This is a genomic window from Fibrobacter sp. UWH1 (genome assembly GCF_002210365.1).
Classification (GTDB): domain Bacteria; phylum Fibrobacterota; class Fibrobacteria; order Fibrobacterales; family Fibrobacteraceae; genus Fibrobacter.
The window spans coordinates 115343-173013 of record NZ_MWQG01000002.1; the positions used below are offsets into that span (position 1 = coordinate 115343).

The 57671-nt window shown below is 47.8% G+C and carries 46 protein-coding genes and 2 tRNA genes (1 of these 48 cut by a window edge); 37 read left to right on the forward strand and 11 right to left on the reverse strand.

Features of this window, described 5'->3' with window-relative positions; all coding sequences use genetic code 11:
- Positions 1-111: 111 nt before the first annotated feature.
- Positions 112-918, forward strand: coding sequence for an exodeoxyribonuclease III (locus tag B7992_RS01620; RefSeq protein WP_088665451.1), 807 nt, complete (start codon positions 112-114; stop codon positions 916-918).
- 2 nt (positions 919-920) lie between these two features.
- Here B7992_RS01620 and B7992_RS01625 read toward each other — a convergent pair whose 3' ends face one another.
- Positions 921-1937: a spermidine/putrescine ABC transporter substrate-binding protein gene (locus B7992_RS01625; protein ID WP_254917577.1), complete on the reverse strand. Its 1017-nt coding sequence runs from the start codon at positions 1935-1937 to the stop codon at positions 921-923.
- Between the two features lie 312 nt (positions 1938-2249).
- Here B7992_RS01625 and B7992_RS01630 point away from each other — a divergent pair, with 312 nt between their 5' ends.
- The 6 genes from B7992_RS01630 to B7992_RS01655 all read left to right on the forward strand — a co-directional run bounded on the left by B7992_RS01630 (position 2250) and on the right by B7992_RS01655 (position 18091).
- Positions 2250-10151, forward strand: a complete 7902-nt coding sequence (locus B7992_RS01630) for a cadherin repeat domain-containing protein (RefSeq protein ID WP_088665453.1) — start codon at positions 2250-2252, stop codon at positions 10149-10151.
- Positions 10152-10255: 104 nt separating this feature from the next.
- A complete protein-coding gene (locus tag B7992_RS01635; protein ID WP_073159914.1) occupies positions 10256-10582 on the forward strand; it encodes a translation initiation factor in 327 nt (108 codons plus the stop codon).
- A gap of 118 nt (positions 10583-10700) precedes the next feature.
- On the forward strand, positions 10701-12335 hold the full coding sequence (locus B7992_RS01640) for a FecR domain-containing protein (RefSeq protein WP_088665454.1): 1635 nt from the start codon (positions 10701-10703) through the stop codon (positions 12333-12335).
- Complete coding sequence (locus B7992_RS01645; RefSeq protein ID WP_141100334.1) at positions 12335-15436, forward strand: right-handed parallel beta-helix repeat-containing protein; 3102 nt, start codon at positions 12335-12337, stop codon at positions 15434-15436. Before B7992_RS01640 ends, B7992_RS01645 begins: the two co-directional genes overlap by 1 nt.
- A gap of 2 nt (positions 15437-15438) precedes the next feature.
- Positions 15439-16272: a deoxyribonuclease IV gene (locus B7992_RS01650; protein WP_073159920.1), complete on the forward strand. Its 834-nt coding sequence runs from the start codon at positions 15439-15441 to the stop codon at positions 16270-16272.
- 58 nt (positions 16273-16330) lie between these two features.
- Positions 16331-18091: a glycoside hydrolase family 9 protein gene (locus tag B7992_RS01655; protein WP_088665456.1), complete on the forward strand. Its 1761-nt coding sequence runs from the start codon at positions 16331-16333 to the stop codon at positions 18089-18091.
- Here B7992_RS01655 and B7992_RS01660 read toward each other — a convergent pair.
- From B7992_RS01660 to B7992_RS01675, 4 genes are all read right to left on the reverse strand, one after another.
- A complete protein-coding gene (locus B7992_RS01660) occupies positions 18071-18892 on the reverse strand; it encodes an ElyC/SanA/YdcF family protein (protein ID WP_073159924.1) in 822 nt (273 codons plus the stop codon). The genes B7992_RS01655 and B7992_RS01660 overlap by 21 nt on opposite strands.
- A 16-nt stretch (positions 18893-18908) precedes the next feature.
- Positions 18909-19352 (reverse strand): ribosomal protein S18-alanine N-acetyltransferase, encoded by a 444-nt coding sequence (gene rimI / locus B7992_RS01665; RefSeq protein WP_073159926.1) that lies wholly within the window; start codon positions 19350-19352, stop codon positions 18909-18911.
- Positions 19353-19370: 18 nt separating this feature from the next.
- Positions 19371-20018, reverse strand: coding sequence for a tRNA (adenosine(37)-N6)-threonylcarbamoyltransferase complex dimerization subunit type 1 TsaB (gene tsaB, locus B7992_RS01670; RefSeq protein WP_073284775.1), 648 nt, complete (start codon positions 20016-20018; stop codon positions 19371-19373).
- 175 nt (positions 20019-20193) lie between these two features.
- The gene (locus B7992_RS01675) at positions 20194-21228 is read right to left on the reverse strand and encodes a D-alanine--D-alanine ligase (protein WP_073159930.1); all 1035 of its coding nucleotides are present in this window, start codon (positions 21226-21228) and stop codon (positions 20194-20196) included.
- A gap of 264 nt (positions 21229-21492) precedes the next feature.
- On the opposite strand from B7992_RS01675, the gene B7992_RS01680 reads away from it, so the two are divergent.
- Positions 21493-22413 carry an NAD(P)-dependent oxidoreductase gene (locus tag B7992_RS01680; RefSeq protein WP_088665457.1) on the forward strand — a complete coding sequence of 307 codons (921 nt, stop codon included), beginning with the start codon at positions 21493-21495 and terminating at the stop codon, positions 22411-22413.
- 117 nt (positions 22414-22530) lie between these two features.
- On the opposite strand, the gene purF is transcribed toward B7992_RS01680, so the two are convergent.
- Entirely contained in the window at positions 22531-23916 is a 1386-nt protein-coding gene (gene purF / locus B7992_RS01685) for an amidophosphoribosyltransferase (RefSeq protein WP_073159934.1), read from the reverse strand.
- A gap of 244 nt (positions 23917-24160) precedes the next feature.
- Positions 24161-25036, reverse strand: a complete 876-nt coding sequence (locus tag B7992_RS01690; RefSeq protein ID WP_254917578.1) for a geranylgeranylglycerol-phosphate geranylgeranyltransferase — start codon at positions 25034-25036, stop codon at positions 24161-24163.
- 107 nt (positions 25037-25143) lie between these two features.
- Here B7992_RS01690 and B7992_RS01695 point away from each other — a divergent pair, with 107 nt between their 5' ends.
- The 12 genes from B7992_RS01695 to B7992_RS01750 all read left to right on the forward strand — a co-directional run bounded on the left by B7992_RS01695 (position 25144) and on the right by B7992_RS01750 (position 36998).
- Entirely contained in the window at positions 25144-25521 is a 378-nt protein-coding gene (locus B7992_RS01695) for a desulfoferrodoxin family protein (protein ID WP_073236767.1), read from the forward strand.
- Positions 25522-25614: 93 nt separating this feature from the next.
- Positions 25615-25944, forward strand: a complete 330-nt coding sequence (locus B7992_RS01700; RefSeq protein ID WP_073159940.1) for a hypothetical protein — start codon at positions 25615-25617, stop codon at positions 25942-25944.
- Positions 25934-27199 (forward strand): ribosome small subunit-dependent GTPase A, encoded by a 1266-nt coding sequence (gene rsgA, locus B7992_RS01705; RefSeq protein ID WP_088665459.1) that lies wholly within the window; start codon positions 25934-25936, stop codon positions 27197-27199. The genes B7992_RS01700 and rsgA overlap by 11 nt, the downstream gene beginning before the upstream one ends.
- Position 27200: 1 nt before the next feature.
- On the forward strand, positions 27201-27608 hold the full coding sequence (locus tag B7992_RS01710; protein WP_088665460.1) for a hypothetical protein: 408 nt from the start codon (positions 27201-27203) through the stop codon (positions 27606-27608).
- On the forward strand, positions 27605-28234 hold the full coding sequence (locus B7992_RS01715; protein WP_073159946.1) for a hypothetical protein: 630 nt from the start codon (positions 27605-27607) through the stop codon (positions 28232-28234). The genes B7992_RS01710 and B7992_RS01715 overlap by 4 nt, the downstream gene beginning before the upstream one ends.
- Positions 28224-28865: a nicotinate-nicotinamide nucleotide adenylyltransferase gene (locus B7992_RS01720; protein ID WP_073159948.1), complete on the forward strand. Its 642-nt coding sequence runs from the start codon at positions 28224-28226 to the stop codon at positions 28863-28865. Before B7992_RS01715 ends, B7992_RS01720 begins: the two co-directional genes overlap by 11 nt.
- Positions 28866-29055: 190 nt before the next feature.
- Positions 29056-30048: an RluA family pseudouridine synthase gene (locus tag B7992_RS01725; RefSeq protein ID WP_088665461.1), complete on the forward strand. Its 993-nt coding sequence runs from the start codon at positions 29056-29058 to the stop codon at positions 30046-30048.
- Positions 30049-30139: 91 nt separating this feature from the next.
- Positions 30140-30212: transfer RNA gene (locus B7992_RS01730), tRNA-Asn, on the forward strand.
- Positions 30213-30296: 84 nt separating this feature from the next.
- Positions 30297-30695, forward strand: a complete 399-nt coding sequence (locus tag B7992_RS01735; protein WP_073159952.1) for a hypothetical protein — start codon at positions 30297-30299, stop codon at positions 30693-30695.
- 32 nt (positions 30696-30727) lie between these two features.
- Positions 30728-32146, forward strand: a complete 1419-nt coding sequence (locus B7992_RS01740; protein ID WP_073236755.1) for an MBOAT family protein — start codon at positions 30728-30730, stop codon at positions 32144-32146.
- A 58-nt stretch (positions 32147-32204) separates the two neighbouring features.
- A complete protein-coding gene (locus tag B7992_RS01745) occupies positions 32205-35300 on the forward strand; it encodes a hybrid sensor histidine kinase/response regulator (protein ID WP_141100335.1) in 3096 nt (1031 codons plus the stop codon).
- On the forward strand, positions 35301-36998 hold the full coding sequence (locus B7992_RS01750; RefSeq protein WP_073159958.1) for a Na+/H+ antiporter NhaC family protein: 1698 nt from the start codon (positions 35301-35303) through the stop codon (positions 36996-36998). It abuts the gene before it with no gap.
- Between the two features lie 87 nt (positions 36999-37085).
- On the opposite strand, the gene metK is transcribed toward B7992_RS01750, so the two are convergent.
- Positions 37086-38285, reverse strand: a complete 1200-nt coding sequence (gene metK, locus B7992_RS01755) for a methionine adenosyltransferase (RefSeq protein ID WP_346348711.1) — start codon at positions 38283-38285, stop codon at positions 37086-37088.
- 198 nt (positions 38286-38483) lie between these two features.
- Positions 38484-38556: transfer RNA gene (locus B7992_RS01760), tRNA-Asn, on the reverse strand.
- 132 nt (positions 38557-38688) lie between these two features.
- On the opposite strand from B7992_RS01760, the gene B7992_RS01765 reads away from it, so the two are divergent.
- The 9 genes from B7992_RS01765 to ribD all read left to right on the forward strand — a co-directional run bounded on the left by B7992_RS01765 (position 38689) and on the right by ribD (position 47409).
- A complete protein-coding gene (locus tag B7992_RS01765; RefSeq protein ID WP_143395149.1) occupies positions 38689-38976 on the forward strand; it encodes a hypothetical protein in 288 nt (95 codons plus the stop codon).
- Positions 38977-38986: 10 nt separating this feature from the next.
- Positions 38987-39487, forward strand: a complete 501-nt coding sequence (locus B7992_RS01770) for a hypothetical protein (protein WP_088665464.1) — start codon at positions 38987-38989, stop codon at positions 39485-39487.
- A 599-nt stretch (positions 39488-40086) separates the two neighbouring features.
- Positions 40087-40848, forward strand: a complete 762-nt coding sequence (locus B7992_RS01775; RefSeq protein WP_073159961.1) for a Nif3-like dinuclear metal center hexameric protein — start codon at positions 40087-40089, stop codon at positions 40846-40848.
- A gap of 266 nt (positions 40849-41114) precedes the next feature.
- The gene (locus B7992_RS01780; RefSeq protein WP_073160051.1) at positions 41115-42035 is read left to right on the forward strand and encodes a M23 family metallopeptidase; all 921 of its coding nucleotides are present in this window, start codon (positions 41115-41117) and stop codon (positions 42033-42035) included.
- Positions 42036-42119: 84 nt separating this feature from the next.
- Positions 42120-43559: a hypothetical protein gene (locus B7992_RS01785; protein WP_088665465.1), complete on the forward strand. Its 1440-nt coding sequence runs from the start codon at positions 42120-42122 to the stop codon at positions 43557-43559.
- An 8-nt stretch (positions 43560-43567) separates the two neighbouring features.
- Positions 43568-44281, forward strand: a complete 714-nt coding sequence (locus B7992_RS01790) for a hypothetical protein (RefSeq protein WP_073236740.1) — start codon at positions 43568-43570, stop codon at positions 44279-44281.
- 21 nt (positions 44282-44302) lie between these two features.
- Positions 44303-45541, forward strand: a complete 1239-nt coding sequence (locus tag B7992_RS01795) for a PAS domain-containing protein (RefSeq protein WP_073284789.1) — start codon at positions 44303-44305, stop codon at positions 45539-45541.
- Positions 45542-45554: 13 nt separating this feature from the next.
- A complete protein-coding gene (locus B7992_RS01800; RefSeq protein WP_073159969.1) occupies positions 45555-45998 on the forward strand; it encodes a rhodanese-like domain-containing protein in 444 nt (147 codons plus the stop codon).
- 43 nt (positions 45999-46041) lie between these two features.
- A complete protein-coding gene (gene ribD / locus B7992_RS01805; RefSeq protein WP_088665466.1) occupies positions 46042-47409 on the forward strand; it encodes a bifunctional diaminohydroxyphosphoribosylaminopyrimidine deaminase/5-amino-6-(5-phosphoribosylamino)uracil reductase RibD in 1368 nt (455 codons plus the stop codon).
- Between the two features lie 26 nt (positions 47410-47435).
- On the opposite strand, the gene B7992_RS01810 is transcribed toward ribD, so the two are convergent.
- Positions 47436-47879 carry an FISUMP domain-containing protein gene (locus B7992_RS01810; RefSeq protein ID WP_254917579.1) on the reverse strand — a complete coding sequence of 148 codons (444 nt, stop codon included), beginning with the start codon at positions 47877-47879 and terminating at the stop codon, positions 47436-47438.
- 247 nt (positions 47880-48126) lie between these two features.
- Positions 48127-48327 carry an FISUMP domain-containing protein gene (locus tag B7992_RS17320; protein ID WP_073236731.1) on the reverse strand — a complete coding sequence of 67 codons (201 nt, stop codon included), beginning with the start codon at positions 48325-48327 and terminating at the stop codon, positions 48127-48129.
- 387 nt (positions 48328-48714) lie between these two features.
- On the opposite strand from B7992_RS17320, the gene B7992_RS01820 reads away from it, so the two are divergent.
- The 8 genes in view from B7992_RS01820 to B7992_RS01855 are tightly spaced (at most 55 nt apart) and all read left to right on the forward strand, a layout consistent with a single transcriptional unit that may run on beyond the window.
- Positions 48715-49314, forward strand: coding sequence for a riboflavin synthase (locus tag B7992_RS01820; protein WP_088665467.1), 600 nt, complete (start codon positions 48715-48717; stop codon positions 49312-49314).
- Positions 49301-50512 (forward strand): bifunctional 3,4-dihydroxy-2-butanone-4-phosphate synthase/GTP cyclohydrolase II, encoded by a 1212-nt coding sequence (locus tag B7992_RS01825; protein WP_073159984.1) that lies wholly within the window; start codon positions 49301-49303, stop codon positions 50510-50512. Before B7992_RS01820 ends, B7992_RS01825 begins: the two co-directional genes overlap by 14 nt.
- Before the next feature lie 9 nt (positions 50513-50521).
- Positions 50522-50983, forward strand: a complete 462-nt coding sequence (gene ribH, locus B7992_RS01830; protein ID WP_073159986.1) for a 6,7-dimethyl-8-ribityllumazine synthase — start codon at positions 50522-50524, stop codon at positions 50981-50983.
- Between the two features lie 47 nt (positions 50984-51030).
- Entirely contained in the window at positions 51031-51468 is a 438-nt protein-coding gene (gene nusB / locus B7992_RS01835; protein WP_073159988.1) for a transcription antitermination factor NusB, read from the forward strand.
- A 1-nt stretch (position 51469) separates the two neighbouring features.
- Positions 51470-54556, forward strand: coding sequence for a DUF2723 domain-containing protein (locus tag B7992_RS01840; protein ID WP_088665468.1), 3087 nt, complete (start codon positions 51470-51472; stop codon positions 54554-54556).
- 36 nt (positions 54557-54592) lie between these two features.
- On the forward strand, positions 54593-55516 hold the full coding sequence (locus B7992_RS01845) for a glycosyltransferase family 2 protein (RefSeq protein WP_073159990.1): 924 nt from the start codon (positions 54593-54595) through the stop codon (positions 55514-55516).
- Between the two features lie 55 nt (positions 55517-55571).
- A complete protein-coding gene (locus tag B7992_RS01850; protein WP_073159991.1) occupies positions 55572-56288 on the forward strand; it encodes a polyprenol monophosphomannose synthase in 717 nt (238 codons plus the stop codon).
- Between the two features lie 18 nt (positions 56289-56306).
- Positions 56307-57671: the 5' portion of a glycosyltransferase family 2 protein gene (locus B7992_RS01855; protein ID WP_073284801.1), read on the forward strand. 222 nt of this gene lie beyond the right edge of the window; the window shows 1365 of its 1587 coding nt (coding positions 1-1365); it begins with the start codon at positions 56307-56309; its stop codon lies beyond the right edge, outside the window.

Consider the following 57671-nt stretch of genomic DNA (forward strand, 5'->3'; position numbering starts at 1 on the left):
TGTGTTTTTGGGCATGAACCTCCCTAAGTGAAAAAACGAACACTTTTTTTGACATTGAATGACAGGCTAAAAAAGCTATCTTTGGCGCCGAAACTAAAGATTAGGTGTCGAATGAACATTTATAGTTGGAACGTCAATGGCTTGAGATCTGCTGCCAAGAAAGGCTTTGCCGATTGGTTTAGCTCCACAAAGCCGGATGTCCTCTGCCTGCAGGAAGTGCGCGCAGAAGAAGATCAGATTGACGAAGCTATTGCACATCCCGAGGGCTATTTTGCCTACTGGAACGCCTGTAAGCGCAAGAAAGGCTACAGCGGGGTGGGTGTCTTGTCTCAGATTGAACCTGATCGCGTGAATTACGGCTTCGATATCGAAGAATTTGACGACGAAGGCCGTGTTTTGCAGTTGGTCTTCCCGGACTGGGTGCTGAACTGCATCTATTTCCCCAATGGTGGCTCCGGCGACGACCGCCTCGACTACAAGCTCCGCTTCTACGATGCCTTCCTTGAAAACAGCAAGCGCTGGTTGGACGATGGCAAGCATGTGGTGACCGTTGGCGACTACAATACCTGCCACAAGGAAATCGATATTGCACGTCCCAAGGAAAACGCCGATGTCAGCGGCTTCCTGCCCATTGAACGCGCCTGGATGGATAAGTATGTGGAAAACGGCTTTGTGGATAGCTTCCGCAAGCTGCACCCCGATACCAAGGACGTCTATTCCTGGTGGAGCAACCGTTTTGGCGCCCGTGCCCGTAACGTGGGCTGGCGTATTGACTATGCCTTTGTAGATGCCGCCCTGGTTCCTAACATTGTCAGCGCCGAAATCCACACCGACGTAAAGGGTTCAGACCATTGCCCCATCAGCATCGAGCTGGAACCGCCCTTTGCCCCTCTTCCGATCAAGAAGAACGAAGGCTAGTTTTATCTTCGTTTGATGTATTCCCAGGCCTGATCGTAGAATTCTACGGCTTCGCCCACATCTTTCAGGAACACCAGTCGAGAAATGTCGCCCCTGGTGGGGTTGACTACATTGTTTTTCTTGAAAACGCTGTCGATGATGTTCAATGAGGACTTGTTGGGGGTGGCGTAATTGATGTATTTGGCCAATTTAGCCCCGGTCTTGGTGTCGAGAATGTAATTCATGAAGGCATAGGCTCCCTCAGGGTTCGGGGCCTTGCTGCTCAGGAGCATGGCGTCTACCCACATGAAGGAACCCTCGATTGGAATGGCGAACTGTAAGGTCGGATCTTCTGTCATGGCGGCCATGGCTTCTCCGTTAAAGACCACTGCGGCCCAGTTTAGCCGAGAAAGGACCTTGTTTTTACCGCTGACAGAGCCGTCAAACCCTAGGAAGTTCTTCGATTTGGTAATGCCCTTGATGAACTCTGCGGCAGCTTTGATCTGTTCGGGATCGGTGGAGTTTGCGTCATACCCCTTGGCCATAAGGGCCATGCTGAGCATGGAACGGCTTTCGTCAAGGAGGCTAAAGGACCCTTTGTTCCTTTTTTCATCCAAAAGTGTGTTGTAGCTGACCTTAGAAGGGCTTAGGGTTGTGTCGCGGTAAAGGATTCCCGTTGTACCCCACAGGTAAGGCACGGAATATTCGTTGGTGGTGTCATAAGGCGGGTTGAGGAACTGTTCTGCAATATTTCTTCGGTTGAACACCTGGTTCGTATCAATTTTTCCGATGAATCCCAGGCGGATCAGCTGCGGAATTACCACGTCGCTGGCGATGATGACGTCATATTGACTGTTGCCGGAGGTCTGTATCTTGCTGATCATCTCTTCCTGGGCTTCGTAAAGTTCCAGGTGGAGTTTGTAGCCGGTCTTCATCTGGAAGTCTGTCAGCATGGACGGGTCAAAGTATTCGCTGTAAATCATTACAGTTACTTTGTTTGGGTTTTGGTTCTTGTTCTGATCGCCTCTGCAGCCAGCCATGAAAACGGCCAGGAAGACGAAAGAAAACGTGATTAAAAAAAACTTTTTCATTTACAAGAGAAAAAATAACAAGGAAATCGTAATGAAAAAAACACTTTTTGTGTAAAAAATGATGCCTTAGGTCACTGAATACCCGTTTTTTGACGATTTTAGCCCACTTTTGGGGGTGTTGTGTAGATATTCCTGTTGAAAAAAAATTGTAAAACTTTTATATTGACCTATTGTAACTAAAAAAGTTACGGACTAAGTTGTTCGTGGTTGGATTATCTTGGTCGGCATTGGTTTGGTTTTCATCTTAAAGGAGATGAACTAATGTGGTTTGGAAAGAATAAGTTTGCAAAATTTGCCATGGCTCTTGCTATGGCAGTCTCTGCTGTCAGTCTGACTTGGGCTGAAGAAAGCGTTGATATTCGAGATACGCTGTATCCCCTGTACTTCAAGAATGTTACCGAAGATCCGAAAGGGATGCGTGCTGAACAGCAACTTGAATGGAACTACTTGATGAAGTTCAAGATGTTCGGTGCCGAGGGCATTGAATTTGGAAACAGGGACATCATGATTCCTGATACCGTTGGCTGGTTTGGTACTGCAACGGGTGACTTCAAATTGGGACAGAATGGTGAAAGTAAGGTGGGTGGTCCCATCATGATTGGCGGTGACGTCATATTTGCCCAAGGTCCTGATACCATCTTGACGGGCCCCATGCGAGTCAATGGGAATGTTCGTGTTTTGCAAGCGAATAACTTCCAGGGTAAGGAGAACTACATGGTGGGGGTCCATTGTGTAGGGGGGGATTATGCTCCTGAGTATGCCAAGTTTGTTGGCGCGGGGCTTCTGCGGAATATGGCCTCCTGCCCGGATTCCATTCCCGAAGTAAAAACGGATTTGAAAGTCCCTACGTTTTTTTACGATGCTGAAATGATCGAGGCCGCCGATGGTGGAATGCGTCCGGCTCTGAATGTGAATGGTGCTGAATGTGCGAGTGGGTTGAAAGATGGTAATAACTTCTGCATTCACTACATCGATGTACCTTATGATGAGTATCGCGATAAACCTTATGATATCTATATCGAAAGTATTTCGATTTCCAACAGTGGTAAGATCGTTTTTAGAATGCAGCCGAAGGGCCGACTGACCCGCGTGTTTTTCCGGGATGGTTTGAATTTGAGACCTAGTTCCAAGATTCAGATTATGTACATGGACGAAGACGCTAAGTTTGACAAGGACAAGGGCGTCTGGTCTGGAAATGGCTCCATTGTCGAGAATAAGAAATACAGCGGTGAGTTGTTGTTCTTTACTCAGAATGACATCATGTTTGAAACATTTAATGCAGGTACTGATACATTACAGGGAACCTTTATCTCTGAAAAAACAATCAATGTGGCTCAGCATATGATTCTTGCTGGTCAGCTCCTTGCAAATAAGATTACCGTTGATACGGACTTTGATGGTACCGGCTTCCGTTATGTGCCTTACAACTCTCCCGAAGTAGACATTGAATTTAACAAGGCTGGAGAAGAGCTGTATCTCCTGGCAGAAGGTCATGATGTTGATACCGTTAAGATTCTGCTGGATAAAAAGGCGGAAACAAAGATCTCTCTAGAATATTGCTTTGCCTTTGGCGGTTCCGAAGCTGGCGTAAACTACGCTGTCGAAGACGATATTGACCTGGAAAAGGATCCGAAATTCCCCATATGCGGAAAGTCTACGAAGTCGGTTTCTTTTGTTGTTGGTGAAAAGTATTTGGCTACCCCGATCTTGGTTTATATCAAGGATGATAAAGAAATTGAAGAAACTGAACGCATCACTTTCCGCGTCGTAAACTTGTCTGGCGCAAAACTGAAAAAGAATGGTGGCTCTAGTGGTGATTTCCCGCTAGAAATTGAAGATAACGATAAACAGTTAATCAGTATCGATGGTCTTGAAATCAACGTGATCGAAGATGAAAAGTTCATCTTTAGTCGTGATATTTTCCCCATATTTGAAATGGGCGGCGACCCCTGGGCAGGGGATTTCGGTATCTATGTCGTAACTCCCCCGAAGAAAGATAGCCTGAAGACAATGGTTAACTGGGGCGATGATAAGGGTTTGGAAGAAGCTGTTGACTATAATCGTAAGATTGGTGGTAAATATGTTGGCGTTCCCTCTGGAATTTTGGATGGTTCCATGGGTTGGAATCTGGTTTATAATCCGCCCGAGGATGCTTTTGGTGAAAAGTATGATTTCTTGAAGTTTAGGGTTTTGCGTGATGGACTTTTGTCTGATGATACCTATACTCTGTACATCAACATCATTCCTGTAAACGATCCTCCGGATGCTCACGACACTACCTATAATTTCCTCGAAATGGTAGACACTAAGAATGGTGCTGTTCCCGCCAAGGAAACTATTCGTGTCGAAGACAAGGATGATGTTGCTTTCACTTATTCCTTCAGTACAACGTATGAAGACGAATACACCGAAGCAGTTCATGATCGAATTCTTGAACTTTATGAACTGGATCCTACGACCGGTGTCCTTTCTGCCAAGAAGGGTGCTGTTCTTAACTATGAATCTTCTGACAGTGTGTTGGTTGCAAGAATTGTGGTTAGCGATGGTAATGGTCAGACCGATGACGATGACAATATCCTAAGAGATATCATTACTGCAACAATCCGAATTAACGATGATAACGACAAGCCTGTTGTTGTTCAGGGCCAGGTTTTCGTTGTTGATGAAAATGCGGGCAAGATTCCTAGTGTTAGCAGGGAAGCTGTTGCTGTGGATTCTGTGGTTCGTAAGGCTAACAACCAGGATCCGAAGAAGGTGCTGGCTGATGATGAAGACCTTGATAAGAATCCTCCTAAGGGTTGGGGTTACCTGACCTACTCTATCAAGGATGCTTCCGGTAATTTTGAAATCAATTCCAAGACCGGTGTGATTTCTGTTAAGACCGGCGCAGACATTGACTTTGAAGATGATTCCAAGAATTCCTTTAGCGTTACCGTCTACGTTGTTGATGGCGGTGGACTGAAGGATTCTGCCGAAGTGATTATCAATGTGACCGACGGTAATGATATCCCAGAATTTGTGAATGTCGAGGACCTCTATGATACCGATGAACATGTGGCTAAAGAAACCGTTCTTGGCTTGATTGAAATCAGGGATCCGGACGCTAGCGATGCTGAACCGTCTGACTTCAATGTTTCCTTGAAGGACAACAATCTGGCTTGCGGCGCCTCTTGCGCAGAACTCTTGTTCAGTACTAGCGTTATTAAGGATGAAGGCAAACTTTATGTTCAGCTCTTTGTTTTGGATAGCTCCCTGGTAAATTATGAAGATCTTCCCAATGATGTCTTCGATGTGACTCTCACTCTGAGCGACAATGATACCTCCGTTTCCGCAGTGACCAAAATTCAGGTCAATGACATCAATGAACGTCCCTTTGCAAGTAACTTCCTTGATTCCATCGTGGAAAAGTCTCCCAACGGTACTAAGGTGGGTTCCTTGGTGGCAGGTGATCCTGATACAAAGAACAAGTCTTTCAGCACTTTGACTTACACCATTGTTGAATCTGGTATCCCCTTCGAAATGAGTGGTAAGGACATCTTGGTCAAGGATAGCACTGCCTTGAACTATGAAGATGTTACGGACCATCAGTATGTATTCCACGTAACGGTTAGCGATGGTAAACTTGACTCCACCGTCTCCGTGACTGTCAATCTGATCGACAAGAATGAGAAACCGGACATTATAACAAAGTGTGATGAAAGTGATCCTGAATGCAATTCTTGCGATGCTACAATCAAGGATTGCGATAAGCCCACCACACCTCCGGATTCCACCTGTAAGGAAAATTGCGGTTATAAGGATCCTGTTTCCGATAAGATTATCGTGAACGTGGCTGAAAATTCCAAGACCGGTATGGTCCTGTTCGAATACTTGATCGTTGACGAAGATGCCGGTGATATCGAAAAGGATATCGTATCCTTCGAGAATACCAATGGCTCAGGCGCCGATAGCCTCTTCAAGATTGAAAAGGTGAAGGATGGCGATACCTATAAGTTGGTCGTCACCGTGAAGGATGGCTCTAAGCTGGACTACGAAAAGGTTAAGGCAACTCATGAACTTGATCTGGTTGTGTCCGACCCGACTATCTTGACTCTTAGGGATACTGTTAAACGTACCATCAATGTTATCGACGTGAACGAAGCTCCTTCTGCGGAAGATTTCAAGGATTCTATTCCTGAAAATTCCCCCAAGGGCACTAAGGTTGGTACTTTGGTGGCCAGCGATCCCGATACAAAGAACACTGTCTTCGGTACTTTGACATACACCATTGTTGAATCCGGTGTTCCTTTCGAAATGAAGGGCAAGGACATCTTGGTCAAGGATAGCACTGCTCTGGACTATGAAACCGTTCCGGATCATAAGTTCGTCTTCCATGTGAAGGTGAGCGATATCGAATACGATACGACTGTTACTGTAACAATTTCACTGATTGACAAGAATGAAAAACCGGAAATCATTACAAAGTGTGATGAAAGTGATCCTGAGTGCAATTCCTGCGATGCTACGATCAAGGATTGCGATAAGCCCACCACACCTCCGGATTCCACCTGTACTGAAGATTGTGGCTATAAGGATCCCAAGTCCGATAAGATTTTCGTGAACGTGGCTGAAAATTCCAAGACTGGTATGGTCCTGTTTGAATATGTCATCAAGGACCAGGATGCCGGCGACATCGAAAAGGATTCCGTATACTTCGTCAATGTCCAAAACAAGAAGACTGGCGCCGATTCTCTCTTCAAGGTTGAAAAGGTGAAGGTGGGCGATACCTATAAGTTGGTCGTCTCTGTCAAGGATGGCTCGAAACTGGACTACGAAAAGGTTGAGCCGGTTCATGAACTTGTTCTTACCGTATCTGATCCCAAGAAGTCCGACTTGAAGGATACCGTGATTCGTACCATCAACGTTATTGACGTGAACGAAGCTCCGGTTGCAGAAGACTTCAGCGAATCCATTTACGAAAATAGGCCTAAGGGTGCCAAGGTTGGTTCCTTGGTCGCTAGCGATCCTGATACGAAGAATACCGTATTTGGTACCTTGACTTATACCATTGTTGAATCTGGCGTACCTTTCGAAATGAAGGGCAAGGATATTTTGGTGAAGGATAGTGCCGCTCTGAATTATGAAACTGTACCTGATCATAAGTTCGTCTTCCATGTGAAGGTAAGCGATATTGAGTACGACACCACTGTTACCGTAACTATTACCTTGAAGGATTTGAACGAAGGTCCTAAGATTGTGACCGAGTGCGATCCTAGCGATCCCAAGTGCAAGGATCCGGGAACTTGCGATGCTGTGTTCAATGACTGCAGCAAGCCCACTACACCTCCGGATTCCAGCTGCACCGAAAATTGCGGTTATAAGAATCCTGTAAATGATAAGGTTGTTGTAAACGTTCGTGAAAATTCCAAGACCGGTCTTGTGGTCCTTGAATACATTATCGTGGATGAAGATGAAGGCAAGAATGGCATTGATGCCGATTCTGTATATTTCACCAACACCAACAAATCCGGTGCCGATTCTCTCTTCAAGATTGAAAAGGTGAAGGATGGCGATGTGTATAAGTTGGTGGTGACTGTCAAGGATAGTTCTAAACTTGATTATGAAAGCACCGAACATCTCCATGAGCTGACTCTTGTTGTTGTTGCTAAGAATGATCCGACCTTGGTTGATACGGTTATTCGTACCATCAACATTGTTGACGTAAATGAACCTCCCTTTATTAAGGACGGTAACTTCGAAATCAAGGAAAATCTGCCGAAGGGTACAACCGTAGGCCAGGTTGTATTTGGTGATGATAAGGACCTGAAGGGAGTCTCTAACCCGGCCTTCGTGAATAACGTGGTCACTGTCATCGGTGGTGATTCCGATAAGTTCAGTGTTAGCCAGGGTGGCATGATTTCCACCAAGACTGTCCTTGACTACGAAAATGACAAGCATGACTACATTCTGGTTGTTGAAGTCACTGACCGAAATGATCCTACGCTCTCTGCCGTGGATACTATTCGAATCAAGTTGATCGATGTTGTGGAACAATCCAATGTGGAAATCACAAAGGTGGTCACAAAGGATTCCACCTACAAGAATCCCGACACCGTCTATACCAATCAGTCTAATATCACGGCTCACTGGAGAGGTGGATATACTCTGCCGGATCAGAAGACTACCTGGACCGTTAATAACGACACTTCTACTACCTTGGTACCTGGCCGTAACGTGATCCGCATTGAATACAAGGATCCCACAGCCAACACCTCCGTCGTGGATTCTGTTGTGATTTACTATAGCAACACTCTGCCTACGGTGACCATCAGTGCTAATGGCGATGCTGCAAATGCTCATAACATCTATACCATCGTTGAAACTCCGGATGTTTCTGATACTACGATTTACGTAAATCACGAATCCAACGATGTGGTTATTAAGATTCACGATCCTGCCAAGGAAATGCTGGGCGACAAAAAGTCTGCAGATACCGTTATCGTGATTTCTATGGAATTGGGGACGGCTAAGGTTGATTCCAAGACCTACACCAACCTGGACAAGGTTGTAAAGGAAACTGTGGCCCTGGATCTTGATGCTGCCGCCGATGCCAAGCGCAATGTCAAGGCCGATGGCAAAACCGATGTGTCTTACACCGAAAAGGTGGCTGGCATCCAGGTGACTATCAGCTACACTGAAGACAAGCATGGCGACGTGGTGAAGGTTCCTGTTGTTCAGGATAATGGCAAGGTGGAAAACATCGAAGTCATTAAGGTCAGCTATGTCACTAAGGACCAGAAGGGTAACGAAATCACGGTTTCTTACTATGCCGATGCTTACACTGGAGTGGCCCTCATGTCTGATGCTCAGGGCAACCTGATGACCAGCGGTGCCGCAAGTAAGCAGGAAGGTGCTTCTAGCAAGACTTCTACTGTGGGTATCTACAACGTATCTTGCCTGCCTACTATGGAATCTAAGGATACCTTGCTTGTGTCTTACACAGTGGATCGTAAGGGTAACCTGATCAAGAATGCTTGTGGCGATATCGGTTACCATGTGTCTTACACTTATACCGATGCCTGCAACAACTCCATGACCAGTTCCGTATTCATTGTGCTGGATAAGGTTAAACCTGAAGTTGTGATTCTTTCTCCTGCAAACAGGGACATTATCTATTCTAACTTCACGGAAGTGATTTGGACCGTAGATGGTGTTAATCAGGATACGCTTACGACACAGGGTTTGCAGCCTGGTGGTAATACCATCGTGCGCTTCTTCCGTGATAAGGCCGGAAATGAGGCTTCCGACACTGTATTCGTAATCATGAAGGACGGCAAGAATGTTGTGCTTTCTGTTGAAAATCCGGTGACCGAAGTTTCTAAGGAAAGGGTTGATAAGTACTACAGCAAGAATCCTCCCTCCGAGGGACAGACTTATGCTGTAACCGTGCAGAATCCCAAGACCGGTAAGGAAGTTGAAACCATTAAGGGTGGCAGCTTCGGTACCAAGAAGGGCAGCGGAAAGGAACCGTATCCGGGTCTTGATGAAGATGAAGGTCACCTCGGTCCCACCTTGGTCATGGAAGTCAAGCTCCCCGTTATCTCCGGTAAGGACGGCCTGGCAACCTTGGACGACATCTTGAGCAAGGATGGTCTGTATGTTCTTAAGGAAGGTATTGACGCCGCTTCTGGTGATATCAAGGGCGTTGATCCTCTGACTGGAGAGGTTCCGGATGACGGCAAGATTCTTATCGCCGACTACGTCAGGGAACATTGCGTTGATGAAGTCCAGAACAGCTACAAGCCTGGCGATGACCTGAGCAAGCTGAACCTGTATGACACCAAGGTGAACATCAAGCTCTGGATCTACACCACGATCGGCGGCTTTGTGGATTACTACACCTTCAGCCAGGATATGAACAACCCCGACTATACCGATGAAACTGGTATGTCGAAGCTGTTCTTTGAACTGAAGCCGGATATCAATGGTAATGTTCGTGCTGAAGATGGACGTCTGATTGCTACGGGCGCCTACCTCTACAAGGTTGAAGCTTCTGTCCGCGCCAAGGCTCGCTGCGACATTCCTTCTCTGACCAGTTCCAACGGTCGTAAGAAGAATGACGTGGTCAAGAACGATGATGACCTGCTGAAGAGCTTCGGTTACAAGCGCCCGACAGAGAAGTAACTCTAACTTTTTAAAAGCGAAGACGCCCGGACATAATCCGGGCGTTTTTGCTATTTCGTGCAAAACTTTTGCTAAAATTGTGAAAAAACAGAAAAGGGTTTAATATGGGTATTGAAGAACGTTCTACACTTGTCTATTCTACCGGAGTCGGCCGCATTAAGGAAGAAAAGCCTAAGGCTGAACGCCCTAAGGGCGATGGAGTCGTCCGTATCATGTTAAAACGTCTGGGTGGCGGCAAGATGGCTAGCGTGGTCACCGGCGTGCCCATGGACGAGGATGAACTGAAGGAACTGGGACGCCAGTTGAAGCAGAAATGCGGTGTTGGCGGTTCTGTGAAGGACTTTGCCATCGAAATTCAGGGCGATAAACGCAATATTTTGAAGGCTGAGCTGGAAAAACGCGGTTTTACCGTGAAATTAGCTGGCGGTTAGCTTGATTTGTATCACCTATTGTAAAGAATACTTGACGTTTCCCCTCAAAAAAGCATATTTTTAACATAAAAAGTGTACGAGGCGGTGCCAAAGTACGTTCTTTAAAAGTTGAGGGATTATGTTCGGTAAAATCCTTAATTCTCGAGTAAAGTTTGATTTTAGACTGGCTGTCGCTGTGGCCTTGCTTCCGGCGATGGCATTTTCTGCTCCTGCCGTGGGTAAGGTTCGTTCTGCCTTGGGTACTGTGGACCGTATCAAGATTAAGCAGAGTGAATGGTCCGCCCTTCGCGTGGGGGCCAGCGTCTATCAGTCTGACCGCGTTCGTACTGGCGTGGAATCCGAAGTGATTTTTGGCCTTCCTGATGGAAGCTCCATTACTATTGCCGAAAATGCTGAAGTCGAAATGACTAACCTTCTTGAACCAAATAACGAAGGTGGCTTTGAAACCCGCCTCGATATTAAGAAGGGGCACCTTAACTTTGCTGTTCCCAAACTGCTGAAGGACAAGTCCAAGTTCATCTTCAAGACCGGAACTGCAACGGCATCTATCCGTGGTACTGAAGGTTATATTGGCGGCGAAGGCGTTTTCTTTGCTGGTCTGAAGACCGGTAAGCTGGAAATTTCTCCCAACGGTAGCGAACAGAGCGTGGCCATCGTTGCTGGCGAAACGACTTTCGGAACCGACTCCCTGGTGGTCTTGAAGTTGGCTTCTTCCGGTGAAGCTCGCTTTGCCAAGAAAATCGAGAAACTTCTGGCCGACAAGTCCAAGAATGTTGCCGACTTGATTCCCGAAATTCAGAAGGCTGACTCGACCTATCAGGAAGAACTGAAGGAAGAAGCTCGTAAGGCAGCCCAGTCCCTTCCCGAAAACGGTTTCTCTGTTTCTACGAATTCTCCGGTGGATGTCTGTGACCAGGGCCTGATGGTAGAAGGCTTCTACCGTACCAAGGACGAATCGGCTACCCTTATTCTCAAGGTTGGCAATTCCTATCAGTCTGCAAACCTGATCCGTGTTGCCGATGGCGTATCTCATTCCTTTGCCCAGAAGGTTGTCCTGACCGATGCAAATGGTCTGTGGAATGTCAATAAGGCTACTCTAACCTTTATGAGTGCCGGTTCTGTTACTTCCAAGACAATCGATATCAATGTCAACAAGGCCTGTTCCGAGGTTAACACCAAGGCTCCCGTGGTGACTATTTCTGCCTACGATTCTCTGCGCTGCTCTGCAACTGCCTCGGTGAGCGAAATGCAGAATGATGCAGGCGATGTTTCTGTGGAAATGGAAGGATCTCCTATTTCTGGATTGTCCATTACCAAGAATGCTCAGCATCGTGTCAAGCTGATTCCTGGCAATCATGAATACTTTGTAAGAGTCAAGGATCAGGCCGGTAACGTTTCTACGATTTCCAAGTTTATGGGATGCTATCCCAAGAAGCGTTTCAGCGTAGATGTTATCGGTGGTAATCGACAGCTTCTGAATCCTCCGCCTCCTCCGCCGGGAATGGATAATCGTATCACCCAGACATTACAGTTTAGAATAAAGATGTCTGAAAATAATCCGACTTATCTGTATAAGGTTGTTGTAAAACAGAATGGAAAAACTATATTACAAGAAACCCAATCCCAGATCCAAGGCTTGGATTATCAGATTCCTGTGGAATTGAATCGTGAATCCGTCAACAAGTTCGATATTGAAGTCATTCACAAGAGCGGATATAGGGTAAAGGCTAAGAAGGTTTACGAGGTCCGTTAATGAATTTTAGAGTTCATGCTCTAATGACGATTTTTGCAGCAGCACTCCACGTGAGTGCTTTTGCTGTTGAAACGGAATTGGGGGGCGTTTTTTCGGGTTTCATAAAGAAGGAAGGTTCTCCTTACCTTGTTAAGGAGACGTTGATTGTTCCTGATGGCAAGTCCGTTTTGGTGGAACCTGGTGTTGTCGTGAAATTTGCTGAAGGGGCTGGCCTGGATATCCGGGGTGGTTCCTTGGCTGTCGTGGGCGACTTGAACAAGCCTGTAATTTTTACGTCTGAAGATGAATCGGGTACCTGGAACGGTATTTCCATTACGGGTGTCAAGAAATCTGAAGCGCAGTACCTGCAGGTGGTGAATGCTGAATTTGGCTTTGCTGTAGAAAGCGGTGTGCTGGAACTTCGTGACGTCACCATCGACAATCCGCAGCAGGCGGGTGTCTACGTGCGAAATGGCTCTGTGGAAATGCAGTGGAGCAAGATCCGTAATGGCGTCAATATTGGTGTCTGGGCAACTCAAAGTGCCGAGGTGACTCTTGATGGTTCTACCTTAGAGAATAACCGAGTGGCCTTGGTTTCTGCAGAAGGTTCTTCTGTGATGTTGCAGCGTTCCAAGTTGCTGAACAATAAGATTGCCGTTCTCGACTTTGGACACAACGACCTTAAACAGCGGAATTCCCTGATTCAAGGCAGCAAGATCGGATATTTGTCTAAGGATTTGCCGTCTGCAGACATTAAGCGTTCCTTGAATGACAACGAAACTGCTGTCGCCCAGAATGTGGATGGCGTTGCGGAAAATTTGGGTGATGAACCTCGCAATCCCTATGCTGACGGAACAAAATCGTATAACATGTTTAGCGGAATCGGAGAAGTGGATCCTTGGAAGGTTTCTGGAAACCTGGCTCTCGATGTTGGTTACCATAAGGTGTTGATGCGCCATAATCCTACAGGTGCAGACTACCTTGCTGGTCGTGATACGGTAAAGCCTGGTGACTATTATAAGAACTATTTCCAGGTTCCGGGCTTGTTTGCCAACTGGAATGCCAGCATGGTGATGGAATCTCCTTCGGGCCAGACCATCGAATTTAATGCAGACATTTCTAATGATTCCTGGGATAAGTTTAAGGTATATACTCTGCAGATGGTTTATACCGACCAGATGAATTCCTTTACTTTGGGTGATTTTTCTCTGAGTGCCGGAGACACGTACCTGGCAGGCATTAATGCCTTTGGCGCCATGTATCAGCTGAATCTCTTTAAGAACGCCGCAGGAGAACCTCTGTTTGTGGGTACTGCCTTTGCTGGTGAAGCTCAGGCTCCCAAGATTGTTGGCGAACGCAATTATGACTTGTACAACGAATATATTGAAGACGGCGAAGCCGAAGCTCAGAACATCGTGGTGGGTGGTCGCGTTCGCTGGAATATGCACCGTCGCTTCAATGGAACCTTGGGCTTTATCGGTAGCAAGGATTACCTGGAAGATCCGTTCTTTAGGGATGGTCAGCCTGGTGATGTAAATACCGTGGACCCGCTGGTAACGTCCCGTAATTTCTTCGCCGATGGTAACTGGCTGTTCTTCCCTGGTGATATCAAGTTAAATGGCCAGATTGCTGTTGGTGCCGCAGATACGGCAAACGCGGCGAAGATTCGTGCGATTAACCAGGTGTTCCTGGGCGCCGGTCTGGATGCCTCTAACTTGGGCTTGCTCAATAAGCTGATGAAGAATCCCCAAGAGGTGAATGGCCTGTCTCGCGATCAGTTGGCATCTATTTTTGGCGAAAGCAGCATGCTTACTCCTTCCGAGATGCGTGAAGAATTGCGCAAACTTCTTGACAAGGCTTCTAGAGTCGCAAAGAATACTGTGGTTCAGGATCTTGACCCTACCAGCGGAGAATTGTGGGATCACAACCATGTGGCCTTGGCTGGATCATATGAATGGTCTAACGAGAATACGTTTATTGAAGGCTTCATGCGTTATGTGGGCAAGGAATACTACAGCGCCGGTTCTCCGGACTTGCAGCAGAATTCCCGAATGGTCGGTGGTAATTTGCGACAGAAAATCTTTGACTTCTGGCGATTCTCCTTTGGCTACGTCATGAATGTTGAAAATGCTGCCGGCGAAGGCTCCAGCTATAACATCATGGGCATGGGCGAAGGTACCAAGTGGGGTATGTTCTCTGGTGCAGAAAAGGATTGGCTGGAGGAACATGAACAGGACGAAAATAGAACGCTCTACACTCATGACGCCTATGTAGGAAACCAGTTTAGGCTGAACAAGAATATTGACCTTTCTCTTCGCTATGCCGTGAACTATAGGACTCGCAGTACCGCCCAGAGACTGTACGCCAACTACAGTGTCAATTCCGGTATTTATAACGATGACTGGTTTAAGGCAAGGGATGGCCGTCCTACAGTGGATGTGATTAACGGAAATGACACTTTGAAGATTGACTCTGCCCACTGGGCCCATTACTATGGCTTGTCTAAGTACGAATATCTGGCTACGCAGTTTGATGAAAAGATCTTAAGACATCATGCCCAGATCGGTTTGACATTTAAGTTGCCGATGAACGTTTTGAAGGTTGGCGCCTCCCTTATGGTTCGCAAGGATTATTCGGAATTTGTTCAGGATAAGTTGCTGAACGGTCTGGACTTGTCTGATGAATCTTTCGGTATTCTCGGATATCAATTCCATGGCAGTGAATTCTTTGAACAGCGCTATCCTATTTCTCTGGCAACGACTGTTGGCGGATTCAAGAATGTGCTGTCTGTGACTCCCCGTTACAAGATTTTCAATCGCAACAACATGACTGAATTTGAATGGATCCTGGATGAAAATATGACGTTCCCCATGGCAAACCAGTTCCTGGAACTGACCTTGAATGGTGGCGTTCGTCAGAATTTCCTGGACTACGAAGTCAGAAAGCAGAAAATGGATGAAATGGAATTGGATCTGAATGGTTCTGTGGCTCTGCGCGTAAATCATTCCGATAAACTTTATACGGTTTGGACTCTTGGTACGGTCATGAATTACAGACCCGACAATCTGGCTGACGAATATAAGGACCTTTATATTATTGCATCCCTGAATTACTCATTCTAGTTATGTTGCATATCGGTTGTCATCTTTCTTCTTCGAGCGGTTTCCTTGCAATGGGGCAGACCGCTCTTTCTATTGGTGCAGATACATTCCAGTTTTTTACCAGGAATCCTCGTGGCGGTGCGGCCAAGCCTTTTGACAAGGCGGATGCTTTAAAACTGGTTGAATTGCTGGAAGCGAATCAGTTTGCCCCCATTTTGGCCCATGCTCCCTATACGTTGAACGCCTGTGCTGCAGATGAAGGCTTGCGTCAGTACGCAGAAGATGTAATGGCCGATGATATTTTCCGTATGGATCATTTTCCTGGAGCGATGTACAACTTCCATCCCGGAAGTCATGTGAAGCAGGGGGCTGAAGTCGGTATCGAATTTATTTCGGCTATGCTGAACCGTCTGCTGAAACCGTCCCAGAAGACGACTGTCCTGCTGGAGACCATGGCTGGAAAGGGTTCTGAAGTGGGTCGAACCTTTGAGGAATTGAAGGCTATTCTCGATAGGGTAGAACTTTCTAGCAAGATGGGTGTCTGCATGGATACCTGCCATGTCTTTGATGGTGGTTACGATATTGTGGATCATCTGGACGATGTGCTGGAGCTGTTTGACAGGGTGATTGGTCTGGACAAGCTGAAGGCGATACATCTGAACGATAGCAAGAATCCCATGGGTAGCCATAAGGATCGTCACGAGGTTATTGGTGGCGGTTTTATTGGCTTGGAAGCTTTAACCCGTGTGGTAAATCATCCTTCCTTAAAAAATTTGCCGTTCTATCTTGAAACCCCCAATGAATTGCCAGGCTACGCAGCCGAAATCGCCTTGATGCGGAGTCGGTTCCAAGAGTAAACGTTATTTTCAAATAAAGGAGTCCATTTGTCGGGCTCCTTTAATATATTCTTAGGGTATGGACGCCCAAGAACAGTTAAACATGCCGATTCGATATAACCATATAGGTTATTTGCCTAATGGTCCCAAGGTTTTCTTTTTGAATCCCCGCTGCCTAGATGTGGAGGAGTCTCAATGGCCGATGCTGTATTACCGTATTGTCGGTGCGTCGGGTTTCGCTGATTACAAGGGCTGTTTTGAAAAGGGCTCTTTCAAAAATGACGGCGTCTGCGGTTATACGGGGGAATCCCTCTGGAGCGGAACTTTTTCCAATGTTCACGAAACGGGCTCCTATCGTATTCTGATTTTCTTGGGTAGAAATTCCGGTAATGACCGTCTGCTTTTTGAGTCGCCTGCATTTGAAATTTCTGATGACTGGGTTCTTAGACAGCTGAAGGCCAACATCAAATCTTTTTATTTCCAGCGTAGCGGTGTTGAGCTGACCCGTGAATTTGCAGGACCGTGGGCAAGGCCTGCAGCCCATTTTGACGACTGCATCAAGTTTCATGCCTCCATGAACCGCGAAGGCGTGTGGAATGCCCATGGTGGCTGGTATGATGCCGGTGATTATGGCAAGTACATTGTGAATGGTGGCGTTTCTGTAGGAACCCTTTTGCTTGCCTGCGAACTGTGTGATGAACGTTTGCGCCAAAAGAAGGCTAAGGGATCTCTTGCCGAAGATGTGATCAACGAAGGTGGAACCTTCAATTTGCCTTTTAGTCTGAAAGATGAAATTCGTTTTGAACTGGATTTCTTCTTGAAAATGCAGGATGAAGATGGGGGCGTTTTTTTCAAGGTGACTCCCGAACGTTGGGATGGCTTTGTGACTCCGACGGTTTCTGATTCCACGCGGAAGCGTTTGATTCTTGGTAAGTCAACTACATCGACCTTGAATTTTGCTGGGTGTATGGCTGCGGCCAGCCGCGTCTATCGTGGTTCCGACCGAGCTTTTTCCAATCGGTGTCTGGGGGCTTCTATTCGGGCCTATCAGTGGGCTTGCAGGAATCCTGAGGCGGATTGGCCTCATAATACAGAAGGCAGTGGCGGCTATGGAGACTCCTGTTATACGGATGAGTTTTTCTGGGTCCGCAGCATGCTTTATCGTGAGTTGCAAGGCGTGAAGAGTTTCCCGAAAAAGTCCATGGATAGTTTGCGTTCAATCCTCTTGAAGGATATGGATAAGAACAAGATCAAGCTGGGACTGGACTGGCGTGATACCCAGAATTTTGGGTGGATTGCTCTGGCCTTGCAGGACTTTGACGTGGAACTTCGAGATCGAGCCCGTAAGACTCTAGAGGGTGTCGCCGCCGAGATAATTCGCTTACAGCAGGCGGATCCTTATGGATTGTCGATACGGAGTTTTATCTGGGGTAGCAATGGTGAAATTTCTAACCATGCGCTAACCTTGATGGTTGTAAACACCTGGCGGAAAACCGTAGAGGGGCAATCCTTGATTAAGTGGAGCCAGGAACAGTTGAATTTTGTCTATGGACGTAATCCGTTGAATGTCAGCTTTGTGACGGGTTCTGCCTGGAGTTCGCCTAAACGCCCTCATCATCGTTTGAGCCATTCAGACAAGGTGGTGGACCCTATTCCGGGGTTGCTTGTGGGGGGAATCAATGCGGATCGTCAGGACTTGCATCGTTTTCCGACATATCCTAATGAATTGCCCGGATACTCTTACACCGATGAACAGTGTTCCTTTGCCAGTAATGAAACAGCCATCAACTGGAACGCTCCGTTGACGGCTGTATTGGCTTTACTCGTTGCTTATAACTGAGTCTGTTGTTTCTTTAGCAGGCTCGGGAATGGTATCCACGGCCTTGCTTTTTTCTGAAACCTTTGGAATCAAGGACTGCAAATCTACAACAGGATTTTTCTGTTCTTCAAATTCCTTGAGGGACTGAATCCTTTTGTAGAAGGCGGAATCATTGGGTGTTAGAATTCCTGCCGGCCAGAGTTCAAATGTGGCCATAGCCAAGGCTGCCCATTCTCTAATCCAGGTCTTGCGGGATTCGCGATTGGTGTACCAGGAATCGGCGTTGTACTGATAATGGTGGATGTCTACGGTCTTGTATACAGGTTTTTCTCCAGAAAGGGTCGAGAATATTTTCTTGACTCGGTGGGAGGCGGCTGCGGAAGTCAGCAGCAAGACCGTGTCGGCATTGTGTTTCTTTAGCCAGGGGATAATGGTGAAGGCTTCGCCGATGGTGGAGGCATCGTCGTGAGGGGCGAGGAAGACCGCGTTGCTGTCGAAACTTCCTAATCTCATAAATTCTTCGACGTAGAATTCCGCGTTGCTGCGGTTGCGTAGGCAACGTCTGCCTAAAATCAAGACGGAGTCGGCCTGGCCGTTAGCGACAAGGTCTGCTGCGTAGTCAATACGTTCCAGGTCTGCTGATTGTCCGTCGAGAACGGCAACCCAGGTAACGTGGTTTATTTCGTCATCGTCAACCAGCCAATGGCCGCTTTCTGTGATGACCAGATAGAAAAGGATGATGACAATGACTGCTGCCGCTGCGATGAGGCTTGCAATAATGCGGCGTGCGCGGATCTGCTTTTTGCTGAGAGACTTTGCCAATTGAAACTCCTAATATTTAGGAACCTGTCTTGTAGAGTACAGCATCCTCTCCATCGGAATAGTACTTCTTGCGGGTGCCATAAATTTTGAAACCGTTCTTCTCGTAGAATCGTCTTGCCTTTTCGTTACCGACTCGGACTTCCAGAAAGCAACAGTCTCCTTCCGCGAAATTTAGCTGGCTGAATCCTGCGTCCAGAAGTTGCTGACCGATTCCCTTTTGCTGTTGATGGCCTTGGGTGGCGATACTTAACAATTCGGAGTCGGGGCCTAGGATATGGAAAATTGCGTAGCCGAGAATAGCTGGTTGCGGTTCGTTGTCGGATTCGTACACCAGACAGCTGGCGTAATTTGCGCGGATCTCGCTGGCGAACTGTTTTTCGTTCCATTCCTGAAACTGCAGTTCTTCCTGTATGGCAAGAACTGCTGGAATGTCTGCAATTTCCATTTTGCGGATTGACATCGATTCTCGGGTAAAACTCTATTTGAGTTTTTCGAAGTAAGATGGCTGGATGTAGTTGGCTTCCTGAATCAGACTGGGCGGAACCTTGGTAAATAGGGACGTCCACATGTTCAGAGGCTTGCCGGTGTCAAGAACGGCGGCTGCCGCGATTTCTGCAAACAGTGCGCTCAAGGTTTCATCGGCGGAGGCCGCTTCATCCACAACGACGGTCTTTACGGGATGTGCCTTAAGGCGTTCTACTACTTCGGTGGTCTCGATAAAGCTTTCTTCGGCCTTGCCATCAACTGTCTGACGTAAGTACCAGTAACCAGGGCGTGCACGGATTACCACGGCGACTTCGGCTGAATTGTCGTTACCGCCAAAGCATTCCAGAGCCTGCAAGGTACTGACTCCACAAAGTTCACGTTTGCCGCTAAAGCAAAGTCCCTGACAGAAAGCGACTCCCGTACGGAGACCGCTAAAGGATCCCGGTCCCACAGTGACTAGCACTCGCTTGATGTCGTCTAGCTTTGCGCCTACGCGGGCAAGCAGATCGTCTAGAATAGCGGATGCGGTTTCGCCACGGGCAGAAGCATCTACAGTCTCCTGGTACAATCCAGACGTGCTGTCGGATAATCCCATGGAAATCCCCTTACGGGAAGTATCTACAAAAAGATCAAGTTTCATTTGCTCTCATTTACAAAGTATGAATTATGAAGTACGAGACTAAATAATCGCGGCCTTGCCGCCTTACTTGATCTAATAATTCATAATTCGTAAGGCTAGTGTAAAGCGGAAAGGATAAAGCGTAAAGAAGAATCTATATCCTTTAACCTTTAACCTTTAACCTTTATTTATCCTCTTACCTCTTAATGTACAGGCTCTTTTCGATAATCATGTCGATGAGCTGGCTGTAGGTAATACCGTTGCAGGCGGCCTGCTGGGGCAAGAGGCTTGTGGGGGTCATGCCGGGCAGGGTGTTGGTTTCGATAGCGAACAGTTCACCGTCTTTGGTAATGCGGACGTCGGTACGGCTATAGCCGGCACCACCCAGAGCGTAGTGAGCGTTCTTCACCAGTTCCTGGATGCGTGCGGTCAGTTCCGGAGCAAATTCAGCCGGGGTCACTTCCTTACATTCGCCGTTGTACTTGGCTTCGTAGTCGAAGTATTCGCGGGTGGTCATGCGCATTTCGGTAGGCGGCAGGGGCTTTTCACCTTCGATGTAGCCGCAGCTAGCTTCGCCACCGGCAATGAACTTTTCGCAGAGGAGGCGGTTGGAATCCTTGAACAGGTCCTGGGCGATCTTGCCGGCTTCGTCAAGATCCTTGGCGATGCCGATACCGATGGAGGAGCCGCCCAGCGGGTCCTTGATGACCAGGGGGAAGCCCAGTTCGTCAGCAACACTTACCAGGGTGTCGCCAGTAAAGTCGTGCTTGAATATCACGCGGTAGGGCGGAGTGGGAATGCCGTTGGCGCGATAGATTTCCTTGGACTTGATCTTATCCATGGCCAGAGCGGAAGCCAAAAGACCGCAACCGGTGTAGGGGATACCCCAGTTTTCAAGAAGAGCCTGCACATGGCCGTCTTCGCCCCACTTGCCGTGGAGTGCCAGGAAGGCGATGTCGGCGTCGGGAAGTTCAGAAAGGGCGGGGTTCTTCTTGGTGTTGGCGGCAGTGCCTTCCAGACCGCGGAAGTAGTTCACGGAGAAGTTGTCCTTCTGGTACGGGGAAAGTTCGCGGGAAGACCAGTGCCAGGTACCATCCTTGTCGATAAGGACCGGGTGGATGTTGTATTTGTCGGGATTCATGGCGCGGACCACACCGGTACCGCTAACTACAGAAACATCATGTTCGGTGGACGGACCACCCATCAAAACGAGAACGCGCATGCGTGCCATATAAAACCTCTTGAAAATCTTACCTTGACAATGTAGTAAATATACAGTGGTTAGTGATTAGTGGTTAGTGATTAGTGGTTAGTGGTTAGTGGTTAGTGACCTGCATCCCGAAGCCCAAACCTCTAGGAGCGAAGCTCCGACCTCATACCACAAGCGAAGCGTTCCTCAAATGTCCCAATGTGTTTACGGGGGAAAACTTTTTTGCGTCCAGTTTTTTTTGTTTCTGGGTTTTGCTATGTATATTTCTAAAAAAAGAGGTAAAATATGAAGGTCTTTGTTACCGGTGGAACTGGTTTTATTGGTCACTATGTAGTCCGAGCCTTGCTTGCCAAGGGGCATGAAGTGGTTATCGCCACGCGTCATCCTAATAAGGTTCCTTCTTTACAGAAAATTCCCCAGGTTAGCTTTGTTGAATGTGCTTTAACCGACTTTGAAAAGATGGCTCAGGGCTTGGTGGGCTGCGATGCCTGTATCCATGTGGCTCTGGGGTGGGGTGAGACTCCCTCTACCATGCTGATGAACGATACCCGTGCGACCGTTAATTTGTTGGAAAGTGCGGCGGCAGCGGGGTGCAAGAAGTTTATTTATACCAGCAGTACCGCAGCCATGGGACGTATACGTCCTGTAATGCGGGAAGTAACCTGCAATCTGCCCATGGATCTCTATGGGGCTACCAAGGCCGCAGGCGAAGCTTTTGTGCTGGGATTTTCCCATGGTTACGGGGATCAGTTCCCCAAGGTGGAAATGGCTCGCAATATTATCCGCCCGGGGTATACTTTCGGTAATCCCGCTTACCCTGATGGTTGCTGCCAGCCGGACCGTCGCTTCTTCGATATCGTAAAGGCCGTCAAGGAAAACCGCGACATCAATATTATCAAGAATGATGGTACCCAGTTTATTTTTGCTGGTCATCAGGCTGAACTTTATGTGAATCTTCTGGAATCCGACTTGAATGAGGAAATCTTCCTCGGTATGTCTGAATGCTGGGTGGGCTGGAAGGAAATTGCCCAGATGGCTCTTTCTTTGAAGCCGGATTCCACTTCTAAAATTGTGGAGAAGGATTTGGGTTGGGGCGATGATCCGATTCTGTTCGATGTCAGCAAGATTAAGGATCGTTTTGGCCTAGCTTTTGATCCCCATGAACAGCTGATGGAACATGTGAAGTGGACCTTTGACCAGGTCTAGTAAAAAAAGGCTTTCCATTGGAAAGCCTTTTTAGCGTAAAGCGTTAATTAGCGTAAAGCGGAAAGGTTAAAGCGTAAAGGAATATCTTTAATCTTTCTCCTTTCGCCTATATCCTAGTTAGCCGCAGCGATTCTTGCTGGCGTCAATACCGATATAGTCGGGATAGTCGTTGTTGAAGCAGGCGGCGCAGTAGTTTTCTCCTTCGCCGGTACATTCCTTCATGCCTTCTACGCTGAGGTAGCCAAGGCTTTCTACGCCCAGCATCTTTGCGATTTCGTCGGGAGTCATGGAACTGGCTGCAAGTTCGCCCTGGCTGGGGAAATCCATGCCGAAGAAACAGGGGTGTGCTACCGGAGGTGATGCAATACGGATGTGGACTTCGAGAGCGCCTGCGTCACGGAGCATCTTGGAAAGGATCTTCAGGGTGGTGCCGCGGACGATGGAGTCTTCCACCACGCAGACGCGCTTGTTCTTGAGGACGCCTTCGATGGGGTTGAACTTCAGTTTTACCTTCTGTTCACGGACGTTTTGGGTGGGGTCAATGAAGGTGCGGCCCACGTAATGGTTACGGAGCAAGCCAATTTCAAAGCGGATGCCGCTGGCCTGTGCGTAGCCCAGGGCTGCGGTCGTTGCACTGTCCGGAACGGAAATGACGATGTCTGCGTCTACGGGACATTCCTTGGCCAGCTGCTTGCCCATCTTGCGGCGGACCTTGTCGCAGGACTGCTCGAAGATCTTGGAGTCCGGACGGCTGAAGTAGATGTACTCGAAAATACAGTGGGCTAGACGGTCCTTCTGGGTGAAACGTTCGGAATGGAGGCCGTTATTGGTAATGGTCAGGAATTCGCCGGGCTGGATATCGCGAACGTAGTTGGCTCCCAGCAAATCGAAAGCGCAGGTTTCGGAGGCCACGCACCAGGACTTGCCCATACGTGCGATGGAGAGCGGGCGGAAACCGAAGCCGTCGCGGGCCACGTACATGGTGTCCTTGCTGATGAATATCAGACAAAAACAGCCGGTGAATTTGGTAATAGCTTTCTTGATTGCTTGTCCCAAGTCATCGGCTTCTGTGCGTGCGATTTCATGAAGAAGAATTTCTGAGTCTGAGGTGGTCTGGAAGATGTGACCTTCGTTTTCCATCTCCTGGCGAAGTTCTGTTGCGTTGGTGATGTTACCGTTGTGAACTACTGCCAGCTGGCCCCACTTGCAGCTCACCAGGATGGGCTGAGCGTTTGCCAGAGTGCTTGCGCCTGTGGTGCTGTAACGAACGTGGCCGATGCAGGTGTTACCCGGGCATTCGTCTACGTTGTGTTCTTGCAGGAGGGTGGAAACCAGACCCATGGACTTACGGACGCGAATCTTGTCGCCGTCGGTCACTGCAAAGCCTGCGGATTCCTGACCGCGGTGCTGCAGAGCGTACAGACCCATGGTAACATTGCGGACTACGTTCTCGCCATTGAAAATGCCGATGACGCCGCATTCTTCATGAATTTCTTCGAGCATAACGCCTCTTTGGAAATGAAATTCCCTCTGCCTCAGGGGCCGTAGCTCACCGCATTTGGTGCAAGCAAGGGAATCAAGCGGCAAAAAAGTTAAACTCTGCCGAAAAGGACGTTAAGGGTCTTTTTTTGTTATTTTTTGACGAATTTTGCCTAAAAAAGCGGTTTTCTTTACAGATTGTGTAAAAACAAACCTTTTTTCAAGTTTGCTTTTACATTTTCTGTCACCCATATTTTGGGCTTTCGGTCTATATTGCCGTGCTGATCACCAGGGCGATTAGGCCAACAAACATGGATATCTTGACTAGCTTCTGGGATTTGCGGTAGTTCTGTTTTTGTGTCTGGATAAGAATTGTCGCAAATGTGGGGGTCAGGGTCGCCAGGGTTAGAATCAGAAAAATGGTGGAATAATATCCTTGGATCGTGGGAAGGGGGAGGAGCATCCAGGTAAAGATCAGGATGGCTCCGGCCAGGCGTCGTGCTGTAGGGGCGCCTGCGGCAATGGGGAAGGTGATGATGCCTGCCATCAGGTCGCCAGATTCGTCTTCAAGGTCCTTGTAGATTTCGCGGACGGTTGTAAGCAGGAATGCAAACATCATGGCGGGGTACAGAAATCCGAATTTCGCACTCAGGCTCATGGGTTCAATGTCGGTTTCTCTGGGGATAATCGGGTAGATGAGAGTGAGGATTAGCGGGGTCGTGCATAGGAATGCTACGGTCATATTCTTTAGCAGGGGAATGTGTTTCAGCTTCTTGTTGTAGGCGATAAGCAAAAGGACAAGAGCCGCAAAGAACGTACCCGAAATCAGGGAGTCGGCGAATCCACAGACGATTGTTAGGACAATCATGGTAATCCAGGAGGCATTGGCGGCTTTCAATGAAATTTTCCCGCTAGGTAAGGGGCGTTCAGGACGGTTCAGCTTATCGCTTTCAAAATCAAGGACATCGTTCTGGATGTTTCCAAAACCGATGGCTAGGGCAAAGCCTAGAGCTTGCAGAACAAGACTGTATGCTGGAACATCGCTGGCACCAAAATCGAGAACACCCTGCAGAAAATATCCGATGAACAAGGTCACAACGGCGATGACGATATTCACGGGACGAGTCATTTTGATTAAGGTCATGAGCATATTTGAAAGATAGAAAGATGAAAAAATGAAAATTTTCATTTATGGTCTAAAAAATGACTATTTGGTATATTATTATCGCCTTTATCCTAAGGAGGTAGAATATGGAAATGGCATTTTATCGTTGCAACGAAAGTGGCAATATTATCATCGACGTGAAAAGGAACGAGGCTCCCTCGGAATGTTTCCTGAACATGGAAAAACTTGTTCCAAATACAGTTGATGCGGCCAAGGAAAAGCATGTTCCTGTTGTGGTTCTTACTGAAAACGCAGCAAAGGTTTCCGTAGGTTCTGTTGCACACCCCATGGCCGCTGGACATTATATTCAGTGGATTCTTCTGGAACTGAAGAATGGGTATCAAATTAGATACTTGAATCCGGGAGATGCTCCGGCCTGTGTATTCCCCATACAAAAGGGAGACGAGGTTATTGCTGTGTATGAATATTGCAACCTCCATGGCCTTTGGAAAACATCCGTCTAGTGAGTGAATTGTTAAACTTTAATTTGTTGGAGCCGCACCTAGGAAGTGCGACTCTTTTTTTGCAAGAAATACTTTTATATATTTGTTTCTTGTATGGCATTTTTCACGAAAAGCAAAATAGAAGACCTGAGAAGAGAGGCTGATCAGCTTTCGATTTGTATCGAACATTTTTTGTATGCTTCGGAAATCGTCCCCGAATGGGATTATAAGACTCGAGGCTTCTACGACAACTGTATCGAAAAATGTAATGGACGTCTTAAGGCCATCCACTTCATTATGGAATCCATTCGCAGGGGCCGCCCTGTGACGGAAGCGGAATTGGATGAAGCCCGCGAACGGGAAGATTCCGATGCGGGCCTGGCGGCCAAGAAACGTGTGGAAGAAAAGAAGAACTTGAAGAACGGAGTGGCCGATGAGAAATGACCTGGGTCGAAATGTCGACTTTGATCTGGATTTCGATGCTGAAGAAGAACTGCCTCTCCGTTCTGTGCGTCCGACTCGCCGCGACCATCGCAGCCGTCGTATTGACGTGATGAAGGAACTGGAAAGCGGTGTGGTGGATGAACGCCCTATCAAGGAGCGTTACAGCCGAGAATTCAAGAAAGCGAAAATCAAGAAGGTGAAAAATCCCATCGAGAATATCGGTGAGGAAAATTGCGTAGAGGGCTTGGTTCTTGAAGTCCACCGCCGCACCTGCGAAGTGCGATTAGAGACGAAAAACGAGAAATTTGAGACGAAAGACGAAAGTAGCTCAGAATCCCTTTCTCCTTTAAACTCTCCGCTTTCCGCTAATATCGTAACGGCCATGTACCGAGCCACTACATCCAAGACTTTGGGTGAATTCCCTGCTGTGGGTGACCGCGTGCTTCTTGGGCAGGTAAATGACGCCGAAGATGAAGGCGATGGTGTCGGTTCCCAGAAGTATTGTGTGGTACGTGTCTTGCCCCGCAAGAGCGAACTGAAGCGCCCCGGTCCCCGTGATAGCTTTTACAAACAGCAGACCTTGGCTGCCAACATTGATCAGGTGGTCATTGTAGCCAGCGTAACCCAGCCGGAATTCAACTATGGTTTTATGGACCGCTTCCTGCTGGCAGCAAATTTGAATGACCTGCCTTTTGTGCTGGTTTTGACGAAGATGGACCTGCTTCCCAATGGCGAGGCCGACCTTTCTGATGATATCCGCGACTTTATGTCTATTGCCGACAAGGTGATTCCCGTAAGCGTAAGGAGCGGTGAAGGTCTTGAGGTCCTTCGTGCGGAACTGGATGGAAAGTCTTCTGTTTTCAGTGGTCAGAGCGGGGTAGGTAAGTCCACCTTGATCAACGCCTTGGTTCCTGAAGCTGAACTTCAGACTGGTGCCGTCCGTGAACGTGATGGCAAGGGCCGCCATACTACAACGTCTTCTAGTCTGTTTGACCTTCCCCTGGAAGATTTCCCAAAGGGTGGTGTGGTCATCGATACTCCGGGTATCCGTTCCATTGGGCTTATGGATATGGAAGCTGAAACCCTGGCCAAAATTTTCCCGGGTTTCTTCGATGGAGACCTGTTTACCTGCAAGTACAGCAACTGTATTCATGTCAAGGAACCGGGCTGCTCCGTGTTGGCTTCCGTTGAAAATGGATCCCTATCCCGCGCTCGTTATGCAAGCTATCTCCGTATTTTGAATTCCAAGGATTGATATGGATTTTGTGGCTAAAATAACATTGGTTGCCGCGGTCATTCTGCTGGGATATAATCTTTACCAGCTAATGACTGGTTATGAGGCTGTTTGTGACAAGGTTGAAGAATTTAAACGTCTGGCTAAGGAAAGCGAATCGGATGAGATTGCTGTTAAGCGATCTAATTTTGTGCTGACTGGCTTGATGTCCCTGACGTTTGTTTCGCTGGTCTTCTTTTCAAACTTTGCCTATTGGGTTATTGGTTTTGTTGCTGCAAAGATGGTCTGTACCGTCATTCTTTCGCACATGGAAATTGTACAGATTTTTTCGCTTTCGAAAATTGACAGAAAATTTTTTATGTGGACCAAAGTTGACGCGGCTTCGAATGTGGCTGTGGGTCTTGCTGTGGCTGTGGTGTTAGTATCATGAAAAAAATTATTGCCATTGTTCTTTTTTGTATTTCGGTTGGGCTTGCCCAAGTTGCCGGTGCTACCGGTTATACGGGGGCTTCTGGGGCCGCTGGAACTTCTGGCGCTGCCGCTGGAGGGAATGCCGAAGGTTCTGCGTCTACCACGGGAATTAGGACTCCGTTTTTCGTGGGTGCAGCCTTAGGTTTTGGTTCCGGAACTGGTGTTGGTTCTGAACGCGGCCTGGGACTTCGCCAGATAGAACCGATGGTTGGTGTCTGGTATCCGGGATTTGGCTTTGTTCGCGTGGGCTACGGCTTTTTCGATTATGAAGAATCCCTAGACGGTAAGAATGACTATGAAATTGAGCACTCCGACTTTGATGTTGTGCTGGGTATTCATCTTTTGGGCGAACTTTACCTGATGGGAACCTATTCTCGTGTAAAGGAATTGAGTGATCTCGGAGACGTTGCCTGGAATGAATGGGGTGCCGGTTTTGGAACGATACTTAACATTTTTTCGAAGACGATGCTGGTTGCCGAAGTGGAATACCGCTGGGTCCTGGATCACTTCGATCCGTTTCTCGAAAAGAACGTGAACGGAAGTCGCTTGCAGTTTAATATTGGGTTTGCCGCTTATGTCTTCTAGCAATTTTGAAAAAAATGTAGCTGTTCTGGGCGGTGCGTTTGACCCTGTTCATAACGACCACATCCGAGTTGCGAAAATTTGTCTGGAACGAGGCTTCTGCGATGAGGTATGGTTCATGCCTAGCCCCGATCGTTGGGATAAGATTCTGAATGCTAGCGCTGAAGATCGTTTTGCCATGTTGGAACTGGCCTTTGCTGGTGACAATCGTCTGGTTCTTTCCGATCTTGAAATAGAGCAGGGCGATTATCGCGGGTCTTATGTGTTCCTTATGGGGCTCAAGGAAAAATTCCCGGAAATTAATTTCCGGTTGCTGACTGGAGCTGATACTTACGAAGGAATTCCTCATTGGCGTGATCCCATGAATTTCTTTGGCACGAACTACAATGGGCACCTGTTGTTGCGTGATATCGAGTTGATTGTGTTTGCCCGCAATGGGTATCCGCAACCTGATATGAAGAAACATAAGGCTAATGGTTATGCAGATCTTCTATGGCTTGGGCCTGATGAAGGCTTTGAAGGGATTTATTCCAGTACGGCCATCCGCAAGGCTCTGTTGTGTAACGAAAAACCCGAAGGCCTGGATCCAAAGGTTTATCAGTATATCAAGGACCACAACCTGTACAGAGACTAGTTGGGAGCGAACAATTAACAATGAACGGTGAAGCGTGTGCGTGTCATTCCGAGCGGAACAACGTGGAGTCGAGGGATCTTGCAGTTTAATTATGAATTATCAATTACGAGATACAAATTAATAAGCAAGACGCCTCCGACGCGACAATACTAACTCATACCTACTTCCAACTTCCTACTACCTACTATCTATGCCCGTTCCTTCTGATATGTATTTTGAAAGCGTGGTTCAGCCGGAACATAACGGCTGGCTCTTGCTGGATTCCTTGTGCGCCCGTTTTACCTATCACAGCAGGACTGATTGGTCTGAAAAACTTTCCCGCGGTCTGGTAACGATTAATGGGGTTGTGGCTGACGAAAACTCTGTGGCTCATAAGAACGACAAGGTGGTGTACCATGTGGAAAATTACACCGAACCTGAAGTTCCTACGAACTATGACGTGGTTTTCGAAGATGACGAATTCATGGTAATCGCCAAGCCTGCCGGCGTTCCGGTTCATCATACAGGGCGTATTTTCTATAATACTTTTACCTCCATTGTTCGTCGAGGAACGGATTGCGAAACGGCGACTCCCATGCATCGACTTGATCGGGATACGGGAGGCTTGATGCTGTTTGCCAGGTATGCAGAAACCGCTGCCCGTTTTCAGAAAAATCTGGACCGAATCTTGCTGAAGAAGTTCTATATGGCGGTGGTCCGTGGGGATTTTCCTGAGGAAGCCGTTGACTGTCAGATGCCTTTACGCGAAGATCCCAATGACCACCTGCGCTTGCGCATGCACCATTTTGACGACGGAAAACCGTGTCATACGGTTTTCCGCAAGGTCGGGGCAGGGGTCGCCTCTGCCGGGAATTATTCCGTGGTTGAAGCGGAACTGATCACCGGACGAAAACATCAGATTCGCGCACACCTGTCGGAATTAGGATATCCGATTCTTGGGGACCGCCTATATAGTTTTGATGGCCGTTTTTATGAAAAAATGTCTGATGCCGTGGCAGAAGCCCGTGCCCGAGGTGAGCTGAGCAAGGAAGATGCCTTGTCCGATGAAGATTATGCGATTCTCGGGGCTAGAACCCAAATGCTGTACGCCTATAAAGCAGAAATACAGTTGCCCTACTGGAAAGAACCGCGAACTTTTGAGTGCCGGAATTTCCCAGACGAAATGAATGCCCTGGTTCCATAAAGATTTTTCACTTTTTTCGAGAGAAACCCTTGACAATAGTGCAGAATAATCTATCTTTGGCACCATCAATGAGGAAACTCACTGACCTGATTGCTTCATAGCTCAGTTGGTAGAGCCCGCGACTGTTAATCGCGTTGTCCTTGGTTCGAGTCCAAGTGAAGCAGCTTAAAAGACCCGTTCGAAAGAGCGGGTCTTTTAGTTTTTCTAAGGGGGATTTAGTTATATTTAGAGAAAAACTAAGGAGCTTTATGTTTAAGAAGTTTGCGCTTGTTCTTTTGGCTTTTGTTGCCTTTACTTTTGCCGATCCTATTTCTGTGGAAGGTCGTTTGACTGAAATTCCTGGTAAGATGCCGTCTAATGACCTGTACAGCTATGTGTATGTGTTCAAATATAAAGTTCTGGCTGTTACAGCCGGCAAATTGGATGCCAAGGAAATTCTGGTAGGTGTCTATAATCCCCTGATCGCCCGCGGTAAGGTTACCGACAAGATGGCTGACAAGGCCAAGGGTAATGTTGGCGAGTTCAAGGCCAAGGCCAAGCACAAGCTGAAGTTGATTCCTCTCGAGGGCAACTGGGATGGTGCCGTAGAAGATGAATACTTCGACGACGAAGCTCCCCGCTATCTCGCTGTAGAAGTTAACGAATAGTCCTTCGCCTCTCATACCTCATACCCTTTTTCATGGTCTTTTCTTCCCAGATATTCTTGTTCTATTTCCTGCCGACGTTCCTGGTCGGCTATTTTGTGTTGTTCAAGTTGGGTGCTAGACATTCCTACCTGAACTTTTTCATAACTGTCTTCAGTTACATCTTTTATGGTTGGCTGGAACCTTGGCTAGTGTTCTTGATGCTTGGTTCCACGCTGGTGGTGTACTATTCCGGAAAATTGATTTCTGCGGAAGGGGCTTCCCGTTTCCAGCGGAATTTTGGGCTTGGCCTTGCCATGGTGGTAAATATGGGGGCGCTGGCCTTCTTTAAATACTACATGTTCGGCATGGGAGCCATTAATACCGTTATAGAAAAGTTCGGGGGCGAACCTTTCCATGTGATGACAGTCCTGCTTCCGGTGGGTATTTCTTTCTATACCTTCCAGTCCATGAGCTACGCCATTGATATCTGGCGCGGTACTGCACCTCCTGTCAAGAACCTGGCGACCTTTGCCTGCTATGTGGCTCTGTTCCCCCAGCTGGTGGCTGGTCCTATTGTCCGCTATAATACGGTGGCCGAGGAACTGGATTCACGTACTCATACCTTGGAAAACTTTGTTCGTGGTATAATGTTCTTCTGCTTCGGTTTTGGCGAGAAAATTTTCCTGGCCAATAACGTAGGCATTATTGCAGACAGAGTATTTGCCGCCGATGCTCCGGGCGTGCTGAATAGCTGGTGGGGCGCTCTGGCCTACATGTTCCAGATTTACTTTGACTTTTCTGCCTATTCCAACATGGCCATCGGTCTTGGCTTGATGCTGGGTTTCCACTTTCCTAGGAACTTTAATGGCCCGTACAGAGCCAAGAGCATTACGGAATTCTGGAAATACTGGCATATTTCCCTAACCAGCTGGTTCCGTGACTACCTGTATATTGCCCTGGGTGGTAACCGCGTAAGCAAGGGCCGCTTGTATCTGAACCTGTTTCTGGTGATGTTCGCTAGTGGCGTGTGGCATGGCGCAAACTGGACTTTTGTCTGTTGGGGACTCTATCATGCGTTCTTCATGATTATTGAACGCGCCCATAATAAGGAAGCCTTGTATTCTCGCGCTCCGAAGCTTGTTCAGGTGATCCTGACTCAGGTGATTGTGTTGTTTGGCTGGGTACTGTTCCGTGCAGACAATATTGGCGAGGCTTTTAGGATGTGGAAATCCTTGCTTGGTCTTAATGCAGTCAGCGGAGCCGACCCGATTCTTGCTGCGGAGATATTTACACCGAGCTGCGTATTCTTTATGGGTGTGGCGGGACTTTTGTCTTTCTGGCGTTTCCGCTCATATGATTGGTGCAGTGAGATTTCTACAAAACGAGTGATTCTCGCTCTTGTAGTTTTTGTTGTGGCGGTGCTGGCCTTGTTTACGCAAAGCTATAACCCTTTCTTGTACTTCCAGTTCTAGTTCTAGCGAATAGGCGAAATTTACTTTTTTGTTATCTTTCTTCATAAGGAGAAAGATTGTGAAGTTTCGTAGCGTATTGACATCTAGGAAAGGATCGCTTTTCGAGGAATTGCGACGTTTGTCTCGCATGAGCCTCATTGAATATGTCTTGACCTTGATTGCCATGATTTCAGTTTTGCTGGTCGTGGTTGTCTACATATTCAATTCCTTCTATAAGGTGGTGAAAGACCAGACTTTGAACGATGGGCTGACCAATGTGGGTATTGTGGCTGAACGTTTGGACAATACCATCGAAAGGGCAATTGATGCCGTCAATGTTAGCAGTTATTCCCTGGAATCCCTGGTTGAACCGTCTTATGGGAACCTGGAAAAATTCCTGGTGACCCAGAACAAGATTTATTGCGAAAGCGTAAGTAACAGCTTTAGTTCCATCTATGTGCGCTACGACAGCATTTTTGTCAGCGGTGATGGATGGATTCCGCCGGAAGGTTTTGACTTTAACTCCCGTCAGTGGTATAGCGAGGCTCGCAAGCATCCTGGCGAGGTGGCTATCATTACCCCCTATGTGGACGAAGATACCAGGAAGCAGGTGATTTCCATAAGCCGGACTTTTGCAGATGGTCATGGTGTGGTTTCTGTCGATATTCACATGGATGTTTTCTCCAAACTTCTTGAAAACGTTAATCAGGCCGGCTTGAAGAATAGCTTCATCGTTTCTAAGGATGGCTTTGTAATGGTCAGTGCCGATTCTTCTATTACAGGGAAGAATTTCCTGGAGATGGATTTCTGGCAGACCGAGAATGCAAATCTGGTTAAACTGTTGTTGCAGAATGATCGTGTCGAATCCCAGAAGGATACAGTCCTTACCAATAGGGTGCTGAAGACTCGTCTTCATGGGTCGAACAACGTCGTGTTCTATCGCGTTGTATACGATTCCTTCTTTGTTGTCATGGTGGCCGATGAAAATGAACTTTATGATTCCGTGCAGCGAATCCTGATGCTTAGCATTATCCTTTCGTTGTTCGTGATTCTTGTGATTGGTGCGTTTGTGACGACCAGCTTTATCAATGGTGCTGTCGCTAGTCGAGCCGCACGTGACCAGCTGAAGATGAAGAAGGAACTCCAGAAGAACTTTGATATTATTAGCACCTTGGCTGGTACTTTTGATTCTGTTTGCTATGTGGACGTCTCTACCAAGTTGGTGTTCCCTTATTCTATGGGGGATACCTTCGCCGAAAAATTAGGGTCTGCCGGTTTTGTTGACTTGTCCTATGATCAGGCTTTGGTGCTCTTGCTTAGGTCTATTGTCCATCCGGATGATATGGAACTTGTTAGTAGGGAGTCTAGTTTCCAGAATGCGATTGAAAACCTGAGAGGAAAGAAATCCTTTGGTTTCCAGTGTCGAGCTCTTGAACATGGTGTATACCGTTTCCACAAGATTTCCTTTATCAAGTCTGACGCATCCGAAGAAGTGTCCTCCTTTGTCGTGGCCATTGCCGACGTAGATGATGAAATCCGTCGTCTTCAGAGTTACCAGCTTGAGCTTGAAAATGCAAAGACCCGTGCAGAAGAAGCCAATGTGGCCAAGAGTAGTTTCCTGGCAAATATGAGCCATGAAATCCGTACGCCGATCAATGCAATCATGGGCATGAACGAGATGATTCTTCGTGAATCCAGTGAATCTCAAATTCATTCCTATTCTGAAGACATTAAGGGCGCAAGCCAGATGTTGCTTTCCATCATTAACGACATTCTTGACTTCTCCAAGATTGAAGCGGGTAAGATGGAAATTGTGGAGGTCCGTTACGATCTGGGATCTGTCTTAAATGATGTGTCTACTATGATCGGGGTAAAGGCCGAACAGAAGGGCCTTGAACTGAATGTCTATGTAGACGAAACGATTCCCAGTTTGCTGTTTGGTGATTCCGTTCGTATACAGCAGGTGATGCTGAATATCCTTAACAATGCCGTGAAGTACACTGAAGCGGGACATGTGGATTTCCGGATCAATATGGAAAATCGTAGGGTTGATCCTGAGTATGGAAACATGGCTGACCTTGTTATCCAGGTGGAAGATACGGGTATTGGTATCCGCGAACAGGATCAGTCCCGCCTGTTCAAGAGTTTCCAGCGTCTGGACTTGGTGCAAAATAGAACGATTGAGGGTTCTGGACTGGGCTTGGCCATTACGTCAAAACTGGTGGAATTCATGCATGGTTCTATCAGTGTGAATAGTGTATACGGCAAGGGTTCTACGTTTACCGTTGTAATCCCCCAGATGATTATCGGTAGCTCTCCCATTGGAAATTTGCAGAAACGTTATCTGGATTCCAAGAATCAGGATTCTGTTTCTCAGGATTGTATGACTGCGCCTGATGCCAAGGTACTTGTTGTGGATGATAACAACATGAACCTGCGTGTGGCTCAGCACTTGATGAAGCATACGCAAATTCAGGTGTCTACATGCAACAGCGGTATGGAATGCCTGGAACTTATGAAAAAGGAACATTTCGATGTCATCTTCCTGGATCATATGATGCCTGGTATGGATGGTATGGAAACCTTGAAACTTTCGAAGAAGTTGTTCGGAAATAAGTGCGCAGGTGTTCCCATTATTGCATTGACGGCTAATGCTATCGTTGGTGCCAAGGAAATGTACCTGGAGGCGGGTTTTGATGGCTATATAGGCAAGCCAATCAGAATCGAGGACCTGGAAAAGGCTCTCTTGAAATTCCTGCCTAAGGATTTGATTCGCTATTCGAAAAAATCATCTCCCGTAATAGAAAATGTTTCGGAAGTTGTTTCGGAACCGGAAGAACAGCTGATTGATGAAAGTGTCGGTATGAATTACTGCTCCGGCAACCGCGAATTTTATATGGAAGCGCTGGAAATGTATGAAGAAGCGTTTGCAGAAAATGAATTGCGTTTGAAGCGGAATTTTGAAAATAAGGATTGGCAGGATTATGGCATTGTCGCACACTCCATCAAGAGTAATTCCATGATGATCGGAGCCCTGAAATTTTCAGAGTTGGCCAAGAGTCAGGAATTTGCAGGAAGAGACTGTCAGGAAGCGCAGATTCTTTCGCAGTTTGAAACATTCCTTGCTGATTACAGGAAAGTATGCGAAGCCTGTAGAAAGATTAGGCAGGCTTAGATGAACTGGATCCGACGTCATAAATTTGTGGGAGCCATAAGCTTCTTTATCGTGCTTCATATTTGGCTGTTGCTGGTCTATGAAGAAGGAATGGTGGGCTCTGTCTGGTGCCTGTTGCCTGCTATAACCGCCATTTCCATGTGTGTTGTGACAAAGGAAGTTTTCTCGTCGCTGCTTTACGGGTGTTTTTCCGGGGCTATTCTGATGATGTCTACCAATGACCTTGCAGATATTCCTGGTAAGGCGCTCCTCTGTATGGTGGGCGGCGATGGAAGCAACGTGGGGCTTCTTGACATATTGGGCAATTCCAGCAACCTTGGAATTATTTTGTTCCTGGTTTCGGTGGGAATTGTTGTGGACCTAGTTAACAGAAGTGGAGGGCGTTTGGCCTTTACCCTTTGGCTTTCTTCCCATGTGAAGAATCGTCGCGGGGCCCTACTGTTTACCCTATTGCTTGGTGTTGTCTGCTTTATTGATGACTACTTCAACTGCCTTACCGTCGGGACTGTGGTCCGCCCGGTTACAGATTCCCATAAGATTAGCCGTGCGAAGTTGGCGTACCTTGTGGATTCTACTGCAGCCCCTGTTTGCATGATCGCTCCGCTATCTTCCTGGGTTGCTGCCGTTTCGGGTTATGTCGAAACCGATAAGATTAACGGCATTGACCTGTTCTTTATGCAGATTCCCTACAACTTTTACTGTCTGCTGACAATCCTGATGATTGTTTTCATTTCGCTGCTGAATATTGACTTTGGCCCGATGCTTCGTCACGAAGCCAATGCGCAGCTTAATGACGATGTCTATTCTACTCATGACCGCCCCTTTGAAGATGAAGAAAAGAAGGAATCTCTAGAACATGTAGGTTCCATGTGGGACTTTATCATACCTGTGGTGGCTTTGTGCGTGTGTAGCCTTGTGGGCATTCTCGCGACTGGCGGTCTTTTTGACGGGGTTGGCTTCCTGGATGCCTTTGCCAACAGCGATGCTTCCAAGGGACTTGCCGTAGGTGGTTTTGTAACGAACATTTTTGCCCATTTCTATTTTAGATTACGTCAGAGCGTTTCCTTTGCGGATTCCATGAAGTCTATTCCCGACGGCATTAAACAGATGGTGGTGCCCATTGCCATTTTGACTTTGGCCTGGCTCTTTGGAAATATCGCTAGACAGGGGCTTGGAATCGGAATTTTCTTTACGACTTTCATTGGCGATTTTGGTGCCTATGTGAAGTTCCTTCCGGCGTTTATCTTTCTGCTGGCTTGCTTCATGGCGTTTGCGACGGGGACAAGCTGGGGAACGATTGCGATCTTGGCTCCGATTGTTGTTTCGATCCTTAACTACGCGCAAACTCCGTCAACCTGTGTGATTGGCCTGTCGGCGGTCTGTGCGGGAGCAGTCTGTGGAGACCATAGTTCTCCTATTTCTGATACGTCCATTATGGCTTCTACGGGCGCTCATTGTTCCCTGATGGACCACATTGTTACGCAGCTCCCCTATGTGGTTCTTGTAGTATGCATTTCCTTTATCGGCTTCTTGATGACAGGCTTTGTTCAGAATCAAGTTATCTGCCTGTTCATGACGGCGATTCTCTTGATGGCATCCCTCTTGGTGATCAAGGCGATTGTCATGGTTCGGCATGTGGGACTATTCGAAGAAATGGCCGATGCCAATGGTGATTTTAGCGATATAGATGAATACTAGGTCGCGGGCCTAGAACGTTAACTTTATAGAGAACATAAAAAAGAGGGCCGTTGAAAAACGGCCCTCTCTTTTCGTCTTAAACGGAAGTTACTTGAGCTTAGCGGCTGCGGTCTTTAATGCTGCTGCCTTGTCGGTCTTTTCCCAAGTGAAACGTGCACCTTCACGACCGAAGTGGCCGAGGGCTGCAGTTGCCTGGTAGCCGGGCTTCTTCAGGTCCAGCATCTTTACGATGCCAGCGGGAGAAAGATCGAAGTTCTTAGCGACGATAGCTTCGATGTCGCGGTCGCTGATCTTGCCGGTGCCGAAGGTGTTCACCAGCACAGAAACCGGCTTGGAGTAGCCGATGGCGTATGCCAGCTGGACTTCGCAACGGTGGGCGAGGCCTGCAGCCACAATGTTCTTTGCAACGTAGCGGGCTGCGTATGCGGCAGAACGGTCCACCTTGGAAGGATCCTTACCGGAGAATGCGCCACCACCATGACGACCCATGCCGCCGTAGGTGTCCACGATGATCTTACGACCGGTGAGGCCGCAGTCGCCGTGAGGTCCGCCAACCACGAACTTGCCGGTGGGGTTGATCAGGTAACGGGTGTTCTTGTCGAGAAGCTTGGCAGGAACAACCTTCTTGATGAGCTTTTCGATGATTTCCTTTTCGATAGTCTTGTGCTTCAGTTCCTTGCCGTTCACGAATTCATCGTGCTGGGTAGAAATGACCACTGTGTCTACGCGGACCGGCTTGTCGTTTTCGTCGTATTCCACGGTGACCTGGGACTTGGCATCCGGACGGAGCCACTTGATCTTGCCCTTTTCGCGGAGGTTCTGAATTTCTTCCATGAGCTTGTGAGCCAGGCTAATGGGCAGAGGCATCAGTTCCTTGGTTTCGTTCACGGCATAACCGAACATCATGCCCTGGTCGCCTGCGCCCTGCTTGTCGTCTTCCTTACCGTCGGCAGCCTTGGCGTCCACACCCTGAGCGATATCGGGGGATTGCTTGTCCATGGCGACGAGAACGGAGCAACCCTTGTAGTCAAAGGCCAGTTCCGGATTCACGTAGCCGATGCCCTTGATGGTCTTGCGGGCAATCTGCTGGTAGTCGATCACTGCCTTGGTGGTGATTTCACCGGAAATGACCACGAGGCCGGTGTTCACGAGAGTTTCGCAAGCGACGCGGCTGTTGGGGTCCTGTGCAAGGCAGGCATCCAGGATGGCGTCGGAAATCTGGTCGCAGACCTTATCCGGGTGCCCCTTGGATACGGATTCAGAAGTAAAGAGATAATGTGCCATTATTGGCTCCTTATGTAACAGCACCGAAAAGAATGTCGCGTTTTTGACAATCCCAAGCGCTGAAAAACAACTATTTGTGTCGACCCACGAATTTAGCAAAATACGTAAACATGGACCATGAAGCGAATCGTTAAATCTGTAAAAAAACGTCTAGTTTTTTGAAAAACTAAAAGACCCGTTCTTTCGAACGGGTCTTCTAAGCTGCTTCACTTGGACTCGAACCAAGGACAACGCGATTAACAGTCGCGGGCTCTACCAACTGAGCTATGAAGCAATCAGGTCGCCGATTTCTCGTTGACGAAGCCAAATATAGATAGTTTCCTTACTTTGTCAAGGGGTTATGACTAATTTTTGTTGAAATGTGTATGGAAATCTGGTCCACGTTGCTGATGCGATAGCAAGAGGTATGGTAACTGGAGAGTATCCTGACGAAATGAATGAATTCCATAACCCTGAAAAAAATGTAAAAATGTGGATGGCTAAGGAAGAAGACGCCCCGTTCCTTATAAAGATGAATATAAATGGAAAAGAACATCAATTTCTGTCTTCTATTCCCTCAATAGAGGGGGTGTTTAATAGAACGACTGGTGTAAGTGATCATAAAAGTTATAACTATGGAAATAATTATATTTCCCATACTTTCTTTGATATTATACCTTGGAAATTTATGGATGATTGGTTCAAGAACCCTTAGGGTATAGAAAATGAAAAAAATAGCTTTCTTAACGATTTGTTTCTTCTTGTGGTGTTGTGCACCCTGCAAGTTGTCAAAGACTGATTATCCGGTTGTTGAAAAAAAAGCAAGAATAGTCTCATTAGATAAAAACATGGTCAAGAAAGCTTTTTTTTCAGGAGGAAAATATGATGAAAATGGGGAAGGGGTGGTAGAATATTTTTATGATCAAATAAATATTTATCTTGATTATAAAGATGATGAAAGAAACCTTCCTTATAGGGTTGACGCTATTGTATTTGACGGTACTGAAAAGAAGACTGTAGATTCTACTCGTATAGAGATTATGAAAACGGAATTAGGAGCAGGGCTGGTTATCCAAAAGAGATTCTATGGCAGTGAAAAACGTCTAATCATTTTTGTTTATCCTGACGAAAGAATGGAAAATAAAAAAACATTAGAATTTATTTTGGAACAAAAGTCCGAAAAAACATGGCATTCTAAATGTATTGATTCTTATTATCAATTGTAAATTATCAGGTTGACTGTATTGAAACATTAAATCAAATGTGAGAAAAATAAACAAGGATTTGTATGAAAAATAAAACCTAGAAGGAAATAGTGTTATTTATTTGAATAAGTAATTTGTGAATTTGGCATTATGCCAAATTCTTTTTGTAAATACGAGAACCACCAGCTAGGCTGGTGGTTCTAAAAAAGCCTCTAGGCGGTGGGTTGTGTCAAGGGGCTTTCGCAAAAATAGTTTGTTCCAACATCAGATTCTAGGCTAGATTCTACCTAGTTTTTTTCATTTCTGATTCAATTCCCCTTTGGTTTTCAAGTTTGGACTACAGCGTGATTTAATAAGAGGGTAAATGCTTTCATTTTCATTGTTAAGAGTGTATATTTACACCAACACAAATGCTCAAGTTGTGCGTCGATTTGCCCAATCATGAATACGGTTTATGAAAAAACCTCTATTAAAAAATCAACAAGTCCATTTTTTAAAGATATAAAAACTATTATTCTTTAGAATAATCATATTTCTAAAGTTTTCTTGGATATTTATATATTAGTGCTAGATTATGTATCATAATTGTAGTGTTTGAACAGTTATGGGAGTAATGAATTATGGATATTAATTTTTTCTCTGCCTGGTTGAATGATTTGCTTGACCCGAAGTCCTTCAAGGATTATTGCGTTAATGGTCTTTGTGTCGAAGCGAATACTCGGGTGACTCGAGTGGTTACTGGGGTGAGTTTCCGGGACTGTCTGATTGATGCCGCAATTGAAGACGGCGCTGATTGCATTATCGTACATCATCCCAATGGATTTTGGAAAAATGAAGACCGTGTGCCAGTAGGCCGTTTTGGCGCTCGCATGCGCAAGCTTTTTAATAATGGCATAAATCTCTATGGTTACCACTTGCCTTTGGATGGTCATATGGAAGTGGGAAATAATGTTCAAATTGCCAAGGCGATGGGGCTTAGCAACGTTTCGGGATTCTTGCAGGAAGGTGAAAAGACCATTGGCGTAGTTGGCGAGTGGGAAACTGCTGCGACTCAGACGGAATTTATGGAAAGCGTAGCCAATGCGTTCCCTTATGGATTGCAGAATGCCTTGATGTATGGTTCTGATACCATTAAAAGGGTGGCTATTTGCAGCGGCTCGGGCTCAAGCGCCATTGAAGAGGCTATGAAGTTGGACTGCGATGTCCTGGTAACAGGGGAAATTAAGGAACATGTTCCGATTGACTGTGAGGAATTGGGATTTAATTTGGTCAATTGTGGTCATCATCGAACAGAGGTCTTTGGCGTTCGTGCCTTGGCCGAAAAAATCCAGGAAGAATTGAATATTCCTGCAAAATTTGTTGATTTTGACAATCCGGTTTAACACTTGATTATCATTTTTTGAAAAAATATTTTGTAAATTACACATTTCGCCCATTGGGGGCGAAATGAATTGTCTTGTTTTTCCCTATTGCGATTTTATATATGTAACTTGTTGATTCTCATGGAGTTAACAGTTTTACAAATCTTTTTTATGTAGAGAAATCTGACAAAAAATCCAGCTTTTTGTGTAAAAATTGTTCCCTCCATGTTTCATGTTGTGTGAATTTTTACGTTCGCTTGGTCATATTTTTTACTATCTTACCCGCCGTGAATTTTGTTAAGACCACCATACACTTCCAGAAGTCATCGAAATCGATGACCCTGCATGTGCCTGCCGTCCTGTTCAAGGCATGGCCGGTGCTTCGTGTTTTTGTGGTTATTGGCGCCATCCTTTTTGCTGTGCAGATGGTGACCACCACCATTTACGAAGGTGTGTTGAACCACCAGCTGGATGAACGTCACCGCCTGGATAGCGAAATGTCCCAGATCCAGGGGACTCTGGATTATCTGGCTGGCACCACGTCTGACTTCCTCCGTGACGAAAATCGCCTTTATGCTCGTTTCAGCCTGCCCACTCAGGATGAATCTTCCCGTGAAATGGGTACCGGTGGCGCCATTGGCGAGGATTCCCTGTTGCTGCGCACCACGTCTCCTGTTGTAGAACGAATGGCTCTGCTGGGCGAAACGGCCAAGCGTTTGCAGTCCAAGCTCCACAATAACGACGCTTCTTTCCACAACTTGGGCAAATATATGGACCAGAAACTTTCCATGTGGCGTTTCGTTCCGTCTATTTCTCCTACCCAGGGGCGTTTCGCTTCTTCTTTTGGTCCCCGTATTCACCCTGTCACGGGTGAAGTGGGCAAGATGCATCAGGGTGTCGATATTTCTAACGAACGCTGGACTCCGATTTTCGCCCCCGCCGACGGTGTGGTGGACGTTGCTCAGCTTAGTTCTTCTTTTGGTTACTTCGTGGCTATTGACCACGGGAATGGAATCAAGACTCGTCTGGGCCATATGCAGATGTATATTGTTCATCCGGGTCAGTTCGTTCATCGTTACCAAGTTATTGGATACATGGGAAATACAGGTCGATCTGTCGGACCCCATCTTCACTACGAAGTGTGGGTGAACAATTCTCCTGTAAATCCGCTTGCCTATATGTTGCCCAACGATCATTCTGTAGATTGATTTCTACCGATCGTAGGCAAACCGCCCGAGAAAATGGCGCCGGCTCGAACTGGCTAAAGGCGGCTCACCCCAAGGGGTGATTTCTTGAAAAATCAAGGATTCGGGGCTGCAGTTCTTGCAGTTCTCTGCTTTTTATGTTTTGGCTTGGGTTCCGCTCTTGCCTGCCCTCGTTTTGTGGAATTCTTTTCTGATCCCAAGGATGTTCCTGATCAGGAAGGAGAATTCGTCGAGATTCGTCTGGATGATTGTGGGGCGGAAAGCCTATGGGTGCAGATGGATGAAAAACCGGCTTTATCTTTTGCCTTGCCCAGAGGTAATTCCTGGGAGTCCGGTTCGACCTTCAAACGATTCGTCCTGGTTCATGATAGCCTGTATTGCCCTAAGGGGAATGGGGTGGCGTGTGGCTTATTGGGAAAGTTAAGTCTTCCGAATTCCAGGAGGTCTACGTGGCGTCTTTGGGCGGGTTCGTGTGTGGATTCCGTTGAAATTCCAGAGCCTAAGGCGGGAATGGCGTTACAGCGGGTGAAAGATTCTGACCGTTGGATTTTTGCGGAACCGACCATAGGGTGCGCTAACCCGCAATATGAAGTCGGAGTGGCTGACTGCGGCCTCGCTCCTGTTTTGCGGGACCATGACAAGTATACGGTTTTCTTGACGGGGTGTGATTCTGCCTGGCTACGGTTGGAGCGCATCCCCCTGGATGGAAGTGCAAGTGTGATTGACTCCTTGTGGGTGGTTGGGAATTTTAGCTGGGAATCTTCCCGGGATTTTTGGATTCGCGGGAATCTACCGCCCGATGAAGCTCCCTATAACGATTCGCTAGACACCTTGCTATTTGCGCCAGGTGGGGGGCCGCTGGTGGTTTCGGAGGTGCATCATTGCCCCCAGGAGCCTGAACCGGAATGGGTGGAAGTGTACAATCGTAGTGCGGTAGCCGTCCCTCTCGAAAAATTTCGCTTTTGTGGCCGAGGTGGAAGCTGGGGTGCCGGGTTTATAGACCCTTATGAGACCATCGTGCTGACCAAGGATACCGCACAACTCAGGGAATATCTTGGCTATAGGGATGTGGGGCTGGTTCAGGTTGCGCTTGGTTATCTGAATAATTCGTCGGGATGCATTTCCATTTGCAGCGGGGAGGCTGTGGTGGATAGCGTTTGCTGGGATCGGCATATGGTGTCATGTCCGTCAGGCTTTAATCCCTTGACTATGGAATCGGAGAATACCCCAGGTTTTGTGCGGTCTAATGGGACGAACGAAAAAATCCAGTCTCCTTTTACATACAAGCTTTCTTCTAGGGTGGTTCGCCTAGGAGGTAATTCGTTAAGAGTTTATGTTGAAAGCGAATTTCAGGTATCTCTCCGTCTGCTGGATTCTGCTGGGCGGGAGCGTTGGAAGGCCGATGTGCCCCCTGGATTTAATGCCTGGCGTAAAGTGTCTCTTGATGGAATGGGCTTGGGGGTTGCTTACGTGTCTATCTCGACGGGCAAGTTTGAAAATGTTGTGGGAATTCTGATTCGTCCGTAGGGCTTCGTATGAATAAAATTGCGTTTTTGCTTCTGCTGGTTGGGTTCGCCTTTGGTAATGATATTTCCTGGCTTCTTTCTGATTATTCCTCGTCGCCGGCTCGTTTTGCGAATCCTGGATTCAGTATGGATTTTTACCGTTTGCCGGAAACGGATCAGTTGGCATCTTCTGTTTCTGGGGAATGGGGCGACTCCAGGTATCGAGGGGCTTTTATTGGTTCTTATGAATCAATGGATTCGTTATACAGAAAAATTTATACAGAATGGGGCATGTCTGTGAATGGCGATTGGCTTGCTGTTGGGGGCGCCTATGGATTTTCGATGGAGTGGACTCCCGGTGATGAATTGTGGACGTCCCATCGTTATAAGGCGGGCGCATCTATTGTGTATGGACGATTAATTTTGTGGACGTACCTGTGGAATTTTTTTCATGAACCATTAAAAAATATGCAGTACCTTTCTGGCGTTACCATAAAACCTGGCGATAGCCTAGATGCTTTTTTTCAATGGGATGGCCGTTCTGCTTATATGGGTTCTTCTCTAAATTTTAGGTTTGTCTCTTTGTCTACTTTTTACCGGTTTCCCGGTTTTTGTGTGGGGCTAGGCGTGAATTTTCATTTTGATTTGTGGAATGTTGGTGGTTCTATTGGAAAATCTGATCATTCTCTGGACTGGTTTGGTTTAAGTGTTAAAAAGAAAATTGGAAAAAAGACTATCTTGTAGATTGTAATTTGGACTGAATTTATGTTTATCTCGCTGAATATCATTGCGGCTTCACTTTTTGCCTTTTTCCTGGTTGGGGTGGCGTTGGTCATTTCGATCTTGCTGATTAGGGATTCCCGCGAAAAGCAGAAGGCCTATTCCAATTTTTCGGAATACCTGGGCGAATTTCAGGTGGTGCTTTCTATGGATGGCAACCTGATTGATGCCACGCCGCGATTCATTGCGGATCCTCTTTTTGAACGTATTTGCCAGGAACAGAACTTCAAGAAGATTCTTTCGGCTCAGGAATATGCACGTCTGAAGGATTATACCAAGGGGTTGGCTTCCTATCCGGATATTCCCTTTATCTTTAGTTACGATAGTGAATTAGGCTTGCGCTGGTACGAGTTGCGTGCTTTTATCCAGAAGAAGACGGGCGAAGATAACACCGTTCTTCTGATCAAGAATGTGACCTTGGATGTGGAGTCCAGAAACCAGCGCGATGAACTGAAACAGAATATCGATATGCTTCTGCAGAATACGGGGGACTTCCTGTGGTCTCTTGATGTGGATTCCCGTCGCTTCACCTTGCTTACGCCTCTTATCGATGAAGAAGGTCGTGTGGTTCCCCGCTCCGTGGGTGTTCAGAACCTTAAAAACATGATGCCGGCGAAAGACTGCGAAATTTTTGAAAAGATGCTGAATTCCCGAATTGTGGATTTTAGAGCGTCGGGTCATGATAGCGAGGATCGTCGAGGTATTTGCCTTCGTTTGCTGAGGTCTGACGGGGCTACGGACTGGTACTCCTTTAATGGCCGTTTGACCATGGAAGAAGGTTCCAATATGGTGTTTAAGGGGGCTGCCCGCCGCATGGAACTGCTGCAGGATAATCCTGTGCTGGAGGATGGCGTCGATAGTAGCGATTTGCTGGCTTCTGCCTTGAGACTCCCGGATATTCGTGTGGTCTGGGTTGACAGAGATTATAAGATTGCCGGGTGCAATCAGGCTTTTTCCCTGGCCTTTGGAAGGGAATCTCCCAAACAGGTCGAAGGGGTTCGTTTGCTGGAAGTGGTGCGCCCGAAGTACTTCTCGCTTTTCCATAGATATTTGTCTGAGGTTTTTGAACGAGGACGCGCTGTTGCCTGGAAAGGTGTTTTTGGGGCTTCAGATTCTTTGCTTTGGATGAATGCCGTTCCGATTAAAAATCTAGACGGTGAAACGCACAAGATTTTGATGGTGTATATGCTGCTTGGCGTAAATGATTTTATTGAAAAAAAATAGTAGGAGTAATAAAATGAATAAGTTGATGATGTTTGCTTTTGCCGGAATGTTCCTGATGGCAGGCTGTAATGAACAGAAGGCTGCTGAAAAGGCTCCTGAAGCTGCTCCCGTGGCTCAGCCGGCTCCGGCTCCTGCCCAGCCTGCAGCTCCCAGAAACATTGTTGATGAAGTGAAGAACATTGACTGGAATAAGGCCATGGAAATGAACGCCTCGGGTGCAATGTACCTGGACGTTCGTAATCCGGACGAACTGAATGATGGTTATGCTCCCCATGCCGTGAATATTCCTCTCAGTGAATTGAAGTACCGTCTGGCTGAAGTGCCCAAGGATAAGGACGTCCTGGTTTACTGCCGCTCTGGTCGCCGCAGTGAAGCTGCTACCTTGATTTTGATGCGCAATGGTTATGACCGCGCTTACAATGTTCTTGGCGGTTTCTTGGCTTATCCCAAGAAGTAGTGGTTAGTTCGATAGTACGTTTGACTAAAAAACGAAGCTGTAAATGAACTTTCTTAGGTTGGCTCTTGATGAGTCTGTCTTTTCTATTGGCGTGAGCCGCCCCAATCCGGCGGTGGGTGCCGTTGTGGTTAAAGATGGAATTATCGTGGGGAAGGGGCGTACGCAGTGCCCCGGAAGTGCCCATGCCGAAGTCATGGCGTTGCGTGACGCGGGCGAACTGGCTCGTGGTGCGTCTATCTACGTGACTTTGGAGCCCTGCTGCCATTACGGCCGCACGCCTCCCTGCACCAAGGCCGTCATTGACGCTGGAATTGCGAAAGTCTTTTACGCTCACGGGGACCCCAATCCTGTTGTCCGCGGGAACAGCCGTAAGATTTTGGAAGAAGCCGGAATCGAAGTTTTCGAAGGCGTGGACGCCTGCATCGCCGCTGAAGTGGATGATGGCTGGGACGATTGTGGATGCGGCGAATGCAACTGCCTGAGTGAACCTTCGCATGTCATGCTGAGCGAGTCCTCGGGTGTCATGCTGAGCGAAGCGAAGAATCTTGCAGGAAAGTCTCGCAAGGCGGAAGCGGAAGGTCGTACCGTCTTCCACGACGTAGAACGTTACTTCGAAGCTTACGATTTCTACGTTCGCAACAAGCGTACTTTTGTAGAAGTAAAATGCGCCGTCTCCCAGGAAAATTTCATGGGCGTTGTTGGTTTGAATGGCGAACATTTGCCTGTCCGCATTACTGGTGATGGGGCCAACTGCTGGAATCATGAACTCCGCGCCATCAGCGATGCTGTTCTTGTTGGGGCAGGAACCGTTCTTGCTGATAATCCTAGCCTGAATGTCCGTAACGCTGCCGGAAACGATCCCGTAAAAATTGTGTGGGCGGGACATCATAAATTTTCCGCAGAAGAAGTTTCGAAGCTGAAAGTCTTCTCTCTGAATCAGGAAAAAAAGATTCTCGTTTTCTCCTGCGTCCCACAGCCTGCTTTTTCTGAACGCTCCCTCCCGTGTCATTCAGAGCGAAGTGCGGAGCGCGAAGTCGAAGAATCTAACGAAGTGCCTTGCGTCATTCTTTTGACTGGATCCACTTTCGCTGAAAATTGGACTTCCATGATCGACGATCTTTCTGCCCGTGGTATGCATCGTCTGATGGTGGAACCGGGCGCAGGTCTCGCCAATCAATTGTTTGCCGACGCCGTTTCTACTGGCGAAACCATTGTCGCTCCCAAACCTCTTTGGAACCGCCTGAATATCTGGCGCTCCACCGACTGCCGCATCGACGATGCCATCGCAGATCTCGCTGCCTCTGGCAACATCAAGGAAGGCCTGGAATTTCCGGAACTTCCCAAGAACATCGTGGCCAAGGAATCCTTCATGGCCGGCCCCGATGTGCTTACCGTCTATTATCCTGCATAAACGCAATAATCGGGTTTAGTAGTCCTTTAAGCAACGCACTGAAAATGCGTGGTATTACTAGATCCCCAGCCAGATTGGGCTTTAAGGATGTGTCCCGCAACTTTATTGCCTCCAAGCTTGTTCACCAGATCGTTCCATTCTGTCTGATTCGGCAAATGCCATCCTTCAGGGCATATTCCTTGTACTCGGTCTGGAATATTGCAGCTAGTTCCAAATCCACATTTCAGAGAACTGTTTTCCAGTTTGACGGAGTCAATGGCGGCAGCCCAGGTGTATAGACGTCCTGTTAGCAGGCAACGTTGGTCATTGTCGTCGTAGCACCAGCTACCATTTACGAGGCTTGGCGTTTTTATACTGTCTGCATACTTTAGATTTTCTGCCATCCACCATTGGTAACCAATCTTCGCGATTTTGTACACCTGCCCGTCGCGCTTGTCCGTGAGCGTGCCATAGTCAACTTGGGAATTCATATAGTCTTCTACGGAAAAGCCTTCTTGGATAACCTTGTTAAGTGTTGGCTGTTTGTTGCTTCCTGTAAAAGAAGTTGTATCTGTAGGATCTTTGTCTGAATCCATAAGGCAGCGAATGCTTAAAAACAGAGCCTTGCTTTCGTCGTACAACCAAGCTGTAGAACGTTCTACGTCCAATGAAACCATGTAAGCGCCGTAAGTTCCTTGTTCATCGGAACTCCACATGCCGGAATATTCTCCTAATCCGCTACCTGGGCCTATTCCCCCATGCTCCCGTGGGAATTGCCGAAAAGCCGTATATATCCTTGTGTGTTCCACTATTCCATCCTTTTGAGGATTTGAGATCGTTTCCGATTGCTGAAGACTTGACTCGGCCGTTGTTGATTGTGTTGCTGAAAAGGTCAAGCCATTCTTTAGCGGATGGAATATGCCATCCTGCAGGGCACACTCCCTGCGTTCTTTCTGGAGGATCACAGATTACTCCGTATTCTCCCTCAGTCAGGAGTTTCTGGTTTAGGTATTGTTTGTTACAGGATTACTTGACTCGTCGTCTCCATTGGCGACTAGTATAGACGCTGTGGTAAAGCCAATGAAGGCTGCCTTTATAGGGTGTTCAAAAATAATCATGATTCCTCCGTCCCAATGAGATAATTCCTGTGGGTAAATGTAGTATACCCCCCCTAGCCATTACCTATAGGAAATTACCGTTGTATAATATGGATGTTAGCTAAATCTAACTTGCAGTACTGGTCCGACCTCAAAATCAGCGTTATTCGCCTGTTTTCACTCTCGTCTCTCGTCTCTCGTCTCTCGTCTTTTTCTAAATTTGGCCCGTATGTTTACTGGTATTATTCAAAGTACGGGAACCATCCTTTCTCTGGAAACGAGAGGGGATGCGCTGACCATGCGCTTATCCGCACCCGGTTTCTTTAAGGGTTGCAATTTGGGCGATAGTGTCGCTAACGATGGTGTGTGCCTTTCCATTGAAAGCTGCACCGACGACGAGGCTACCTTCTGCCTGATGCACCAGACGGTGGAAAACACCTCTTTCAAGCAAGCTGAACCGGGAAAACTTGTGAATCTTGAAAAGGCCTGCAGGGCAGATTCCTTTATGGGCGGTCATTTTGTGATGGGCCATGTGGATACTTCCGTGAAGGTCTTGGCCGTTGCCAATCGCGAAACGGGCGTGGAAGTGGATTTGGAACTCCCTAAGGACTTGCGCCGCTATGTAATCCGTCGCGGTTCCGTGTCCTTGAACGGCATTAGCCTTACGGTGGCCGAAAAGTTCGAGGATTCCATCCGCGTATGCATTATTCCCGAAACGCTGGCCCGCACCAATTTGCGTAACTGGGTTTCCGGTACTATTGTGAATGTAGAAGTAGATATGCTTGGCAAATATATCGAAAATTATTTGAAGGAGCGTGACCTTGCTTAATACGATCGAAGAAGCCCTTGAAGACTTCAAGGCCGGTAAATTCCTCATTGTCGTCGATGACGAAGATCGTGAAAATGAAGGCGACTTTGTAATCGCCGCCGAAAAGATTACACCGGAAAAGGTGAATTTCATGCTCCACGAAGGCCGTGGCGTTCTTTGCTGCCCGCTGCCTATCAAGCGTTGCCACGAATTGAATCTGACCCGTCAGACCGCAGAAAACACATCCATTCTGGGTACCCCGTTCACTATCATGGTGGATAAGATCGAAGGTTGCTCCACTGGCGTTTCTGCCCATGACCGTGCCGCCACCATTCTGGCTCTTTCCGATCCTGCTTCCAAGCCCAGCGATTTCGGCCGCCCTGGCCACATTTCTCCGCTGTACGCCCAGGAAGAAGGCGTGCTCCGCCGCGCAGGCCACACGGAAGCTGCCGTGGACCTGGCAAAGCTGGCTGGACTTCGCCCGGCTGCCGCTCTCATCGAAATCATGAACGAAGACGGCACCATGGCCCGTATGCCTCAGTTGCAGGAAGTGGCCAAGAAGTTCGACATCAAGATTATCTCTATCCACGACTTGATCGCCTACCGCCTGAAGAACGAAAAGCTGGTGCAGCGTGTGGCTGCTCCCAACGTCCCTACCAAGTACGGCGAATTCAAGGCCTACGCCTACCGCAGCTCCACCGACGGTGTGGAACATGTAGCCTGGGTTGCTGGCAATCCGGATTTCAGCAAGCCGGTTTATGTTCGCGTCCATAGCGAATGCCTGACGGGCGATATTTTCGGCAGCATGCGCTGCGACTGCGGTGAGCAGTTGGAAGCCTCCATGAAGTTCATTGGTGAACATGGGGGAGTGCTCCTTTACCTCCGCGGCCAGGAAGGTCGTGGTATTGGCCTCTGCAACAAGCTCCGCGCTTATGAATTGCAGGAAAAGGGCCTGGACACCGTAGAAGCCAACATCAAGCTGGGCTTCAAGTCTGATTTACGCCAGTATGGTACCGGCGCACAGATCTTGGCTGACCTGGGTGTGAAGCAGATGCGTTTGCTCACCAATAACCCCAGCAAGATCAATGGTATTTCCGCTTACGGTCTTGAAATCGTGGAACGTGTTCCTATCGAAATCAAGCCCAATAACATTAACCGTTTCTATCTGCGAACCAAGAAAGAAAAGATGGGCCACGACCTGAAGTTGGACGAGGCTTAAGGGAGTATTATGAACGAACTGAAGAATTCTCTGAATGGAACTGGCCTGAAGGTGGCGATCGCCGTGGCCCGCTTTAATGAAATCGTGACGGATAAACTGCTGGATGGTGCACTCCGCCAGCTGCAGATCCTTGGCGTAGATGAAAAGGATATTACCGTGGCTCATGTTCCGGGCGCTTTTGAACTGCCGGGTATTTGCCGCCGCATGGCGGATTCCAACAAGTTTGATGCCGTTATGGCTCTAGGTGCAGTTATCCGTGGCGAAACTGGCCACTACGACGTGGTTGTGAACAATTCTACCAGCGGTATTGCCGGTATTGCCGCCGAAGGCAAGGTTCCCATGATTCTGGGGATCCTCACTACCGATACCGTAGACCAGGCTATGAACCGCGCAGGCCTTAAGGCTGGCAACCTGGGTTGCAGCTGGGCTTCTACCGCCGTCGAAATGGCAAACCTCTACAAGCAGATTTAATAAAAAAAGAAACGTAAACTGAGACTTATAAAAAACGAGAAAGTTTTATGGCACAAGTAAGTTTTAGACCCGCCCGCGTATTTGCAATGCAGTTGCTGTACGCCATGGAAATCACCGGACAGACTGTGGCTCAGGCTCTTCCTGGAGTTCTTGAAGCTCAGGAAATTCACGACAACCAGAAGAAGTATGGCATGAGACTGGTGGACCTGATTCAGGAACACCGCGCTGACCTTGACGAAAGCATCAAGGCTGCCGCCGCTCATTGGGAACTGGACCGTATGGCCAGCCTGGATCGTATTCTTCTGCGAATCGCCATGGTGGAACTGACTTACATTCCCGAAGTCCCCATGAAGGTGGCTATTTCCGAAGCGGTTCAGATTGCTGCCAAGTTCAGCACTGATTCTTCCTCGTCTTTTGTTAATGGTTTGCTGACCGGCTTCTTGCAGAGCCGCGGCATCGTGATTCCGGGTACTAAGGAGAAGTAACGTGTTCAATAAAGAAAAGTGGATGAAGCATATTTTTGCAGGTATCACCTGCTTGGTTGCCTTGGTTGTCTATGCCATGACCATGGCTCCCACCGTTTCCTTCTGGGACTGCGGTGAATTCGTGGCCTGTGCTAACACCCTCGGTATTCCCCATCCTCCTGGAACCCCCTTCTTCGTTTTCTTTGCCCGTGCAGTAATTGTTCTTCTGCCTTTTGTTGAAGAAATCGCAAAGCGCGTGAACTACATTTCTGTGGTTAGCTCCGCTGCGACTGTTTATGTTACCGCCCTTTTCGCCTGGGAACTTCTGGCAACCGTCCTTAAGACCGACGCCCTTGCTCAAAAGATCTCCGAAAAGGTTCGTTATATTGTTCTCGGTACCGCAGCCCTGGTGGCTGGTTTCTTGCTGACCTTCTCTGATACCTTCTGGTTCAACGCCGTGGAAGCTGAAGTTTACGGCATTGCCATGCTCATCTTGATGCTGGTGTCTTACCTGGGTCTGGTCTGGTACAACAAGCGTGACGATGAAGATTATGCAAACCGCATTCTGATTTTCATTTGCTACATCGCATTCCTTGGTGTTGGCGCTCACTTGTACACAATGCTTACCGTTCCTGCCGTGTTTGCCTTGCTGCTGGTGGCAGAACCTAAGAAGATTGTGGAACGCATTCCTGTGTGGATCACCGGTACTCTCCTGTGCTCCGTGATTTACATGGTGTCCGCCTTTATTGAAATTTCCCTGGGTTGCCTTGTGGTCTTGGCTATCCTCAGTGTTGCAAAGCCTTTCCGCCCGCGCATGAACAAGGCTGTACGCCTTTCTCTTGCCTTTGCTTTCTTTGCCCTGATTGGTTACAGCACTCATCTTTATATTCCTATCCGATCTGAACTGAACCCCACCATCGACGAAAATAACCCGGAAATCAACATCCGCGATGATCAGGGCAACCTGCAGTTGGGTAACCTGTTCAAGGCTGAAAACTGGGATGCCTTTAACGCCTTTATCGAACGTAAGCAGTATGGCTCCGAAAGCATGATTAGCCGTGCCTTCTACCGCCGTGCCCGTACCGCCCATCAGTTCCTCAGCTTCCCTCATATGGGTTACGGTGGATACCAGATGGCCCAGTACCTGCCTTACAAGGTGGGCGAGGTGAACTATGCCAATGGCGTTTACACCTTTGATTCTGCAGACAATCAGCCTGTGGAACGCTTTGGTTTCAAGTTCCCCACTCAGATGAGCTTCATGGGCGATGCTGTCTTGCCGCAGTTCTTGATCTTCCTCATCTTTAACGGTCTTATCGTTATGGTTTGCGTCTTTATCTGGAGACGTAACAAGAAACTTGGCGTATTTACTTCTATTCTTTATGCCCTTTGCTCTCTCGGTTTGCTGTTCTACATCAACTTCGCCGATGGCACCCGTATGGAACAGCGTGACCATGACTACTGGGTCAGCGTCATGACTCGTAATGTTCAGGATCTGAATTCTCGTGGTGTAGGCATTAACGCCCTGCCGGATCCCAACGAACTGATCGACATGCGTCAGAATATCGAACATACCAAGATCCGCATCGAAATGCTGAAGGGTCGCGAAAATACCCAGGGTCGTATTGCTGAATTGCAGAAGCAGCTGGAAACATACACCAACTCCTCTGTATGGCAGAACTGGACCAAGATCGAACAGGGCTTTGCCCAGGTGGGTAGCCGCGCACCGTTCCCCGAATCCGTTCATCTCGAAGTTCGCGAACGTGACTACTTCTATACTCCGGCCTTCATTTTCATGAGCCTCATCTTCGGTATCGGCGCTGGTATCCTGGTGTTCCTTTGCGCTACCGGAACTATGCCTACCTTGGCCGCTCCGCTGGCTGCCGCCCTGGTGCTTGTTTCCTTTGTAATTCCCTGTGCTTCCAACTACAAGGAACATGACCGTTCTGGCCTGTGGGTTCCCTGGGATTACGCATTCAACCTGCTGAACAGCTGCCGCCCCAACGCCATCCTCTTTACCAATGGCGATAACGACACCTTCCCGCTGTGGTTTGCACAGGAAGTGGCCGGAGTCCGTAAGGACGTGCGCGTGGTGAACCTGTCTCTGGGTAACACCGACTGGTACATCAAGCAGATGCTTGAAAACGAACCGATTCTTAAGCTGAGCTACACCAAGGAAACCATTGATAGCGATATGGTTCTTGATAATAGTTCCGCTAACAATCCCAACCACCAGACTTCTACCTGGGTCAAGAAGGCTCAGCGCCTGATGCCTCAGCTGAAGAGCCGCATCGACGCTATGGAAGGTCAGCAGCTGTCTGCCGCAGATTCTGTTAAGCTGCTGCAGTTCAAGGTCCACTATCAGGTTTGGGATGCCTTTACTGAATGGGCTGCCCGTACTCGTAGTTCCATGATGCTGACCCAGCATAAGCTGGTTGTCGATCTTGCTCTCCAGAATATGGATCGCCCCATTGAAATTTCTACCACCGTTGGAACCTCCAACTTCATGGGTCTCGAAAAGTACATGGTCCAGGAAGGTATGGTCTACAACCTGGTGAAGGGTGACCTGAATCCCAAGCGTAATGCATTTGACGCAGCCTATACCGCAAACCTTATTGATAACGTCTATAAGTACCGCGGACTTGGTGATGGTACCGCCTATATCAATGACGAAACCATCCGTCTTCTGTCCAGCTACATTTCTCTGTACCTGCAGATTTCCTTCGATGCTCGCGACAAGATCGAAAAGCTCCGCAACAGCCATCCCTTTACAGCCGACAAGAAGGCTCAGGTGGATAGCCTTGCTACAGCCTCCGCCAAGTATCTGGAAATGGGCATTAAGCAGTTCCCCGATGAATGGCGTAACTACTGGGCAGCCGCATTCGTCTACCAGGCTGCAGGTATGAAGCAGCAGGCTATCGAAGTGGCTAACCGCGGTCTCGAAGCCGTTCCGTCCTTCGAAGAAGGTGGCCGCGCCCGCTTGATGATGGCTATCCGTCAGGCAGAAACCCTTTCCGACGAACCTCTGAAGGTTGAAGAACCGGCTCCTGCCGCTGATTCTGCAGCCCCTGCCGATAGCGCAGCCTCTGCGGTTGTCGCTGCTGCAAACTAACTGTTGAAACTTGAAACTCGAAACTAGCGATTTTATATGGATTTAAGTCTTGTTATCCCGGTGAAGGAAGAAAGCGAAAATCTTCCGGATCTTCTTAAGGAAATCGTTGCCGCTATTGAACCCACTGGCTTTACCTACGAAGTCATTATCATTGATGATGGTAGCCGTGACAGCACTTGGGAAGTGGTGGAGTCCCTGTCGAAGGAATATTCCTTCCTGAAGGCTTTCCGCTTCCAGTTCAATTGCGGTAAGGCTGCTGGCTTGGCTTTCGGATTCTCCAAGGCTACCGGCAAGTATGTGGCGACCCTTGATGGCGATCTTCAGGACGATCCTCTTGAAATTCCCAAGATGATTAAGATCCTCGATGAGGGATATGATCTGGTTTCGGGTTGGAAGATCCGTCGCCTGGATCCCTGGCACAAGACTTGGCCTTCCAAGTTGTTCAACTTGACTGTGTCTGCAGTTTGCGGACAGCGCCTCCACGATTTTAACTGCGGCATCAAGGCTTACCGCAGTTCCGTGGTCCGCTTCATTCACCTGTATGGCGATTTCCATCGCTTTATTCCGGTGATGGCCAAGTGGCAGGGTTTCCGCATTACCGAAATGCCTGTGGCTCATCGAGCACGCGTTCATGGCGTTTCCAAGTATGGCGTTTCCCGTCTGGTTTCTGGATTCCTGGATTTGCTTTCTCTCATGTTCCTGCGCAGCTTTGCCGCAAAGCCCTTGCATTTCTTTGGCTTGCTTGGCTTGATCTTTATGCTGGCCGGTTTTGGCATTTGTGGCTACTTCGGCTATGAATGGATTAAGCTGGGCGCCCTGCATGTTCGCCCCCTCTTGCTGGCTGGCGGTTTCTCCCTGGTCATGGGCGTGCAGTTCTTTAGTCTTGGGCTTCTTGGTGAAATGATGAATGGAAACAAGAAACAGACTTATCCTGTGGCGGAATCCATTAACGACAAGTAATGTTTGTTATTTTAACTGTTGATTTTTGATTAGAAACGTTTTGGAGTACAAAAGCATGTCTTATCCTAAGAGTTTGGTAATTGTTCCCACCTACAACGAGAAGGAAAATATCCTGCTGATCATGTCTGCTATCTTGAAGCAGAACGAATGCCTGGAAATCCTGGTGGTGGACGATGGATCTCCCGATGGTACCGGAGACATGGTTGAAGCGGAAGCTGCAAAGAATCCCCGCATCCATCTTCTTCGCCGTCCCGGCAAGATGGGCCTGGGTTCTGCTTATGTGACTGGCTTCAAGTGGGCTCTTGAACGTGACTTCGAACGCGTCTTTGAAATGGATGCCGACTTTAGCCACAATCCTGCCGACTTGAACCGCTTCCTGGAAGCTGCAGAAAATGGTGCTGACCTTGTGCTGGGTAGCCGTTATCTGGATCGTAAGATTAGCGTGGTCAACTGGGATCTGAAGCGTTTGATTCTTAGCTATGGCGCTAATGTCTACACCCGTATTGCAACTGGTCTTCCCATTAGCGATGCTACCGGTGGATTCAAGTGCTACTGTCGTAGCGCCCTGCAGGCTCTGAACCTGGACAAGATGAAGAGCGATGGCTACTGCTTCCAGATTGAAACTACCTTCAAGATTTGGAAGAAGGGACTTACCGTCAAGGAAATTCCCATCGTGTTTACCGACCGTACCCGCGGCACTTCCAAGATGAGCGGTGGCATTATTTCTGAAGCTTTCTTCCTGGTCCTTAAGCTGCGTCTGGGTTTGGCATAATCTAAACAAGGGTGTTCCATGGCTGTAGATTATTCCTGCTCCGTTATTATTGTCGCCTACAATTCCTGTGACTTTATTCCTGCCTGTCTAAAGTCCGTCCGTGACGCAAGTGAAGGCTTGGATACCCAGGTCATTGTGTTGGACAATGGTTCGCCTGAACCCATATCTGCAGAAATCAAGGCGTTCTTCCCTGAAGTCCTGTGGATTGATTCCAAGGAAAATCTGGGCTTTGGTAAGGGATGTAATCTTGCTGTAAAGTCGGCTACCAACCCCTATCTGTTCTTTATCAATCCGGATACTCTCGTTTCCAAGGATTCCTTCCGCAAGATGCTGGAATTCGTGCAGGAACATCCGGAAACGGGTCTTGCCGGCAGCCGTATCCTGAATGAGGATGGTTCCCTGCAATTGGCTTGCCGCCGTTCATTCCCCACGGCGTTCTCTGCCATTTCAAAGACGGTGGGTCTGGCCGCCTTGTTTCCCAAGAGCAAGCTGTTTGCTTCCTACAACATGACCTACGCCGACCCCGAAGAGGTTACGGAAGTGGATGCCATCAGCGGATCCTTCTTCTGCATGCGTCGTGACTTGTACGAACAGCTGAAGGGCTTTGATGAAGACTTCTTCATGTATGGTGAGGACCTGGACCTTTGCTTCCGTGCAAAAGTGGCTGGTTTCAAGAACTATTACACTCCGGCAACCAATATCCTTCATTTCAAGGGACAGAGCTGCAAGACTCGCCGCTGGAAATCCTACGTGGACTTCTACAAGGCCATGATTATTTTCGTGAAGAAGCATAAGGACTTGTACTTTGTGCCGACACTGTTTGTGACTTTGGGTATCCTGTTTGCTGCCTTTGTGGGAATGTTCTCCCGCCTGATTCCAAAGTTCTGGAAAATCTTCCTGGATTTGGGTGTGGTGGCTCTGTGGGGACTTGTGGCCAACGTCCATTTTGAAAACGGCTGGTTGATTGCGGGTGTTGTAGCCTTGATCAATATCGTCTTCCTTACCTTTAGGGGGGAGTACGCTAACGGTAGTTTGAAGGGGGAGAGATTTATCCGCTTTCTGCTACCTCTAAATATACTGGCTGTGGCAGGAGTCTGTTTGCCTTATTTGTTGCCTCTGGACGACATGCCTAGCGCTAAGAGTCACTTTATTCACGCTCTGCTTGAATTGGAAGTGTCCTGCTTATTTATCCCCCTGGCCCTCAAGGCCTGGCGTCGTGTGGCTTTCTGGATAAACTATTTCTACCGCATTTTTGCCAAGAAACGTCATCGTTCCATTTTGCTGGGCGGCTCCCAGGATTCTCTGGACAACTGGTTTGACCGTTACAACGTGATTCCCGGTATCGAAATTCTGGGTTGCGTATCCAATGACCCTAAGGCGGTT

Bases quoted from the DNA above. Each gene is read 5' to 3' on its own strand.
- B7992_RS01650 (WP_073159920.1), top strand. From the start codon at position 15,439: ATGTTGCATATCGGTTGTCATCTTTCTTCTTCGAGCGGTTTCCTTGCA.
- B7992_RS01695 (WP_073236767.1), top strand. From the start codon at position 25,144: ATGGAAATGGCATTTTATCGTTGCAACGAAAGTGGCAATATTATCATC.
- B7992_RS01765 (WP_143395149.1), top strand. From the start codon at position 38,689: ATGGTAACTGGAGAGTATCCTGACGAAATGAATGAATTCCATAACCCT.
- B7992_RS01720 (WP_073159948.1), top strand. From the start codon at position 28,224: ATGTCTTCTAGCAATTTTGAAAAAAATGTAGCTGTTCTGGGCGGTGCG.
- ribH (WP_073159986.1), top strand. From the start codon at position 50,522: ATGAACGAACTGAAGAATTCTCTGAATGGAACTGGCCTGAAGGTGGCG.
- B7992_RS01640 (WP_088665454.1), top strand. From the start codon at position 10,701: ATGTTCGGTAAAATCCTTAATTCTCGAGTAAAGTTTGATTTTAGACTG.
- B7992_RS01800 (WP_073159969.1), top strand. From the start codon at position 45,555: ATGAATAAGTTGATGATGTTTGCTTTTGCCGGAATGTTCCTGATGGCA.
- B7992_RS01710 (WP_088665460.1), top strand. From the start codon at position 27,201: ATGGATTTTGTGGCTAAAATAACATTGGTTGCCGCGGTCATTCTGCTG.
- B7992_RS01680 (WP_088665457.1), top strand. From the start codon at position 21,493: ATGAAGGTCTTTGTTACCGGTGGAACTGGTTTTATTGGTCACTATGTA.
- B7992_RS01700 (WP_073159940.1), top strand. From the start codon at position 25,615: ATGGCATTTTTCACGAAAAGCAAAATAGAAGACCTGAGAAGAGAGGCT.
- B7992_RS01645 (WP_141100334.1), top strand. From the start codon at position 12,335: ATGAATTTTAGAGTTCATGCTCTAATGACGATTTTTGCAGCAGCACTC.
- B7992_RS01850 (WP_073159991.1), top strand. From the start codon at position 55,572: ATGTCTTATCCTAAGAGTTTGGTAATTGTTCCCACCTACAACGAGAAG.
- B7992_RS01740 (WP_073236755.1), top strand. From the start codon at position 30,728: ATGGTCTTTTCTTCCCAGATATTCTTGTTCTATTTCCTGCCGACGTTC.
- B7992_RS01675 (WP_073159930.1), bottom strand. From the start codon at position 21,228: ATGGCACGCATGCGCGTTCTCGTTTTGATGGGTGGTCCGTCCACCGAA.
- B7992_RS01775 (WP_073159961.1), top strand. From the start codon at position 40,087: ATGGATATTAATTTTTTCTCTGCCTGGTTGAATGATTTGCTTGACCCG.
- B7992_RS01770 (WP_088665464.1), top strand. From the start codon at position 38,987: ATGAAAAAAATAGCTTTCTTAACGATTTGTTTCTTCTTGTGGTGTTGT.
- B7992_RS01655 (WP_088665456.1), top strand. From the start codon at position 16,331: ATGGACGCCCAAGAACAGTTAAACATGCCGATTCGATATAACCATATA.
- nusB (WP_073159988.1), top strand. From the start codon at position 51,031: ATGGCACAAGTAAGTTTTAGACCCGCCCGCGTATTTGCAATGCAGTTG.
- ribD (WP_088665466.1), top strand. From the start codon at position 46,042: ATGAACTTTCTTAGGTTGGCTCTTGATGAGTCTGTCTTTTCTATTGGC.
- B7992_RS01845 (WP_073159990.1), top strand. From the start codon at position 54,593: ATGGATTTAAGTCTTGTTATCCCGGTGAAGGAAGAAAGCGAAAATCTT.
- rsgA (WP_088665459.1), top strand. From the start codon at position 25,934: ATGAGAAATGACCTGGGTCGAAATGTCGACTTTGATCTGGATTTCGAT.
- B7992_RS01690 (WP_254917578.1), bottom strand. From the start codon at position 25,036: ATGACCTTAATCAAAATGACTCGTCCCGTGAATATCGTCATCGCCGTT.
- B7992_RS01820 (WP_088665467.1), top strand. From the start codon at position 48,715: ATGTTTACTGGTATTATTCAAAGTACGGGAACCATCCTTTCTCTGGAA.
- tsaB (WP_073284775.1), bottom strand. From the start codon at position 20,018: ATGAAACTTGATCTTTTTGTAGATACTTCCCGTAAGGGGATTTCCATG.
- B7992_RS01725 (WP_088665461.1), top strand. From the start codon at position 29,056: ATGCCCGTTCCTTCTGATATGTATTTTGAAAGCGTGGTTCAGCCGGAA.
- B7992_RS01735 (WP_073159952.1), top strand. From the start codon at position 30,297: ATGTTTAAGAAGTTTGCGCTTGTTCTTTTGGCTTTTGTTGCCTTTACT.
- B7992_RS01630 (WP_088665453.1), top strand. From the start codon at position 2,250: ATGTGGTTTGGAAAGAATAAGTTTGCAAAATTTGCCATGGCTCTTGCT.
- B7992_RS01750 (WP_073159958.1), top strand. From the start codon at position 35,301: ATGAACTGGATCCGACGTCATAAATTTGTGGGAGCCATAAGCTTCTTT.
- B7992_RS01625 (WP_254917577.1), bottom strand. From the start codon at position 1,937: ATGGCTGGCTGCAGAGGCGATCAGAACAAGAACCAAAACCCAAACAAA.
- purF (WP_073159934.1), bottom strand. From the start codon at position 23,916: ATGCTCGAAGAAATTCATGAAGAATGCGGCGTCATCGGCATTTTCAAT.
- B7992_RS01810 (WP_254917579.1), bottom strand. From the start codon at position 47,879: ATGAATTCCCAAGTTGACTATGGCACGCTCACGGACAAGCGCGACGGG.
- B7992_RS01795 (WP_073284789.1), top strand. From the start codon at position 44,303: ATGTTTATCTCGCTGAATATCATTGCGGCTTCACTTTTTGCCTTTTTC.
- B7992_RS01715 (WP_073159946.1), top strand. From the start codon at position 27,605: ATGAAAAAAATTATTGCCATTGTTCTTTTTTGTATTTCGGTTGGGCTT.
- B7992_RS01635 (WP_073159914.1), top strand. From the start codon at position 10,256: ATGGGTATTGAAGAACGTTCTACACTTGTCTATTCTACCGGAGTCGGC.
- B7992_RS01620 (WP_088665451.1), top strand. From the start codon at position 112: ATGAACATTTATAGTTGGAACGTCAATGGCTTGAGATCTGCTGCCAAG.
- B7992_RS01790 (WP_073236740.1), top strand. From the start codon at position 43,568: ATGAATAAAATTGCGTTTTTGCTTCTGCTGGTTGGGTTCGCCTTTGGT.
- rimI (WP_073159926.1), bottom strand. From the start codon at position 19,352: ATGTCAATCCGCAAAATGGAAATTGCAGACATTCCAGCAGTTCTTGCC.